Source organism: Vibrio maerlii (assembly GCF_003415655.1).
GTDB classification, from domain to species: domain Bacteria; phylum Pseudomonadota; class Gammaproteobacteria; order Enterobacterales; family Vibrionaceae; genus Vibrio; species Vibrio maerlii.
In genome coordinates this window covers 1-51,581 of the sequence record NZ_QRHC01000019.1, presented here as the reverse complement: position 1 = coordinate 51,581, position 51,581 = coordinate 1, and the positions used below count along the sequence as shown (strand labels likewise).

General features: G+C 44.7%; 51 protein-coding genes, 2 tRNA genes, 1 rRNA gene and 1 riboswitch. Of the genes, 36 read left to right on the top strand and 18 right to left on the bottom strand.

All coding sequences use genetic code 11. From position 1 onward, the window contains the following. Positions 1-148: 148 nt before the first annotated feature. The 3 genes from rrf (at position 149) to DPF91_RS21260 (ending at position 834) form a co-directional block, all read left to right on the top strand. Positions 149-264, top strand: a 5S ribosomal RNA gene (rrf, locus tag DPF91_RS21270). A gap of 69 nt (positions 265-333) precedes the next feature. Then, positions 334-424: transfer RNA gene (locus DPF91_RS21265), tRNA-Ser, on the top strand. Positions 425-743: 319 nt separating this feature from the next. After that, positions 744-834 (top strand) — tRNA-Ser (locus tag DPF91_RS21260). Positions 835-1,207: 373 nt separating this feature from the next. Here the strand turns inward: DPF91_RS21260 and DPF91_RS21255 are convergent. Genes DPF91_RS21255 through hemC form a run of 4 tightly spaced genes read right to left on the bottom strand, consistent with a single transcriptional unit; the run spans position 1,208 to position 5,260 of the window. After that, a complete protein-coding gene (locus DPF91_RS21255) occupies positions 1,208-2,389 on the bottom strand; it encodes a heme biosynthesis protein HemY (RefSeq protein ID WP_117236438.1) in 1,182 nt (393 codons plus the stop codon). Then, complete coding sequence (locus tag DPF91_RS21250; protein WP_117236437.1) at positions 2,386-3,576, bottom strand: uroporphyrinogen-III C-methyltransferase; 1,191 nt, start codon at positions 3,574-3,576, stop codon at positions 2,386-2,388. The genes DPF91_RS21255 and DPF91_RS21250 overlap by 4 nt, the downstream gene beginning before the upstream one ends. Further along, entirely contained in the window at positions 3,573-4,316 is a 744-nt protein-coding gene (locus tag DPF91_RS21245) for a uroporphyrinogen-III synthase (RefSeq protein WP_117236436.1), read from the bottom strand. The genes DPF91_RS21250 and DPF91_RS21245 overlap by 4 nt, the downstream gene beginning before the upstream one ends. A 5-nt stretch (positions 4,317-4,321) precedes the next feature. Beyond that, a complete protein-coding gene (gene hemC / locus DPF91_RS21240) occupies positions 4,322-5,260 on the bottom strand; it encodes a hydroxymethylbilane synthase (RefSeq protein WP_117236435.1) in 939 nt (312 codons plus the stop codon). 336 nt (positions 5,261-5,596) lie between these two features. Between hemC and DPF91_RS21235 the strand changes: the two genes are divergently transcribed. Continuing rightward, positions 5,597-8,101 (top strand): class I adenylate cyclase, encoded by a 2,505-nt coding sequence (locus tag DPF91_RS21235; RefSeq protein ID WP_117236434.1) that lies wholly within the window; start codon positions 5,597-5,599, stop codon positions 8,099-8,101. Between the two features lie 71 nt (positions 8,102-8,172). Here the strand turns inward: DPF91_RS21235 and cyaY are convergent, their stop codons facing one another. Further along, a complete protein-coding gene (gene cyaY, locus DPF91_RS21230; RefSeq protein ID WP_117236433.1) occupies positions 8,173-8,487 on the bottom strand; it encodes an iron donor protein CyaY in 315 nt (104 codons plus the stop codon). 75 nt (positions 8,488-8,562) lie between these two features. On the opposite strand from cyaY, the gene lptM reads away from it, so the two are divergent. From lptM to DPF91_RS21195, 7 genes are all read left to right on the top strand, one after another. Next, positions 8,563-8,679: an LPS translocon maturation chaperone LptM gene (gene lptM / locus DPF91_RS22430; RefSeq protein ID WP_420855631.1), complete on the top strand. Its 117-nt coding sequence runs from the start codon at positions 8,563-8,565 to the stop codon at positions 8,677-8,679. A 38-nt stretch (positions 8,680-8,717) separates the two neighbouring features. Continuing rightward, positions 8,718-9,971 (top strand): diaminopimelate decarboxylase, encoded by a 1,254-nt coding sequence (lysA, locus tag DPF91_RS21220; RefSeq protein ID WP_117236431.1) that lies wholly within the window; start codon positions 8,718-8,720, stop codon positions 9,969-9,971. Between the two features lie 9 nt (positions 9,972-9,980). Then, entirely contained in the window at positions 9,981-10,811 is an 831-nt protein-coding gene (dapF, locus tag DPF91_RS21215; RefSeq protein ID WP_117236430.1) for a diaminopimelate epimerase, read from the top strand. Positions 10,812-10,815: 4 nt separating this feature from the next. Then, positions 10,816-11,550, top strand: coding sequence for a DUF484 family protein (locus tag DPF91_RS21210; protein WP_117236429.1), 735 nt, complete (start codon positions 10,816-10,818; stop codon positions 11,548-11,550). After that, positions 11,516-12,454 carry a tyrosine recombinase XerC gene (xerC, locus tag DPF91_RS21205; protein WP_117236428.1) on the top strand — a complete coding sequence of 313 codons (939 nt, stop codon included), beginning with the start codon at positions 11,516-11,518 and terminating at the stop codon, positions 12,452-12,454. Before DPF91_RS21210 ends, xerC begins: the two co-directional genes overlap by 35 nt. After that, positions 12,451-13,167, top strand: coding sequence for a 5-amino-6-(5-phospho-D-ribitylamino)uracil phosphatase YigB (yigB, locus tag DPF91_RS21200; protein WP_117236427.1), 717 nt, complete (start codon positions 12,451-12,453; stop codon positions 13,165-13,167). The genes xerC and yigB overlap by 4 nt, the downstream gene beginning before the upstream one ends. A 148-nt stretch (positions 13,168-13,315) precedes the next feature. Next, positions 13,316-15,829 (top strand): bifunctional diguanylate cyclase/phosphodiesterase, encoded by a 2,514-nt coding sequence (locus tag DPF91_RS21195; RefSeq protein ID WP_117236426.1) that lies wholly within the window; start codon positions 13,316-13,318, stop codon positions 15,827-15,829. Between the two features lie 11 nt (positions 15,830-15,840). On the opposite strand, the gene DPF91_RS21190 is transcribed toward DPF91_RS21195, so the two are convergent. Continuing rightward, on the bottom strand, positions 15,841-16,449 hold the full coding sequence (locus DPF91_RS21190) for a tRNA-uridine aminocarboxypropyltransferase (RefSeq protein ID WP_117236441.1): 609 nt from the start codon (positions 16,447-16,449) through the stop codon (positions 15,841-15,843). A gap of 70 nt (positions 16,450-16,519) precedes the next feature. Then, complete coding sequence (locus tag DPF91_RS21185) at positions 16,520-17,539, bottom strand: COG3650 family protein (RefSeq protein ID WP_117236425.1); 1,020 nt, start codon at positions 17,537-17,539, stop codon at positions 16,520-16,522. Positions 17,540-17,577: 38 nt separating this feature from the next. Between DPF91_RS21185 and DPF91_RS21180 the strand changes: the two genes are divergently transcribed. Further along, entirely contained in the window at positions 17,578-18,042 is a 465-nt protein-coding gene (locus tag DPF91_RS21180; RefSeq protein WP_117236424.1) for an EVE domain-containing protein, read from the top strand. Between the two features lie 74 nt (positions 18,043-18,116). On the opposite strand, the gene DPF91_RS21175 is transcribed toward DPF91_RS21180, so the two are convergent. After that, positions 18,117-18,947 carry a Cof-type HAD-IIB family hydrolase gene (locus DPF91_RS21175; RefSeq protein WP_117236423.1) on the bottom strand — a complete coding sequence of 277 codons (831 nt, stop codon included), beginning with the start codon at positions 18,945-18,947 and terminating at the stop codon, positions 18,117-18,119. Between the two features lie 145 nt (positions 18,948-19,092). Continuing rightward, positions 19,093-20,091, bottom strand: coding sequence for an alpha/beta fold hydrolase (locus tag DPF91_RS21170; RefSeq protein ID WP_117236422.1), 999 nt, complete (start codon positions 20,089-20,091; stop codon positions 19,093-19,095). A 61-nt stretch (positions 20,092-20,152) separates the two neighbouring features. Here DPF91_RS21170 and rhtB point away from each other — a divergent pair, with 61 nt between their 5' ends. From rhtB to DPF91_RS21140, 6 genes are all read left to right on the top strand, one after another. Further along, complete coding sequence (rhtB, locus tag DPF91_RS21165; protein ID WP_117236421.1) at positions 20,153-20,770, top strand: homoserine/homoserine lactone efflux protein; 618 nt, start codon at positions 20,153-20,155, stop codon at positions 20,768-20,770. Between the two features lie 318 nt (positions 20,771-21,088). After that, on the top strand, positions 21,089-21,430 hold the full coding sequence (locus tag DPF91_RS21160; RefSeq protein ID WP_117236420.1) for a metalloregulator ArsR/SmtB family transcription factor: 342 nt from the start codon (positions 21,089-21,091) through the stop codon (positions 21,428-21,430). 158 nt (positions 21,431-21,588) lie between these two features. Next, the gene (locus tag DPF91_RS21155; RefSeq protein ID WP_117236419.1) at positions 21,589-22,590 is read left to right on the top strand and encodes an ArsJ-associated glyceraldehyde-3-phosphate dehydrogenase; all 1,002 of its coding nucleotides are present in this window, start codon (positions 21,589-21,591) and stop codon (positions 22,588-22,590) included. A gap of 22 nt (positions 22,591-22,612) precedes the next feature. Further along, positions 22,613-23,104, top strand: a complete 492-nt coding sequence (locus DPF91_RS21150; RefSeq protein ID WP_117236418.1) for a cyclin-dependent kinase inhibitor 3 family protein — start codon at positions 22,613-22,615, stop codon at positions 23,102-23,104. 121 nt (positions 23,105-23,225) lie between these two features. After that, on the top strand, positions 23,226-24,446 hold the full coding sequence (gene arsJ, locus DPF91_RS21145; protein ID WP_117236417.1) for an organoarsenical effux MFS transporter ArsJ: 1,221 nt from the start codon (positions 23,226-23,228) through the stop codon (positions 24,444-24,446). Positions 24,447-24,552: 106 nt separating this feature from the next. After that, the gene (locus DPF91_RS21140; protein ID WP_117236416.1) at positions 24,553-25,566 is read left to right on the top strand and encodes an acyltransferase; all 1,014 of its coding nucleotides are present in this window, start codon (positions 24,553-24,555) and stop codon (positions 25,564-25,566) included. Here DPF91_RS21140 and DPF91_RS21135 read toward each other — a convergent pair. Further along, a complete protein-coding gene (locus tag DPF91_RS21135; RefSeq protein ID WP_117236415.1) occupies positions 25,563-25,892 on the bottom strand; it encodes a DUF2500 domain-containing protein in 330 nt (109 codons plus the stop codon). The two genes, DPF91_RS21140 and DPF91_RS21135, sit on opposite strands and share 4 nt — an antisense overlap. A gap of 205 nt (positions 25,893-26,097) precedes the next feature. On the opposite strand from DPF91_RS21135, the gene DPF91_RS21130 reads away from it, so the two are divergent. Further along, positions 26,098-26,466 carry a DUF4145 domain-containing protein gene (locus tag DPF91_RS21130; protein WP_117236414.1) on the top strand — a complete coding sequence of 123 codons (369 nt, stop codon included), beginning with the start codon at positions 26,098-26,100 and terminating at the stop codon, positions 26,464-26,466. 828 nt (positions 26,467-27,294) lie between these two features. After that, positions 27,295-27,531 carry a YecH family metal-binding protein gene (locus DPF91_RS21120; protein ID WP_117236412.1) on the top strand — a complete coding sequence of 79 codons (237 nt, stop codon included), beginning with the start codon at positions 27,295-27,297 and terminating at the stop codon, positions 27,529-27,531. Between the two features lie 81 nt (positions 27,532-27,612). On the opposite strand, the gene DPF91_RS21115 is transcribed toward DPF91_RS21120, so the two are convergent. The 3 genes from DPF91_RS21115 to rsmD form a co-directional block, all read right to left on the bottom strand. Beyond that, on the bottom strand, positions 27,613-28,218 hold the full coding sequence (locus DPF91_RS21115; protein WP_117236411.1) for a YhgN family NAAT transporter: 606 nt from the start codon (positions 28,216-28,218) through the stop codon (positions 27,613-27,615). 140 nt (positions 28,219-28,358) lie between these two features. Next, complete coding sequence (locus tag DPF91_RS21110; RefSeq protein ID WP_117236410.1) at positions 28,359-28,625, bottom strand: DUF1145 domain-containing protein; 267 nt, start codon at positions 28,623-28,625, stop codon at positions 28,359-28,361. Beyond that, positions 28,625-29,224 (bottom strand): 16S rRNA (guanine(966)-N(2))-methyltransferase RsmD, encoded by a 600-nt coding sequence (gene rsmD, locus DPF91_RS21105; protein ID WP_117236409.1) that lies wholly within the window; start codon positions 29,222-29,224, stop codon positions 28,625-28,627. The genes DPF91_RS21110 and rsmD overlap by 1 nt, the downstream gene beginning before the upstream one ends. Positions 29,225-29,433: 209 nt before the next feature. Here rsmD and ftsY point away from each other — a divergent pair, with 209 nt between their 5' ends. The 6 genes from ftsY to glpG all read left to right on the top strand — a co-directional run bounded on the left by ftsY (position 29,434) and on the right by glpG (position 34,899). Then, positions 29,434-30,579, top strand: coding sequence for a signal recognition particle-docking protein FtsY (gene ftsY / locus DPF91_RS21100; RefSeq protein WP_117236408.1), 1,146 nt, complete (start codon positions 29,434-29,436; stop codon positions 30,577-30,579). A 52-nt stretch (positions 30,580-30,631) separates the two neighbouring features. Continuing rightward, positions 30,632-31,303: a cell division ATP-binding protein FtsE gene (gene ftsE / locus DPF91_RS21095; RefSeq protein WP_117236407.1), complete on the top strand. Its 672-nt coding sequence runs from the start codon at positions 30,632-30,634 to the stop codon at positions 31,301-31,303. Then, positions 31,296-32,294 carry a permease-like cell division protein FtsX gene (ftsX, locus tag DPF91_RS21090; protein WP_117236406.1) on the top strand — a complete coding sequence of 333 codons (999 nt, stop codon included), beginning with the start codon at positions 31,296-31,298 and terminating at the stop codon, positions 32,292-32,294. The genes ftsE and ftsX overlap by 8 nt, the downstream gene beginning before the upstream one ends. A 156-nt stretch (positions 32,295-32,450) precedes the next feature. Next, the gene (gene rpoH, locus DPF91_RS21085; RefSeq protein ID WP_117236405.1) at positions 32,451-33,311 is read left to right on the top strand and encodes an RNA polymerase sigma factor RpoH; all 861 of its coding nucleotides are present in this window, start codon (positions 32,451-32,453) and stop codon (positions 33,309-33,311) included. A 400-nt stretch (positions 33,312-33,711) separates the two neighbouring features. Further along, a complete protein-coding gene (glpE, locus tag DPF91_RS21080) occupies positions 33,712-34,035 on the top strand; it encodes a thiosulfate sulfurtransferase GlpE (RefSeq protein ID WP_117236404.1) in 324 nt (107 codons plus the stop codon). Positions 34,036-34,059: 24 nt separating this feature from the next. Continuing rightward, positions 34,060-34,899 (top strand): rhomboid family intramembrane serine protease GlpG, encoded by an 840-nt coding sequence (glpG, locus tag DPF91_RS21075; RefSeq protein ID WP_117236403.1) that lies wholly within the window; start codon positions 34,060-34,062, stop codon positions 34,897-34,899. A gap of 6 nt (positions 34,900-34,905) precedes the next feature. Here the strand turns inward: glpG and DPF91_RS21070 are convergent, their stop codons facing one another. Continuing rightward, the gene (locus DPF91_RS21070; protein ID WP_117236402.1) at positions 34,906-35,316 is read right to left on the bottom strand and encodes a flagellar basal body-associated protein FliL; all 411 of its coding nucleotides are present in this window, start codon (positions 35,314-35,316) and stop codon (positions 34,906-34,908) included. 162 nt (positions 35,317-35,478) lie between these two features. On the opposite strand from DPF91_RS21070, the gene DPF91_RS21065 reads away from it, so the two are divergent. Together DPF91_RS21065 and ubiA are read left to right on the top strand one after the other, a co-directional pair. Beyond that, positions 35,479-36,021 (top strand): chorismate--pyruvate lyase family protein, encoded by a 543-nt coding sequence (locus tag DPF91_RS21065; protein WP_206355591.1) that lies wholly within the window; start codon positions 35,479-35,481, stop codon positions 36,019-36,021. Beyond that, positions 36,018-36,881: a 4-hydroxybenzoate octaprenyltransferase gene (gene ubiA, locus DPF91_RS21060; protein WP_117236400.1), complete on the top strand. Its 864-nt coding sequence runs from the start codon at positions 36,018-36,020 to the stop codon at positions 36,879-36,881. The genes DPF91_RS21065 and ubiA overlap by 4 nt, the downstream gene beginning before the upstream one ends. Before the next feature lie 80 nt (positions 36,882-36,961). On the opposite strand, the gene plsB is transcribed toward ubiA, so the two are convergent. Beyond that, a complete protein-coding gene (plsB, locus tag DPF91_RS21055) occupies positions 36,962-39,409 on the bottom strand; it encodes a glycerol-3-phosphate 1-O-acyltransferase PlsB (protein ID WP_117236399.1) in 2,448 nt (815 codons plus the stop codon). A 349-nt stretch (positions 39,410-39,758) separates the two neighbouring features. On the opposite strand from plsB, the gene lexA reads away from it, so the two are divergent. From lexA to dinF, 3 genes are all read left to right on the top strand, one after another. After that, positions 39,759-40,382, top strand: a complete 624-nt coding sequence (gene lexA / locus DPF91_RS21045; protein ID WP_117236398.1) for a transcriptional repressor LexA — start codon at positions 39,759-39,761, stop codon at positions 40,380-40,382. 112 nt (positions 40,383-40,494) lie between these two features. After that, positions 40,495-41,313, top strand: a complete 819-nt coding sequence (locus DPF91_RS21040) for a class I SAM-dependent methyltransferase (RefSeq protein WP_117236397.1) — start codon at positions 40,495-40,497, stop codon at positions 41,311-41,313. 68 nt (positions 41,314-41,381) lie between these two features. Beyond that, the gene (gene dinF, locus DPF91_RS21035; protein ID WP_117236396.1) at positions 41,382-42,728 is read left to right on the top strand and encodes an MATE family efflux transporter DinF; all 1,347 of its coding nucleotides are present in this window, start codon (positions 41,382-41,384) and stop codon (positions 42,726-42,728) included. A gap of 84 nt (positions 42,729-42,812) precedes the next feature. Here the strand turns inward: dinF and sthA are convergent, their stop codons facing one another. Continuing rightward, positions 42,813-44,213 carry a Si-specific NAD(P)(+) transhydrogenase gene (gene sthA, locus DPF91_RS21030; protein WP_117236395.1) on the bottom strand — a complete coding sequence of 467 codons (1,401 nt, stop codon included), beginning with the start codon at positions 44,211-44,213 and terminating at the stop codon, positions 42,813-42,815. Positions 44,214-44,494: 281 nt separating this feature from the next. Here sthA and fabR point away from each other — a divergent pair, with 281 nt between their 5' ends. Both fabR and DPF91_RS21020 read left to right on the top strand, forming a co-directional pair. Continuing rightward, a complete protein-coding gene (gene fabR, locus DPF91_RS21025) occupies positions 44,495-45,133 on the top strand; it encodes an HTH-type transcriptional repressor FabR (RefSeq protein ID WP_117236394.1) in 639 nt (212 codons plus the stop codon). 2 nt (positions 45,134-45,135) lie between these two features. After that, positions 45,136-45,504 (top strand): YijD family membrane protein, encoded by a 369-nt coding sequence (locus DPF91_RS21020; protein WP_117236393.1) that lies wholly within the window; start codon positions 45,136-45,138, stop codon positions 45,502-45,504. Positions 45,505-45,577: 73 nt separating this feature from the next. Here the strand turns inward: DPF91_RS21020 and trmA are convergent, their stop codons facing one another. Further along, positions 45,578-46,687, bottom strand: coding sequence for a tRNA (uridine(54)-C5)-methyltransferase TrmA (gene trmA, locus DPF91_RS21015; protein WP_117236392.1), 1,110 nt, complete (start codon positions 46,685-46,687; stop codon positions 45,578-45,580). 176 nt (positions 46,688-46,863) lie between these two features. Beyond that, positions 46,864-47,070: riboswitch (cobalamin riboswitch) on the top strand. A gap of 50 nt (positions 47,071-47,120) precedes the next feature. On the opposite strand from trmA, the gene DPF91_RS21010 reads away from it, so the two are divergent. The 3 genes from DPF91_RS21010 (at position 47,121) to murI (ending at position 50,523) form a co-directional block, all read left to right on the top strand. Next, positions 47,121-48,944, top strand: coding sequence for a TonB-dependent receptor domain-containing protein (locus tag DPF91_RS21010; protein WP_117236391.1), 1,824 nt, complete (start codon positions 47,121-47,123; stop codon positions 48,942-48,944). 50 nt (positions 48,945-48,994) lie between these two features. After that, positions 48,995-49,657 (top strand): Dph6-related ATP pyrophosphatase, encoded by a 663-nt coding sequence (locus DPF91_RS21005; RefSeq protein WP_117236390.1) that lies wholly within the window; start codon positions 48,995-48,997, stop codon positions 49,655-49,657. A gap of 62 nt (positions 49,658-49,719) precedes the next feature. Then, positions 49,720-50,523: a glutamate racemase gene (gene murI / locus DPF91_RS21000; RefSeq protein ID WP_117236439.1), complete on the top strand. Its 804-nt coding sequence runs from the start codon at positions 49,720-49,722 to the stop codon at positions 50,521-50,523. Here the strand turns inward: murI and DPF91_RS20995 are convergent. Continuing rightward, positions 50,495-50,941: an RNA recognition motif domain-containing protein gene (locus tag DPF91_RS20995; RefSeq protein ID WP_117236389.1), complete on the bottom strand. Its 447-nt coding sequence runs from the start codon at positions 50,939-50,941 to the stop codon at positions 50,495-50,497. The genes murI and DPF91_RS20995 overlap by 29 nt on opposite strands. Positions 50,942-51,581 lie beyond the last annotated feature (640 nt).

Genomic DNA, 51,581 nt, shown 5'->3' with positions numbered 1-51,581 from the left:
GGGTGTGTAAGCGTTGTGAGGCGTTGAGCTAACCTGTACTAATTGCCCGTGAGGCTTAACCATACAACACCCAAGGGGTTTTGATGGACTCAAATAAGAACATTGAATGTAGTGTAGAACGAAACAGCTTTCCGAATTAAAGAATTTGCTTGGCGACCATAGCGTTGTGGACCCACCTGATTCCATGCCGAACTCAGAAGTGAAACGCAACAGCGCCGATGGTAGTGTGGGGCTTCCCCATGTGAGAGTAGGTCATCGCCAGGCTTTAAATATCGTTACTTGTGGAACAAGTAACCACATCTTCAGTGTACTAATCTGTTGATGACAATTTGTGGAGAGATGGCTGAGTGGTCGAAAGCACCGGTCTTGAAAACCGGCAACCGTTAATAGCGGTTCTAGGGTTCAAATCCCTATCTCTCCGCCACTATTAAGAAGCCTCGTCGAAAGACGAGGCTTTTTTCGTTCTAACGATCTGAGAATGGACTTTGTCTGGCAGATCGCTTCGTTTGTAAAAAGCTAGATATCTAGAGCTGTATCTTCAATAGCGAAAATTGTTGACGCGCTCAAACCGAACCTCAAACTTTCTCTAGTTCTCTAGTTCTCTAGTTCTCTAGTTCTCTAGTTCTCTAGTTCTCTAGTTCTCACCACAAACTATTTTTGCCCATATAGCCCAATAAATAATCACTTGAATTATATAGGGGTTTACAAGCTGTCTTTAGGTCTATATTATGCGCTTCACAAGTGGAGAGATGGCTGAGTGGTCGAAAGCACCGGTCTTGAAAACCGGCAACCGTTAATAGCGGTTCTAGGGTTCAAATCCCTATCTCTCCGCCACTTATTCTGAAAGCCTCGTCAAATGACGAGGCTTTCTTCGTTTCAGCGCTTTAAGATTTTTTGTATGTAAGAGCTGAGAACGGACTTTGTCCTGTAGGTCGCTTCGCTTGTAAAAAACTAGATACTCTAGATCTTTTCACCTACCGCACTAAAAAGGGTTGACGTACTAACGTCAACCCTCAAAATTAGCTCTCTAGCTCTCTAGCTCTCTAGCTCTCTAGCTCTCTAGCTCTCTAGCTCTCTAGCTCTCTAGCTCTCTAGCTCTCTAGCTCTCTAGCTCTCTAGCTCTCTAGCTCTCTAGCTCTCTAGCTCTCTAGCTCTCAGGTATAAAAAAGGCCAGCATTTGCTGGCCTTTGTATTCTAATAGTTTGTCTTAGCTCGATTGAGCCAGTGTTAGCGCCTTACGTGACACCTCATGCGCTGCAGAGGTTAAGTTCTGCTTTTGTAGGGTGTCTGATAGGTAGGCATAATCAGAGACGTTAGAGCGTGCTTTTAGTGCTTCCTCAAAGTGTTGTTGCGACTCTTCCCATAGTTCTTGCTTGAAGTACTGCTGTGCCAGTGCACTATGAGCTTCTGCGTTGTTTGCATCTTTCTTGATAATCTTCTCTAGCATTACATTAAGCGGGTGAGGATCTGCAAGATTTAACTTAGGCAGAAGTGAATATAGCTCAGCATTACCATGTTTGTTGATTGACTCTTTTAATACGGTAAATGCTTCAGCATCAGCCTTACGCTCGATGAGTTGTTTAACAAAGCAACCAACCAAGTGTGAGTCCTGCTTAACCTTTTTCGGTAGTCCATTCCAGTGAGCGATTAGGCCCTCACTACCTTGCTGATGCGCAACATCGCTAAGTAGGCCGCATTGTGCTCTCTGCGATAGTTCTGCCGCTTCCTCATTACTTACAACCTTACCCTTAACGAGTCTTGGCATTAGATCGATCAATGGTTGCCAAAGTTTGAGTTGGACATAGGTCGTCTTAAGCAGGTTAAGAGCGATACCATTGTTTGGGTATTTGTTTTGTAGTGTTTGAAGGGTATCGAAGGCCGCTTCGTACTGATTTTCACGAACAAGTTGTTTTGCTCGAGTCAGCTCAACAGCTAAGTAAGAATCTTCTTGTTGGCTTGCCAACTCTAAGTACTTGTCTCGTTTGCTGGTGTCCCCTTGGCCTTGAGCTGCCTCAGATGCTACTAGGTAACAAAGAAGTGGAACATCGTGGTGGTTTGCCCAGCGTGTTACTTTCTTCTCTGCTGCCTTCCAATCACCTTCTAGTAACTTGATGATACCCTCATTAGTGTAGCGACGAGAGCGACGCAGTTTTCGTACACTGAACCAGTTCCAGGTAGTTGAGCTGGCGTACATCAATTTCTTAAATAAGTACTCAAGACCGAACAAAGCAGCTAAAAGCGCGATGATAAAGATCACCAGAGTGGTAACACTCATCTCTAGGGTTTTGTTGGCGATAGAGATCAGCACATACCCTTGTTGACCAGAGAACTGAGTTCCAACAAATAAACCAAGTCCTAGAACGACGAATAAAAAGATCAGTCGAATCATTTCGCATCTCCTTCTTGAATCACAGACGTGACATTACGTCTTAGGCGTTCAGAGATAACATCAGACAATTGTTTATGTGTTGCGAGACTAACTGGATACTCAACGGCAATGTTTTGCTTACTCAACGCATCAAGAGATTGATTGAATTTCACCACTTTGGAATCGTTGCTGTCGAAGAAAGACATTGTCCATTCTTCGGCGATATCTAGAGAATGTTGGTAAATCTCGCCCTGTTCTTTGTAAACAGCTTGAATTGCAGTGTTGATCTTGCCCTTGATGTTCTCTTTCAGGTAGAAGTGCTGTTCTGGCGATAGTAGAGGAATAACGTTGCCATCACGGGTTCTAAATGTAATGAAGTGCTCAGAGAAGTCTTTTAGCGATGTCATTAGGTTATCTTGCCAATCGACAATATCACCCGATACTTCTTTTTTCTCTTCAACTGGCGCGTCAGGAAGGATGGCGTTGGCTAGTGGAAGTTCGTCAACTTGCTTTTGTAGTGCGATTAGTCGCAGCACTAGACCGTCTTTATCGATGATGTCGACACTCTTTAGCTTGGTGATATCATCTGCCATGGTTTGGCGAAGTGGCATTAGGCTAGGGTCGTTGAGTGTCGCAATACGTTGGTCTGCACTTTCCATTAGAAGTGTCGCACTAACAACATCTTTTTCGAGGAACAGTTTTCTGCCTGCGAGCTTCACTAGGTAATCCGCTTCAGCTAGCAGCCAGTCATTTGGACGGCGACCTTTTAGCTCAGAGATAGCTAACTGTAGGCTTTGGATACTCTTTTCTTGTTGCTCGATCAGAGTTTCTGCTTTGTGGGTAGATTGCTCAGCTTTAGAAATAGTTTCTTTAGAAACAGAATCCAGCTTACTTGCCATTTGGCTATTGTTTGCTTGAAGCTGCTGAGTAAGAGCATCAATCTGTGCTTGGTAATTTTGGTTCTGTTGTTGGATTTGGTAAGTTGCGCCACCACCCATCAATAGTGCGATGATTATTGCAATGGTGCCGAGCTTAACACCGCGCTTACCTTGTTTCTCTTCGAACTCAACTTTAGGTTGTTTCTCCATCTTGGTTGATTCTACCTCAGCCTCGCTTTTTGGTTCTTGAGAATCAGAGTTAGGTTGTTCAATCTCGACTTTTTGAGTCTTCTCTTCTGGGACTGGGTTTTCTTTGTTTTTATCTGTCATTTTCTAGTCCTATAAATTGACTGGAGAGCAGTCGTTATATCTTGATTACTGGCACTCTGAGATATCTCTACTTTGTTGAAGCCAAATTGATTCGCTAACTGCGCAATTCGGCTACTAGGAACGACAAGGTATTGTTGAGTGATCCATGAATGTTCTACTGATGGTAATTGTTCCATCAGCAGCTGAAGTTGTTCTCCGCTAGTGACGACGATAGTATCGACACTATTCTGCTGCCAGCTCGCGACCAATTGTTGGCATTCTATTTCTTGTGGCGCTCGTTGGTAAGTTTCGCAATAACTAACAATCGCCCCATGCTCTTCTAACGCTTGCTTGATGAGTTCACGTCCTCCATTACCTCGGAGAATCAGAACCTTCTTGCCATCAATATGTTGCAGCTCAGGCAATAAGAGAAAATGTTCGCTATCACTTGTTTCCGGATAGTTTACTTTCTGTTCCGCTACCGTGCTCAAGGAATGTGCGGTTTTTTGACCAATGGCAAGGTATGTTTTCTTAGGCCAAGCCTGATTGTGCGCAGAAAGCACATTTTGGCTATGTTCAATCGCGTGCTGGCTTACCGCTATAACAATATCAGCAGACGTTAGCATAGTTGCGAGCTGGTCTAATTCGGCGCCGGGTAGGATAGTGATAAGAGGTTGGTAAAGAGTGGGTATATCAGTTAGGTCAAGCATCTGACACAATGCTTGACCTTGTGGTGCTGGGCGAGTGACGAGCACTGTCATGGCAATTAGTCGTGAGATTCGTACAACTTAGTGAGAATCTCTTTTGCTCCATCATTGAGTAGTTGATGGGCAAGCTCTACACCAAGCTTTTCGGCTTCTGAACGCGAGCCTTTGATCTCACCGCGTACAATCTTCGAACCGTCTGGCTCGCCTACTAAAGCACGTAGCCAGATATCATCACCATCTAATAGTGCGTAGCTGCCGATTGGTACTTGGCAGCCCCCTTCAAGAGTAAGGTTCATTGCTCGCTCACACAGCACACGGTCCGCGGTATCTGCATCGTTTAGTGGTGCAAGTAGGCCACGGATATAGTCATCATCAATGCGGCACTCAATACCAACTGCACCTTGACCAACTGCTGGCAATGATTGTTCTGGTTCGATAAAACTACGGATACGCGCTTCTAGCTCAAGGCGCTTCAGGCCCGCTGCTGCAAGAATGATCGCATCGTATTCACCTGCGTCGAGCTTACCTAAACGAGTACCGACGTTGCCGCGAAGTTCTTTAATTTCAAGGTCTGGGCGGTACTCTTTTAGTTGGCACTGACGGCGTAGGCTACAAGTGCCGACAACAGCACCTTGCGGTAGCTCATCGATTGATGCATAAGTGTTAGAGACAAAAGCGTCACGTGGGTCTTCACGTTCACAAATGGTCACTAGCCCCAGACCTTCAGGGAAGTCGACCGGTACATCTTTCATCGAGTGTACGGCTAGGTCAGCACGACCCTCCAGCATTGCGACCTCTAACTCTTTTACGAATAGGCCCTTACCGCCAACCTTAGCAAGTGGTGTATCAAGGATGACATCGCCCTTAGTCACCATGGTTACAAGTTCAACTTCTAAGCCAGGGTGCGCCGCTTGTAGAGCATCTTTCACATAGTGCGCTTGCCATAAAGCGAGTGGACTCTTACGTGTAGCAATACGAACGGGTTTCAGTTGGGTCATGATAGTGTTTCCTCAATTTCAATTGTTCTAATCGTACCACTCAATGCGCCAAAGTTTTAATATTTGATGTGTTGGATTCACTGCTGTTGCTAAGCTGCGAAAGGGTTATGGCGAGAGTGTGATGGGTATCTCAGTTATGACAGGGCTATCGTCGGGTTCTATTCCTAAATTCAGAATCTGTGGCATCTTATTGCATCGGTTATCTATTCCCTTCTTTGTGTTTACTTATTGGTGATTTCTTTACCAAAAGAACAAAAAGTGTTAGATTGATCACACTTTGTGGCGATATCTTCCTATCCTAGATAACCGCAGTTTATTCACGACCAAGGAATTACCTTGCAGGCATACACCAATACCATCGTAAAGCGATTAGATAAGCTGAACCAACAGCGTACTGAACGTGCGTTGGCGTTGATGGATGCTCATAGTCAGTCGGTATTCCACCTGATACCGATATTACTGCACTTTAATCACCCAATCTTACCTGGCTTTCATGACAAGAAGACCCCGTTTGGCATTGACCAAATGGCGTTCAACGACATCCAAAAGAAATACATAGCCGATACTGAGGTTACGATTGCTCAGCCATTGGTTACCCCTGAGACATCGCAAATCTTAGGCCTATACACAATGGGCAGTACCTCTTCTATTGGCCAAAGTACCTCGAGTGATCTCGATATCTGGGTGTGTGTATCGCCAAAAATGGATTCTGATGACCGAGCGATGCTCAGCAACAAGTGTTTGCTGATCACCGAGTGGGCTAAGACATTAGGTGTAGAAGCGAATTTCTTCTTAATGGATGAAGAGCGCTTCCGTTCCAATCAGTCAGAAGAAATGACGGGTGACAATTGTGGTTCGTCACAACACTTACTTTTACTCGATGAGTTTTACCGCTCGGCTGTTCGCTTAGCGGGTCAGCGCTTGTTATGGCAAATCGTTCCACCTGAGATGGAAGAGTGCTATGACGAGTATGTGAAAGACTTATGTGGTAAGGGTTATATCAAATGTTCTGAGTGGATCGATTTTGGTCAGCTTAATCGCATTCCTGCGGAAGAGTACTTCGGTTCTAACCTTTGGCAGCTATATAAGAGTATCGACTCGCCATATAAGTCGGTATTAAAAGCGATTCTGCTCGAAGCTTATTCGTGGGAGTACCCACATACTCAGCTATTGAGCCTAGATACTAAGCGCCGTTTCTTTGCCAAAGAGCCTGATCTCTATGGTATGGATGCTTACTATTTGATGCTTGAAAAGGTAACGCGTTACCTTGAACGTATCGATGACCATGCTCGCCTCGACCTAGTACGTCGTTGTTTCTATCTTAAAACTCATGAAAAGCTATCACGTGACCCTGAAAGCGGCTCGGTGCCTTGGCGTCGCGAAGCGCTAGGAGAGATGATCAAGTCATGGGACTGGGATATTGACGTTATCAAAGAACTTGATGACCGTCGTAACTGGAAGGTAGAGCAGGTTAAGGTAGTGCACCATGCTCTGCTTGATGCGTTGATGCAAAGCTATCGCAACCTGATTCAGTTCGCTCGTCGTAACGATATTACCTCAGCGATTAGCCCTCAGGACATCAGTATTCTTGCTCGTAAGCTGTATGCTTCTTTTGAAGTGCTACCGGGTAAAGTTACGCTGCTTAACCCTCAGATCTCTCCAGATTTACATGAGCCGGACCTGAGCTTTATCGAAGTGCGTGAAGGCAGTATCAACAAAGCGGGTTGGTACCTGTACAAGCAGCCTTTGATTGCTCATAAGATTTTAGGTCAACCGCACATCGAGCATCACGAATATCTGAGTAAACTGGTCGCGTGGTCATTTTTTAATGGCTTGATCACTGAGTCAACGCGTTTGCACTCTGTAGTGCGAGACGCTCACTTGGATATCGATAAGTTCTATCAGATGGTGAGTGACCTGCGTAATACCTTCTCGTTACGTAAACGCCAGCCTTCAATGCAAGCACTTGCAAGCCCGTGTGAGATTAGTCAGTTGGCGATGTTCATTAACTTTGAGAACGATCCAACCTCCGAACTCGGTGGTCGCTCTAACAAAGTCGATATGAAGAACATCGATATCTTTAGCTATGGTGAAGAGTGCAAGAGCTTGGTAGGCAGTGTCGACTTGGTTTATCGCAACTCATGGCATGAAGTTCGTACGCTGCACTTTACTGGTGAAACAGCAATGCTTGAAGCATTGAAAACGGTTCTGGGTAAGATGCACCAAGATGCGATCCCGCCTGAGTCTGTGGATGTATTCTGTTACAGCCAAAACCTACGTGGGGTGATGCGCAATGTGGTGTATCAACTATTAGCTGAGTGTATTGAGCTACGTCTCAAGCCGGTTGAACCTGAGAAACGCCGTCGCTTTAAAGCCTTGAAGATAGGTAAACAGATGTTTGGTCTGTTCTTTGAGCGCCGTGGTGTTTCTGTTCAGATGCTAGAGAACTCGGTTGATTTCTATCGCAGCATCTCAACGAACAAGCTAAAAGGTTCACCATTGCAAAAGCTTGACCAGGAGCAAGACTATCAATTACCTGAAGTCATTGATGGTTATGCAAGTGAAGGCTTGGTGCAGTTCTTCTTTGAAGATACTGAGGTCGGCTTCAATATATATGTATTAGATGAGTCGAACGAGGTCGAGGTTTACCATCAGCTGAATGGCGAAAAAGATGAGATGATTTCGAGTGTGAATAGCTTCTACACTTCGGCGAAAGCTGAAGGCGTCGGTAGCATTAACTTCAACCTGCCACAGTACTATCAGGTTGTGAAAGGCGAGGGTGGTGCGCCAGATACCATCTTCCCATACCGAAATGACAACAAGACCGCACGAGCGAGTTAACATCAGAATATAAAAATAGGACACCTCGGTGTCCTATTTTTGTATCTAGCTGTTACTGAAGGAAGGCTGGATTATACCCACTCGATCTCTTCATCTGCGTGTTTTTCACACTCTTCCTTTACCATCTCAAACAGTGCTTTGCCTGTTTTTGAGCAAGTCCAAACATCATCAATCAGCTTGAAGTGAAAGCCGCCAGATTTAGACGCTAGCCAGATCTCATGCATTGGCTCTTGACGGTTAATAATGATTTGGCTGCGGTCTTCGAACTCAAGTGTCATTACGTTGCCAGTCACTTCGTAATCGATGTCTGCACCCGAGTCATCGATCGCTTCTTCGATATTCTGCATCTGAATATCTACAAGTTGATGAAATTCTGTATCGTTCATCCCTTATGTCCTATTGCTTTTCCTGAGTGTGGTGCGATTATAGGGGGCATTGAATCAATAATCACGATATCCAAAATGAAAAAGACTCTTTCAGCACTTTTTTTATTGTCTCTTCTCGGCCTAGCGGGTTGTGGACAAAGCGGTTCACTCTACATGCCTGAGGATGCACCTCAGGAAGAACAGCAATCGTAATTATTTAGGTAAATCAGACAAATTTAGGGAAGCAGCACGTGGACTTTTTTAACTATCAGGATGATGGCCAATTATGGGCCGAACAGGTTTCACTTACCGAGCTTGCAGAGCAATACGGTACACCTCTTTATGTATACTCGCGTGCTACGCTAGAGCGTCACTGGAATGCCTTCGATAAATCAGTCGGCGACCACCCTCATCTTGTATGTTATGCAGTGAAAGCTAACTCAAACATCGGTGTCTTGAATGCCCTTGCTCGTTTGGGGTCAGGCTTTGATATCGTATCGGGTGGTGAGCTAGAGCGTGTTATTGCAGCTGGTGGTGATGCAAGCAAGGTGGTTTTTTCTGGCGTGGGTAAAACTGCGGCTGAGATGAAGCGTGCACTTGAACTTGGTATCAAGTGTTTCAATGTGGAATCAGAACCAGAACTCGAGCGCTTGAATGCGGTAGCTGGTGAGCTTGGTGTGAAAGCACCTATCTCGCTACGTATTAACCCAGACGTTGATGCGAATACTCACCCATACATCTCAACGGGATTGCGTGATAATAAGTTTGGTATTGCTTTTGATCGTGCACCAGCGGTATACGCGTTTGCCAATAGCCTAGAAAACCTCGAAGTAAAAGGCATTGATTGCCACATCGGTTCTCAGTTGACAGATATTGAACCTTTCATTGACGCCACTGACCGCTTACTTGCTTTGATAGATAGCCTAAAAGCAGACGGCATTAACATTGAGCACCTTGATGTTGGCGGTGGTCTGGGTGTGGTTTACCGTGATGAGCTGCCTCCTCAGCCTTCTGATTACGCTAAAGCCTTGCTTTCTCGTCTGCACAACCACCCTAATATTGAACTGATTTTCGAGCCTGGCCGTGCAATTGCTGCAAACGCAGGTGTACTCGTCACACAAGTTGAGTTCCTAAAACACACCGAACACAAAAACTTCGCTATTATCGATGCAGCGATGAATGATCTGATGCGCCCAGCATTGTACCAAGCATGGCAAGACATCGTGCCGGTATCACCTCGTGAGGGTGAAGCGGTGACTTACGATCTTGTCGGCCCAATCTGTGAAACAGGTGACTTCTTAGGTAAAGACCGTTCATTAGTGTTAGAGCAAGGTGATCTGCTGGCGGTGCGCTCTGCAGGTGCATACGGCTTTGTGATGTCATCAAACTACAACACTCGCTGCCGCGCTGCGGAAGTGATGGTTGATGGCAACAAGACACACCTTGTGAGACAACGAGAAGAGCTTTCAAGCCTATGGGCTCTAGAAAGCGTACTACCAGAATAAGATAACAATATGCATTTCCACTTTTCTAAAATGCATGGTTTGGGTAACGACTTTATGGTCGTGGACTGTATTACCCAAAACATCTATTTTTCCCCTGATTTGATCCGCCGTTTGGCGGATCGTCACACCGGTGTGGGTTTCGATCAGCTGCTAGTGGTTGAAGCACCTTATGATCCGGAAACTGATTTTCATTACCGAATCTTCAATGCTGATGGCAGCGAAGTAGAACAGTGTGGTAATGGAGCACGTTGTTTTGCTCGCTTTGTTCGCATGAAAGGACTGACGAATAAGTACAGTATCAATGTGAGCACCAAAAAAGGCAAAATGGTTCTTAAGATCGAAGAAGATGACTTGGTGACCGTAAACATGGGTGTACCAGAGTTTGAACCAAGTAAAATTCCATTTAAGGCCAAGCAGCAAGAAAAGACCTATATTCTTCGAGCTGATGACAAAACCCTCTTCTGCGGAGCAGTAAGCATGGGTAATCCTCATGTTGTGACCGTTGTAGACGACGTTGCGACTGATGATGTCGATAATCTAGGACCTTTGCTCGAATCCCATGAACGCTTCCCTGAGCGCGTTAATGCGGGTTTCATGCAAGTCCTAACTCGTGATGAAGTGAACTTACGTGTTTATGAGCGTGGTGCGGGTGAAACGCAAGCCTGTGGTAGTGGCGCTTGTGGCGCTGTCGCAGTTGGTATTGTTCAGGGTCTCTTAGATGAGAAGGTCTCGGTACATCTGCCGGGTGGCTCATTAACCATTCAATGGCAAGGCCCAGGTCAGCCTTTGTACATGACCGGTCCAGCAACTCACGTATTTGACGGACAGCTTTCCTGCTAACACTATGACAACTGAATTACTTGAAAACGAAGCAACATCAGCACCTTTAGCGGACGAACTTACCGCTGAAGTAGTCGCCGAGTATTTGCATGATAATCCGGATTTCTTTCATTATCGTCGTGAACTGCTTGATCGCCTTGCACTCACGCATCACGAGCAAGGGGCAGTCTCTCTTGTTCAGGTGCAGATGGGGCGTCAACGTCAACGTATTGAAGAGTTGGAAGAAGAGATCACTCAGCTGATGTCATTGGCGGCGAATAACGATCGTACCTTTAACGACTTTATGGAGCTTCAAGAAACGGTTCTCAAATGTACCTCAGTGATGGGGGTAATTGGAGCGGTAGAAGCGAAAGCCCGTGACCTTGGTTTACGCTCTTACGTTCGCTTGATTGAGCACGAGAAAGAACACGTATCGATCTCCAAAGAAGTTTGGGCTCGTTTTTCGACTAACCATCTCAATGGCAAAGAATCCTATCTTGGACGTTTAAGAAAGGTTGATCGTGAAAGCCTCTTCAAGGACCAACGAGCACCAGAAATGGGCTCTTACGTTATTCTGCCGTTGATCAAGCAAGGTGAATCTCTGGGTATTTTGGCATTTTCCAGCGAAGACGGTGGTCATTTCCAACCAAGTATGGATACCTTATTCCTGCATCACCTTTCATTGGTCGTTTCTCACCTTATCTACACTCTTTCTTGGCAAGACAATGAACAGTGCCTCAAGTGCTCAACTGCCAACTAGCTTACAGCAGCCTCTTTCTCACTTTTATGAATACCTTAGAAGTGAGAAAGGCTTAAGCCTGCATACTCAACGCAACTACAAACAGCAACTTGAAACAATGGCTGTGCATCTTGTTAGCCTTGGCATTACTCGTTGGTCTGATGTTGATGCGGCATGGGTACGGCAATTAGCGAGTAAAGGCATGCGAGAAGGGATGAAGGCGAGCAGTATCGCGACCAGACTGTCGTCGCTGCGTAGCTTTTTTGATTTCCTTATTTTACGAGGTGAGCTGACGGCGAACCCAGCTAAAGGGGTCAGTGCACCACGTAAGCAGCGCCCATTACCGAAGAACCTAGATGTTGATGAGGTTGACCAGCTTTTAGATGTGAATGAGGATGACCCTCTTGCGATACGTGATCGAGCCATGATGGAGCTTATGTACGGGGCGGGACTGCGTCTGGCTGAACTCGTAAGTATTGATGTTAAGCACATCAGCACGATGCGAGGTGAGATTCGAGTTATTGGTAAGGGTGACAAAGAGCGCAAAGTTCCATTCTCTGGACTGGCAAAAGAGTGGGTTGGCAAATGGTTGAAGGTTCGCGGAACCCTAGCTAAGCCCGATGAAGATGGTTTGTTTGTCTCCAAGCTGGGTGTTCGTATTTCTCATCGTAACGTGCAGAAGCGAATGGCGGAATGGGGGCAAAAGCAAGCGGTAAGTAGCCACATTAGCCCACATAAACTGCGCCATTCATTTGCCACCCATGTACTAGAGTCAAGTGGTAACCTAAGAGCCGTTCAAGAGTTGCTGGGTCATGAGAATATTTCGACAACGCAAATCTATACTCACTTAGATTTCCAGCATCTAGCTCAAGCGTACGACAATGCTCATCCAAGAGCGCACAAGAAAAAAGGCAACCAGGAATGAAGTACTATCGTCCATGGCAACAAATTCAAGCGCTAACCTTTGACCTCGATGATACGCTTTACGATAACCACCCAGTGATCATGCGAGTTGAGTCTGAGATGGCCAAGTGGCTTTTTACTCAGCACCCTGTCGCTCAACAATGGTCGATACAACAGTGGGCTGGGTTAAAGCGTGAGCTAGCAACTCTACAACCGGATTTAGTGCATGATGTCACACGTTGGCGCCAACAGCAGATTGAGCAAGGACTAATTCATTTAGGCTATTCACAGCCTCAGGCAGAGCAAGCCAGCTATGAAGGCATGACTCATGCTATGTCATTGAGAAATCAGGTAGATGTTCCACGTGAAACGCACCAGGTTATGTCTATATTAGCTGAGAAGTTGCCGCTGGTGGCAATCACCAATGGTAACGTCGATGTTGAGAAGATTGGTTTAGCGGATTACTTCAAGGCGATTTATCGTGCGGGTCCAGATGGACGCTCGAAACCATACTCGGATATGTTTGATAAGGCTGCTGATGCATTGTCTGTTCACCCAAGCGAGATATTACATATCGGCGATCATCTAATCTCTGATGTGCATGGCGCTAACTTAGCGGGATTCCGCTCTTGTTGGATTAATCTGACCGGTTGCACGATTAAGCATCGCTCTAAGTCACGAAGCTTACCTAATATAGAAATTACTCAGTTAGAGCAGTTACTTAACCTGGTTTAATAGCCGTTTGATGACTCTGTGTACAATGTTGCACGTGCTTTTCCCAAAACCGAGAAGCAGTACCCAGAGTCGTCAGTGAGTAATGCAATCATTTTCATTTGCACGTATCCTATACGCAATCACCACCGATCGTCGTTAAGGGTATGAGATGCAAACTGCCGCATTGCTGTTTGATTCAATTTCTGAACTAAAACAACAGCTCTCGCAATACTCTTCAGTTCAGCCTGCGAGTATTCTAGTCCAATTGTTCTCAACCCAATCGCCCGAAGACGTCAGTGACTATAGTCGAGTATTGTTAGAACTAAATAATAGTGTCACGGTTATTGGGCAAAGTAGTGAAAACCTTATCTACAAAAGTAAGAGGGTAACGAACGGCACCATTGCTTTAATCTCCACCTTCGACTCTGTCGCCATTACTGCAGCCTCGCAGCAATACTCTGGCTTGCCTGTTTCAGATGGCAGTGCATTGCTATCTGCGCTTAATGTGCGTAGCGATACAAAAGCTATCATCAGTTTTATGACCCTGACCGAAGAAGGTGACTACCCGCTGTTTAAAGGCTTTGTTCGTCTGGGTAAGACCCCTGCGATTTCTGGTGGTCTGGCACAGATGACCCAACACGGGAAGTGGGTCATGTTGAATGGTCAGGTCTATGACCAAGCTTGTGTAGCGGTGACTCTAAACAGCAATAATCTGCACGCTTGGAAGCAGTGCTTTGCTGAGTGGCACCCTGTAGGTCGAGCCTATCGAGTGACAGAGGCCTATGGCCGAACCATTGTAAGCTTAGATTATCGTCCAGCCTATGAAGTTTATAAAGAGTGCCTGTCGGATGGTCGCCCATTAACCTTGGAGCAGTTATCGAGTTTCCCATTGTATCTTTCTGGGAATATACACCAGCAAAATATTCTTCATCCAATGAAGCGCAATGAGGATGACAGCATTGATTTTGATGGTGAGTGGCAAATTGGCGATGAGGTTCGCTTTGCCTATAGCCATCCTTCTCTAACTGTTGATAAGGTTCGTCAGGGAGCGGATTCCTTAGCGATTCATTGTCCTGAAAGTCTGTTTATTTATAACTGTGCTTCCCGCTTAGACTTTATTGATGCGGATAGGGAATTAGAACCATTTGCTGAGTCGAATGAGGTTAATGGTGTGTACTGTATGGGGGAATTCTTCCAAACCGACAATCGTCAGGAGATCCTACATCACAGTATGACTTACCTCGCATTGCGTGAAGGCGATGAGGCCATTTGCCCAGCAGCTTTAGAGGAGTCATTACAGTCCGTTAGCAAAGACCAAGGTTCGCTCTCTTTACTGTTCACTCTGATTAGAAAGTCGATAGCCGACCTCAATGCTAATAATGCAGCGATGGAGAGCAGACTAGACCAACAAACCAAGCGTATGGTAGATAATTATCGCTTTGATTCCCGTACAGGTTTGCTTAACCGCCAAGCGATGAAAGAGCGCTTAGCGCACCTCGGTAATAATGATTGTATTCTTACGCTCAAGTTACTCAACTTCCATCAGGTTAACGATATCTATGGCTATCGAGTAGGTGATCAGTTGCTCAAAGAACTATCGCAACACTTTAGTGAGCGATTAGAGGTTCAAATGGGTAATGAAGCAAGTAAGCGTTTGTTTAGCATTGGTGTGGGTGAGTGGGCTGTTGTATTTGATATGCAGGGAGCTGATAGCGCTAAGGTTCATCAACGATTTAGCCGTTTTGCCGATGAAATAGAGCATATTAACTTTGAACCGAATGGGTTACCTGAGGTGGATTACCTTTCAGTTGCCTTAAGTGGTGGGTTCGCCCGCGTGGTGGACTTTCCTAATGATGACGGTGGTGACATCTTGCTTAAGGCAATTGAAGCGCGTCGTATCGCGATGAGTGACAACCGCCATATTTGTAATGCGAAAGATGTATTGCAGCGAGAGAGTCAGCGCAAAGAGCAATTGTCTTGGCTTGGATGTGTCAGTCGCGCGGTGTTAGAACAGAATATCGTGACGTACAGCCAACCCATCTTTCATGCTCATAGCCGTGAGCAGGCTTCACAAGAATGCTTGGTGCGAATTGTCGAAGATGAACAAGTAGTATCACCTGGATTGTTTCTACCCATCGTCGAAGGGACACACCTATACAATCGACTGAGTCGCCATATGATACAGAGTACTATTGAGTATATGGCAAACCGAGAGGAGTCGTTCTCGATTAACCTTTCGCCACAAGATCTACTCAGCGAACGCACATTGAGCATTCTTGAAAGCTCGATAGCTAAGCTCAACGACCCAAGTCGCTTAGGATTAGAGGTCTTGGAATCAGAGCAGATTAAAGATTATGGTCGCATGATTGAGGTGTGTAACCACTTTAAAGGCTTAGGCACTAAAATCATGATTGACGACTTTGGTTCGGGCTACTCCAATATCGACGAAATCATTAAGCTAAACCCTGACATCATTAAACTCGATGGCAGCTTAATTAAATCGCTCGACCAAGACCCAAAGCAGAGAAAGATCACTAATCAACTGGTGCGTTTGTGTGAAGTGTTTGAGGCGAAAACCGTGGCTGAGTTTGTACACAACCAGCAAGTGTGTGAGATGGTTGAAGATATGGGTGTCGACTATCTACAAGGCTTCTACCTTGCAGAGCCAACACGCCTATTTTAGGTGTTAGTTTGTCAGAGCTTGTTTAGAGAGTGCCCGCTCTTATCGGCTTTGAAAGCTTTAAGATACAGTTCAAAGTAGTCTTGTAATTGCTGAGCTTGTTGTTGTTCACCAAGCTCGGCCAATATCTCCGCACCTACTTCACAGGTGCATAAGTGACCTTGTTCCTGATTACGTCGCAATGAGTAATTCGAAATACTCTCTATGTGTAGCTCTAGATGAGGTAAGGCCTGTAGCCACGGTGTCTTACGATAGATCTTTTTCGCTTCCTGCCAGGTCGCATCAATAATGATAAACAGTAACTGACGGCATTCCGCTCTCTCAGCAAATGTGGTCATTGGCAGGGATTGCCCCTCTGGGTGAGGAAACAACACAACGGGTTGCCAATCTTTATTGATTAACCGCTCATCTATTGCTTCTGCTGGAGTGCCTCTGTGCCAGATGACCTTTTTGCTGTGCTTCAATGTTTGTAACAGCAGCTTCCCGGTATTGGTATCGCGAGTTTCTTCATTGCGGTGGGTCAGCAGTAGAACCTCACAGTGTGAGTCAAGATTAGGTATTGCTGAGCATAAGCATTGATGCTTGAGGCCGCAGTGTGGGCAGGGAGTAACAAGTTGATTCATTAGATGCTGTGTTTCGATAAAGTAGGGCTGTATGCTTTTAATCCCAAACATACAGCCTACAAACAAGTGATTATTGGCCTGATTTAAACAGGTTCAGACCACCATTGGCTATTGGGTAGCGCTTACCACTGACAATCTCTTCTTTTGCCGTGATTTGGTTACCTTGACGTGTGAAACGGCGCTCAGATACCAAATATTGGCTTTGGTGACGTGTCATAACCACACTCACCTCGTCATCCTTAGTTTGCTGCCAGTAGCCTTTTTCAACAATTGATGGGTCATCATTGCTGTAATCGTATTGGGTGATTGCACTGTGGTCGCTATTTAACGTCAGTGAGATAGTAAATCCAGCGCTTTCGGTTGATGCAGCCTCATAGGTACCGCTCCAATCGGCGGTCGCATCCATGTTAGATAAAGTAGCGCAGCCTTTTAACTCTCGGTCATTGAGTCTAAGCATTGAAGTCCAGCCAAAGACACTGTCGCTCATACTATCGTTGCATTGCGCTTTAGTTAAGGTTAGCGAGCCTTGTTCAAAGGTATATACACGCTTGTCAGAAGAAATGTTGCTTTTCTGGATATTGAATTGCTCAGCCTGACCGCCCATTGGTTGGTAAACGAGTCCTTGATTGTTAAATTGCATAGACCAAAAAGGCTCATTACCAAATGCTCGAGTGGGACGCTGTGGTTGATTACAGCGGTTTGGATTTTCGGCGCTCAAGTGATTAACGCTATCAACCACAAATCGAGCCGCAAAATCTGCATCAAAGCCACCACGACTTGGTGTTTCTAAGTGTCCAATGACTTCGCCATACAGAGGTTGATAAGGAGCACGAGTGAGCGCAGTTGCGAGTTTCTGATCTTCTGGATACATGGATAGCCAAAACTGCTGATTGCTACCACATGGTTTAAATGAGCGTACCTCGTGGCCGACAACCACTTCGCCGCGCATAACAAAAGTAGGAGCGAGCTCTGTTTGAGCTTGCCCACTTTGGGATTCATTTTTGACTTGTTGAGTGTCTGTGGGGCTTGAACTACAAGCCAATAAACCAAATAAGGTTGCTAAGGTCGTTATCGATTGGTAGCGTTTCATTCCCTTGTTCTCTATCTACACAGCAGGATAAAACTATTATGGCATATTGGTTGTTTAAAACTGAACCCGATGAGTTCTCAATTGATACTCTGCGAGTGAAAAACAGATCGTGCTGGGAAGGGGTTAGGAATTATCAAGCACGTAATATGATGCGCGATGAGATGCGTTTAGATGACCTAGTGTTTATCTATCATTCGTCATGTAAGAAAATTGGGGTCGCTGGAATAGCGAAAGTAGTAAGAGAGTCCTATCCAGACCACTTCCAATTTGACCCAGAAAGCGATTATTTTGATGCGAAATCTACTCAAGATAATCCACGCTGGATGATGGTCGATATTGAGTTTGTGGTGAAGTTTAAGCGAGTGATACCGCTTGCTGTCCTCAAGGCGATGCCAGAACTGGAGAATATGCCTCTAGTGAAGCGAGGTAATCGCTTATCGATCATGCCTGTGCAAGAGCCGGAGTGGCAGGCGATTATGCAACGTGCCGTAATCCTAGATTAATTAACGATATTGAATAAAAGAGCCCGGTTGAGCTCTTTTACTATCTTGGACTAATCTCTGATAGGGGGCAGAGGTTAGAACAAATGATCCTTTAGGTAGTGTGCAACCGCATCGTCAGCGTTAGCGCCGATCACCTCATTATTAGGCAGTGCTTCGAAAACACGGTGGTGTGCTGTACCCATCACTAGGCCTTTACCCGCCATTGAAAGTAGCTCCACATCATTCATGCCATCACCAAAGGCGATACAATTCTCAAGACCTTTACCCAAAGATTCTGCTACAGCTTGTAGTGCATTGCCCTTTGACACCTCTGCAGACATGACTTCTAGACACCAAGGAGTAGAGAAAGCAACGTTCAGTGTGTCGCCAAATTTCTCATTTAGAGCTGTTTCGATCTCTGCCAGACGTTCATGCTCACGACCTTGGTGAGTAAAGAAGATCTTAGCCAAACCATCTGTTGGAGTATTTTGCGCATCGAACAGCGTGTAGTGGAAGCCGGAGTCTTTGTTAAATTGTTTCAAGCTCTCGTCTTCTTGGCTAAGTAACCAGCTTTCATTTTGATAGATATGGATGAAGATATCAGACTCGTTTTTGACAACGTCAACAATCGATTGAACAAGATCTTCTGGTACATTCTTACTGTACATCAGGTTGTCATTTTGGTCATGAACACGAGCACCATTTGAGGTGATCATGTAAGCCGGGATACCAGCTGATTGACGAATGCTTGCAACGTCGACGTGGTGTCGACCAGTGGCGAAAATAAAGGTGAAGCCTTTGTCATGAAGCTCTTTGAGTGTCGCAAGAGTAAAGGCGCTGAGTTTGTGGTCAGGTGCGAGAAGCGTACCGTCTAAATCAGAAGCAACGAGTTGATAGCGAGACTTATCTTGTAATGGTGTCGGCATAGTGTCCTCATGGGCGTTTCACACTGACGCTGAATTACTGGGGTCAATGTGGTTGGTATTTTTTATCACAGTCAGTTTATGCTAAAGCGTGAGCGAAAAAGAGGGTAAAGTCATCTTTCCTCTTTTGAACAATATAGTATTGGCTTTATTCAGAAGCATGCTGATTGAAAAATTTGATGGTGGCATCTAAAGTCAGATTGCGAATGGTATCTCTTTCAAATAACAGCTCGTGGCGAGAGCCTGTAAGCACTTCCAAGCGGCTCGCAGAGTTGGTTTTCATCAACTTATTAATAAACTGATTCTGTGCTTGGTTTGAGACGATTTCATCCGCCTCAGCTTGCATGAGTAATAATGGTATCTTTACCTGACGGGTTTGCTGAATGCATTGTTTTGCCGCCATCAGCCCTTGCCATACCCAGCGAGTGCTGGGGCCTCCAATACGGATTTCCGGTTTTTGTTCATACAGGTCACGGAACCAACAATAGCGAATCTCACAGCTGCTTAAATAATTACCCTCAAACGGCTTTCGATAGTATGGCTTATGACCCGGAGCGTAAGCCGGTTTAGCATGAAAGGCTGTCAAAAGCTGGGCAATCATCATTGCGACAGGCTTCATTAGTGGTGAAAGGTTGACGCCATACATTGGAGCACTAACCGAGAGCGCCTTGAATGGGTGATTTGGTGTTGTTTGTACATATCGAGTGGCTATACAGCCCCCCATGGAGTGCGCAAGGATATAATTGTCAGTTTCAGAGCTTAAGCCAAACAGCTTCACTAAATGGCGTACATCTTGGAGATAGTCTTCAAACTCACCGACGTGACCGATATCTTTATTATCGGTGAGGCGGTCTGAGATCCCTTGACCACGATGGTCATAGGAGTAGATATTGAACCCCTGTTGGTACAGGTCATAAAATAGCTCTTGGTACTTCTCAGCACACTCAATACGCCCATTCACTACTAATAAGTTTTTATTGTGGTCAGGGTTGTGCCATTTTACCCAGTGCAATGAGACCTTATCTTTGGTCTTGGTATGACCGTGCTCCCTTTGTTGCCAAAATTGAGCAATGGTAGAATGGATTGCTTGCTCAAAATTTGACTCTTGAGTATAAGGAGCATTAAGACTTGGACTTGGCTCGGTCATGACGGTTTGCCTGATAAAGTTCTGGTTTTGTACAAGTTTAAATTGTCGAAAGGAAAACACAATGGATATGCATGTTTGGCTACCGTATGTCGTTACCGCGATCGTCTTCAGCTTGGCACCGGGTTCAGGCACGGTAAACTCCATCAGTAATGGCATTAGCTACGGTACTAAAAAGTCCCTAGCGGCGATTGCCGGTTTACAGCTGGGCCTCGCATTTCACATTGTGCTTGTTGGTGCTGGTATTGGCGCGCTGGTGGCTAAATCAGCGGTGGCATTTTCTATAATCAAGTGGGTTGGGGTGATCTACCTGGTTTGGCTTGGCATTCAAAAATGGCGTGACACTTCAAGTTTGGCTGCGGACGTTGATGTAGAGCAGGTATCGAGCATTGCTTTGTTGCGTAATGCCGTGCTTATTAATCTGACGAACCCTAAGTCTATTGTGTTCTTAGTCGCGCTGTTCCCTCAGTTTATTAACCCTCAAGGCGATCAGTTCACCCAGCTGTTGGTACTTGGCGTTACCACTGTCGTCATTGATAGCATTGTGATGCTCGGCTACACCTCACTCGCAGCGCGAATCGGTAACTACATCCGTTCAGGTAGCATCATGGGTAAGGTTAACAAGGTCTTTGGCTCTATGTTTGTTGGCTGCGGTGCTCTGCTTGCCGCAGCGAAGGCATAATAAAAGGCGCTTCGCTTTCAGGAGTGCTGGATCGCTTTGCTTATAGAAAACTAGATACCTATATTCCGATTACCTCCAAACATCAAAAGGGTTGACGCATTCTGTCAACCCTTTCAATATTCTAGCTCTCTAGCTCTCTAGCTCTCTAGCTCTCTAGCTCTCTAGCTCTCTAGCTCTCTAGCTCTCTAGCTCTCTAGCTCTCTAGCTCTCTAGCTCTCTTTTCTTCCATTAAACTTTTATGACAATCGATATATATGCCTTGACGCATGTCTCATTCCGGCTAATATATGCGCATATCCATATACGAGAGTGTTAACAATGCTTCCTCATCAATTTTTTAAATTGCTTTCTGATGAAACGCGAGTGCGTTGCTTGATGTTGGTTGTTCGCCACGATTGCTTATCGGTAGGTGAGCTCACTGAAGCGCTCCAAGAGAGTCAGCCAAAAATCTCCCGTCATCTTGCACAACTCCGCTCGAGCGGAATTTTGACAGACATTCGTCAAGGGCAGTGGGTTTTCTACCGCTTATCCAAAGATTTACCAGGTTGGATGCTAAAGTTAATTGATGACCTTATCGCATCCAACTGTTTGAAAACCGAATATCAACAAGACATTGAGCGCCTAGAAGCGATGACTTCGCGCCCGCAGTGTTGCGTTTAAATATACAAAAATCTATTGCCAAGATAGTTGAAGTTGCAGCTAGGCGACAAGTGAACTGATCCCTATGAGCATAGGTTTCCTATGTGATTAGGGGAAGTGAATGCCGTCAACAACGCTGCGGCTACAAATATGAAGGCAATTAACTGAGAGAAAAGAACATGACAGTCAAAGTAGGTATTAATGGTTTTGGTCGTATCGGCCGTCTAGCACTTCGCGCAGCTTTCGATTGGGAAGAGCTAGAGTTTGTACAAATCAATGACGTTGCTGGCGACACAGCAACTCTGGCACACCTTCTTGAATTCGATTCAGTTCAAGGTCGCTGGCACCATGAAGTAACAGCTGAGGGTGATGAGATGATCATCAACGGTCAACGCATCAAGACAACGCAAGAGCGCGACATTGACGCGATTGACTGGTCTGGCTGTGATGTTGTGATTGAAGCAACAGGTGTTCACCGTAAATCATCTTTCCTAAACAAGTACCTAGACCAAGGCGTTAAACGCGTTGTGGTTTCTGCACCAGTGAAAGAAGACGGCATTGCAAACATCGTGGTTGGTGTTAACGATGAAATCTTTGACCCAGCAGTGCACAAGATTGTAACCGCAGCGTCTTGTACAACAAACTGTATTGCACCTGTGGTTAAGGTAATCAACGAGAAGCTAGGCATCGAGAACGCGTCATTCACGACGATTCACGACCTAACGAATACTCAGACTATCCTAGATGCGCCGCACAAAGACCTACGTCGTGCACGTGCTTGTGGTATGAGCCTAATCCCAACAACAACGGGTTCTGCGAAAGCGATTGTTGAGATCTTCCCTGAGCTAGAAAACCGCATCAACGGTCACGCAGTACGTGTACCGCTGGCGAACGCGTCTCTTACTGACATCATCTTCGAAGTGAAGCAAGACACGACAGCAGAAGAAATCAACGCACTACTTAAAGAAGCATCTGAGAACGAGCTAAAAGGCATTCTTGGCTTTGAAGAGCGTCCACTTGTGTCTATCGACTACAAAGGCGACCAACGCTCTACCATCGTTGACGCACTATCAACCATGCTAGTGGGTAAGCGCATGGTTAAGATCTACGCTTGGTACGACAACGAAATGGGTTACGCAACACGTACATCTGAACTAGTACGTACAGTTGGCCTTGCTTAATTAAGAATTTGGAGAAGACACAATGACACACCCAACATGGCAACTTGACCTTGAGAAAGGCGCGCTAATCCTAACTCCATGCCCAGGTACAAAAGATGCTGACCTTGATGCGTCTCTTGCGCAACTAAAAGAGCAGGGCGTTGAAGCAATCGTAACAGCACTTGATGATTCAGAACTAGCAAGCAAAGATGTATCAGCGCTAGGCGAGAAAACACGTGCTCTTGGTATGCAGTGGTTCCAAATCGAAATCGAAGACGACTGTGCACCAGGTGCTGAGTTTGCAGCGAAATGGTCTGCGGCAAGCCCAGAGTTACACAAAATCGTTGATAACGGTGGCAAGGTAGCGATGCACTGCATGGGCGGTTCTGGTCGTACTGGTCTATTCGCTGCACACCTACTGCTAGAGAAAGGCTGGGATCTGGACAAGATTACCCAAGAAGTTCAAGCACTTCGCCCAGGCGCTTTCACTAAGCCAGTTCAAGTTGATTACATCAACGGTGTTGCTTCTGCTTAATTAGAGTTCTAAGCGGAATAGAAGGAAATAGAGCTTTTGGGCGCCTGCTAGTTTGTAGACAGGAAAGCCAAAAGCTCTTTTTGTTTGCATCTCTCTACTTAAGATAAACCAGAGATTCGATATGTTTTCAAACCTAAGTAAAAGCGTTCGCCAATACATGTTGGTGACATTCAACTATTGGAACTTCACCATTACCGATGGTGCACTTCGCATGCTGGTGGTGTTGCACTTCCACGGTCTTGGTTATAGCTCGCTTGAGATCGCCTCGCTGTTCCTTTTCTATGAATTCTTCGGTGTGGTGACCAACCTCATTGGTGGGTGGCTAGGCGCACGTCTTGGCCTTAACAAGACCATGAACCTCGGCCTTGGAATGCAGATTGTGGCTCTATCCATGCTTGCAGTGCCAAGTGCGATGCTGACCATCCCTTGGGTAATGGCAGCGCAGGCGTTGTCTGGTATTGCGAAAGACTTGAATAAGATGAGTGCCAAGAGCTCAATAAAGACCTTGGTGCCGGACGAGCAGCAAGGTGCGCTGTATAAGTGGATTGCAATTCTTACGGGGTCTAAGAATGCCCTAAAAGGCGCAGGCTTCTTTGTCGGTGGTTTATTGTTGTCGTTAATCGGCTTTAAATACGCCGTGTTAGCAATGGCTGCGGTGCTAGCTCTCGTGTTCATTGGTAGCGTACTGAGCTTAGAAGCGGATATGGGTAAGGCGAAGACTAAACCTAAGTTCAGCCAGTTGTTCTCTAAGTCTGAATCGATCAACATCTTATCGGCTGCGCGTATGTTCCTGTTTGGGGCGCGTGATGTATGGTTTGTGATTGCACTACCTATCTATCTAGGAACTGTGTTTGGGTGGGATCACTCAATGGTTGGCGGCTTCCTTGCTGCTTGGACCATTGCTTACGGTTTCGTGCAGGGCATAGCCCCTAAGATCACCGGTAAGGCGCAAGGCAAGGTACCAGATGGTCATGCAGCATTATTGTGGGCTGGTGGTCTGGCTGCGGTAACCGCAGGCATTGCTTACGCTGTCCAAATCGGCTGGCAACCAGAGTTGGCAATCATTGGCGGTTTAATGCTGTTTGGTGCCATCTTTGCAGTTAACTCATCACTGCACTCTTACTTAATCGTAAGTTACGCCAAGGGTGATGGTGTATCGCTTGATGTTGGCTTTTATTATATGGCGAACGCAATGGGTCGCCTGATCGGTACGATTTTGTCAGGTTGGGTATTCCAGATGGCAGGATTGGCGGCGTGTCTTTGGGTGTCGTTTGCTTTCCTTGCACTAACAACACTTATTTCACTTAAATTACCGAAGGTGCCGCAAGTAAAAACTGCGTAAAAGCCTCTCAATTGGAAAAATGACTCAAGGCTGACGTAGGTAAACCCGACGTCAGCCTTTTTTATTGCTATGCTGATGGTTAGGTACTTTCTATTCAGAGACTTAGATGAAACAGCGCGTATTATTTTTTGACTTGGCTCGATGTGTAGCAGCAGTTGCCGTGATCGCTATTCATGTTCTTGCTCCCTATCGTCATGAATTGGGTGTTATTCCTTTTGACCAGTGGTTTACCGCAGTAGGTGTCAATGGAATCAGTCGCTGGGCAGTTCCTGTCTTCATCTTGATTACCGGTGCTTTAATGCTATCTGATCAGCGCCCGTTTGATGCGAAATATTACGTGCAGAGACGGCTTGGTAAAGTGCTTGTTCCTTTCATTATATGGTCTTTGTTCTATGTGGTGCTATCTGGGTTCTCCAAGGGTGGCTTTGATTCATCGGTTAGCCTGGAAGTACTTAGTGAGAGTTATCATCACAGTACCTATTACCATCTCGGTTTCTTCTACTATTTCATTCCACTTTATTTCGTGATTCCATTCTTACAAATATTTGTACGACGAAGCTCCGACAGCGCAGTTTATGCTTTGTTGGGTGCTTGGCTTCTGACGACAACACTGTTCTTGTTCCGAATTGATGGCCCATGGAGTCACCAGCTTTGGCTTTACAGTGGCTATTTACTGCTTGGGTATGTTTTGTATCAGAAGCTTCCCAATACAAGAGGCGTTGTGAGTGTTGTAGGTTTGCTTGGAGCGTTGGCATTAATTACGACGGTTTACATGGTGGTGAGTACCAGTGTTGATCTAGGTGAGTATAAGGTGGGTCGTTGGTTATCCTACAAGACACTTAACGTAGTGCTGGCAGCGAGCATGGTGTTTATGCTCTGTCGTTACTTTGGTGAGGGATTATCTGATCAGGCTAACAAGGTGATTGGTTTTATAAGCCAACACAGTTTGGGGATTTACATTCTTCACCCTATCTTCTTGTGGCCGATGAAAGAATTTGGCTGGTATCAGGGACACCCTGCGTGGGTTATCCCTGTGTGGATTGTGATCAGTGGTGGTGCGTCGCTTTGGGTGAGTTGGTTATTCTCGCGCTCAAATAAGACAAGTTGGTTATTGCCTTAACGCTGAAGGGCAAAGTGTAGGAATTTGGTGCCTTGGTAGGTCAAGGCACCTTTGTCACCTGGATTGAGTGCATGGTAGTAATGAATTCCGACTTGAAACTCCCTCTTTGGTCCCCATTTACCGCGTTGTACATAGATCCAATATTCTTCACTCTCTTGATTTGGGTGTTGGGTTTCGATCTGGATAGACTGCTTATCTAGAACAATAACGTTTGCAGTTTGTTCTGGTGCATTCTCGCCTTGCATGTGCTTTCTGAAGAAACCGACAAAGAACCAGCCTGCAGCCAGTGCAAGTAAAACAAGTGAAATTATCAGGGTGAGTGGCATAGGACCTCCATGGATTTTCTCTATTTTAGCGTTAAGACGATGAAGAGATAGAGAGCGGCGATCATAATTCGCCTTCAGATAAACGCTCGATGCAAAAAACACGACTTGCTTCACATGGTCGATTTAGTATTTTACATATTGTGTTAGTTCTACCTGTTCTGCATGTAGGATTTATTCAGAAAGGTTTTAGCAAAGGAGGGCAGCGATGTCGGATATTGAGAAGGTGGTGTTACGCACTCGCCGTTTCGAAAAGCTGTTGAGAACTCAATACCATGCAGAAGGAAAAGGGTTACACCAATTGATCACCAGTAGTGAAGAACGCTTGCCGCATGAAGTCATTAAGAAGTTGCGTTATGTGGCGACAATTAGAAATAAAATCGTCCATGAGGAAGATTTTGTTCTGGAAGATAAGGCGGCGTTTTTTAATACCTGTGATGAGTGTGAGAAACTGCTTCTTCCACGCTCTAGTCGATTTATCTGGGGAGTTGCTCTTTTACTGATGGGCGTGTTTACTTTGACTGCTGCGCTTTTCTACCTTATCCATTGGGATACATTGATTCAGCTTTTCTCATAGATTTTATATAAAAAAGAAAGGGACGCGTTAGCGTCCCTTTCTTTTTTATATTCGACTTAGTACATCATCGGCAGAGTCATAAGACCAAAAACTACCGCGATCATTACAAGTCCTTGTTTTTGTTCAGAAGTCATCATAACACTGCTCCTTTAATTCAATGATTATCTGATATGCTTTATACAGTATCACTAAAATCACTGATTGGTCAAATATTTTATTTGTAAGCTTCAAAATTACATCTTTACTGGTTTGATTCTAAGTTTATTGACTGAGTTTGTTGTTGTTTTTGATTGGTTTAATTATAACCTTAGTTTGACTTTACTCTTTATTTCTAATCTAAGTTGTTGTTTTTAATTTATATTTTGATTGTGTAATAAGTTGTCATAACCTTTATTGTCAATTATGTGCTTTTGGGTTTCATAGTTGGGTTTTGTTTGTTTTTATTGTTTTTTCAAGGCGTAGGTGTGCTGTTGTTGATAGTGTTTTGCATTAAACTTAGGTAAGTGAATGCCGTACTTATAGATTTCTTTCAGTCGAATTTCTTAGTTATCTCCTGAGGTAAAACCTAAGGTTTTTCTTGTTTTATTGGTTAAGTGTTTGTTTATTATTGTTTTTAATTGTTGGTCGTTTCAGTTTAGTGTGCTTTTTTATTTATGTTATTCAAAGTGAGCCTAGTAAAGTCATGGCTTTGTAAGGTATATCTGATGCAAACGTTTGCTTTGTTGTTTGTGGTGATGAACTGGACGATTTAAATCTGGCTTGCGTTGAGTCAATGTTGATATGTCAGAGCTAAGCTAGCCTGACCATCCAATAAGTGAGGAGTTAATTATGTCTACAGATATTCATGCTCATAAAGTACTGAATTTGCTTCGTGAAGAGTCAATGACGAAGGCTGAGCTAAAATCAAGAGTTGAAGCTGAGTTTGGTGCAGAGGTGAGTTTTAGAACTTGTAAGCTCGATGGGTTTGATTTTGAAAGCTTGGTCACTTTCTTCCTTCAGCGTGAGAAGGTAATTGAGCGTGATGGTAAGCTCAATATTAATGCTGAGCGAGTTTGTAGCCATTAATTTAACGATTAACCGACATTAAATGATAAAGCCCCGCCAGGTTAAATTGGCGGGGCTTTTGCAATCGAGCTTACAACGTGTTTATTGGGCAACGGTGCCGAAGTGATGGAAGTAGCTCTCTATACCATTTAAGAACATTTGCACCGCAAGCATCAATAGCAACATACCCATCAAGCGCTCTATCGCCTTAAGCAGCTTTTCACCCACGATACGCTCAAACACTTCCCCTAGCATCAGTATCGTCGCAGAAGCACCCCAAGCAATGAATAGTGCCATGGTCCAATCTGACATCCGAGTGGCATCTTGGTGAGCCAGTAAGATCAATGTAGCGATAATCGAAGGGCCTGCGAGCATTGGAACGGCGAGTGGCACGATGAAAGGTTCTTCACCCGCTGCTAAGAGGCTACCTTGGCCATCAGAAGGGAAAATCATTTTTAGCGAGATTAAAAACAGGATGATAGAGCCTGAAATCGATATTGCTTCTTGCTTGAGTGATAAGAACCCAAGAATGGTCTCACCAGCATACAAAAACAGCAGCATGATGCCCAAAGCGATGACTAGCTCGCGAGCTAAAACGATACGCCTTCTTTTTTTGTCTAGATGACGGAGGATGGACGAAAAAATGGGAAGGTTACCCATAGGGTCCATAATGAGAAACAGCATGGCTGCAGCGGAAATAGTATCCATGTTAATGCTCTCGCCTAAATATAAAAGTTAATTGCACTGCGTTAGCAGAAGCATAAAGTGTGTTTTTGTTATATAAAAATGCCGCTCAATGTAAGCGGCACAATTGCACTAGAGTGATTAGACTCTAAAGGGACAGTTGCTCATGACATGTGCTTTCTGCGAATGTCGAGTAGTGCAAAGATACCAAATACTAATATGGACCACTTTTCCCACTTACTCATATTTATCTTGTCACCAAATGCACCGATAAAGATCAGCATCTGTAAGCCGTGCATGATAAACAAGAATGCCGTCATGATGTAGAGGGCAATCGCAGCTTTACCTGGGAATGGGTGAAAGATATTAAAAATAAGCACAAACCAAACAAAAGCAATGGCGGCTTTTGCTAATACAATGAGAGCTTTCATTAAGCATTCCTTTCAAATAATCGATAGCAAACCTGACCGGCTGTTTTTTCGCGATGAGGGTGCCAATGTTGCGGGATGTTCTCGATAGCGAGCTCTTTCTCTGTCTCGATATAAATCATGGCGTGTTCAGTCAGCCAATTATTCTTTTCTAGCAGTTCGATACACTCTGCAAGTAGCCCCTTGTGAAAAGGAGGATCTAAGAATACCACGTCATAAGGTTCAGACGGTGATTTAGTCAGGACTGTCAGCGCATTATCGTTCAATAACTCAATCGAATCGGTTTTTAGTGTGGCAATGTTGTTTTTCAATTGAGCGTGGGCTTGTTTATCTAACTCAACCATAGTGACAAGCTGAGCCTGGCGAGAAGCCGCCTCGAAACCTAATCCCCCAGCTCCAGCAAACAGATCCAAGCAACGTGCCTTTGGTACATCTTGTGCTAGCCAGTTAAATACGGTTTCTTTGACTCTATCTGTGGTCGGTCTTAGACCTTCAGCATCATGAACTGGGAGTTTTCGTCCTCGCCATAGCCCGCTGATAATACGAACAAAGCCTGTAGAAGGCTTTTTTTGTGATGAGTTTTGCTGGCGACGTCTTACCATAGATTTTTTGACCGCTAATTAAGTGATACTATAACCCATTAAATTTTGGGCTTAGCTAAGCTGTTTGCATGGAGAGAAGCTCCAAACAGACTCTTAAACAGATTGATAATGGCAAAGTGTATCAAGCTGAGCGAATAAAAATCACTGCTTTGTCATTTTTATTATTAATGTGCTGTCACTGGCACACAGATTTTTAGGTAATTTTTCACATGACAAAAAAGAAAAAAGGCGGCTTACTCTCTTGGCTTGGTTTTGGTGAAGAAGAACAAGCAAAGCAACCTGAACAGCAAGAAGTTGAATCTGAACAGGAAGAACTGGTTGCAGAGGAGCAACCGGAGCCAGAGACTGCAGAAGCAGAAGCAGAAGCAGAAGTTGTTGAAGAGCCTCAACCAGTGGTAGAAACCCCACGAGTTGTTGAGCAGGAAAAGCCAACAGAGAGCTTCTTTGCTCGCCTAAAACGTAGCCTAAGCCGAACAAAAGCGAATATTGGTGCAGGTTTCTTCGGTTTGTTCAAGGATAAGAAGATTGATGATGAGCTATTCGAAGAGCTAGAAGAGCAACTTCTTATTGCTGATGTGGGCATGGATACCACCGTCAAGATCATCGATAACCTCACTGAGAAGGCATCTCGCCAAGACTTGAAAGATGGCGAAGCGCTTTATGGCCTGCTGAAAGAAGAGATGGCAGAAATCTTATCAACTGTCGAGCAGCCACTAGAAATTGATACCAGCAAAACGCCTTACGTTATCCTTATGGTGGGTGTGAATGGCGTTGGTAAAACAACCACTATCGGTAAGCTGGCGAAGCAATTCCAGAGCCAAGGTAAGAAAGTGATGCTTGCGGCAGGTGATACCTTCCGTGCTGCGGCAGTGGAGCAGCTTCAGGTTTGGGGTGAGCGTAATGACGTACCAGTGATTGCTCAGCACACTGGCGCAGACAGCGCATCGGTAATCTATGATGCAATTGAAGCCGCGAAAGCGCGTGGTGTTGATGTGGTGATTGCCGATACAGCAGGTCGCCTACAAAATAAAGCTAATCTAATGGAAGAGCTGCGTAAGATTGTACGTGTGATGAAGAAGATTGATGATTCAGCACCGCACGAGATCATGCTAACGCTTGATGCAGGTACGGGACAAAATGCGATTAGCCAAGCGAAACTATTTAGCGATGTTGCACCGCTAACCGGGATCACGCTGACGAAGCTAGATGGCACGGCAAAAGGTGGGGTGATCTTTGCTTTAGCTGACCAATTCAAGATCCCACTGCGTTATATTGGTGTCGGCGAAGGTATTGATGATTTACGTCCGTTTGAGACTCAAGAGTTCATCGACGCACTATTTAGCCGCGAAGAATAATAGATTCAATTCTATAGCCACAACACAATAGGCAGCCATAGGAAGGGTGTGAGTGATAAAATTTGATCAAGTGAGTAAAGCCTATCGTGGTGGTCGACAGGCTTTACAAAAAGTAGATTTTCACCTTAAGAAGGGCGAGATGGCCTTTCTAGGTGGGCACTCAGGAGCAGGTAAGAGTACTTTGCTCAAATTGATTTGTGCCATCGAACGACCTACCGATGGCAATATTTGGTTTAACGACCATAACATAACCAAGATTCCCTCCAAGGATATACCGTTCTTGCGTCGCCATATTGGTATTGTCTTCCAAGACCACCGTCTATTGATGGACCGCACCATCTACGAAAATGTTGCGTTGCCACTGCGAATTGGCGCAGTGTCTGAATATGAGATTAAGCGTCGAGTATCGGCGGCATTGGATAAAACGGGTCTTTTGGATAAAGCGAAGTGCTTGCCTAATCAGCTATCGGGTGGTGAGCAGCAGCGTGTCGGTATTGCTCGTGCTGTGGTCAATCGACCAACCGTGCTACTGGCTGATGAGCCTACGGGTAACCTAGACCCTGAGCTTTCGAATAAAGTGCTACAGCTGTTTGAAGAGTTTAACCGTGCTGGTGTGAGCATTATCTTGGCAACGCACGACATCAACCTGGTCAATCAACGCCCTCAGTACCGCCATATGGAGCTGAGCCAAGGCTTCTTAAGTGAGGTTGAGAGTTATGGTTAACCTACGTAACAAGAACAAGAACAAGAACAAGACGAAAGCCAAGAAGCCAGCAACGTCATCGCGTAAGCCACAATCGTTGCATACCGATGGCTTCTTTAAGCTTCATATCAAGCAAGCTAAAGCGTCGTTTTCAGAACTTTGGGCCCGCCCTCTAGGGAATATCTTGACCCTAGCTGTGATCGCAATGGCGTTAACGTTACCGGCATGTCTCTATCTGTTAGGTAAGAATATTGCCCTAATTTCTGACGATGTTACTTCACCATCGCAAGTGAGTGCTTACGTTCAAGAGTCGACGCCTGAAGCTAGAATTATGGTGATGAAGGATGACATTGAAGGGTGGGAGAACGTTGAGTCTGTCGAGTTTATCTCCTCACAGCAAGGGTTAGCAGACCTCAGCAGCTATTCTGGCTTTGAACAAGCACTCTCCCTGTTGGATGATTATTCATTACCCGCTGTACTGATTATCTCACCATCGGTCGATGACAAGGTTCTCATTAAACAGATAGCGACTCGTTTACAGTCGATGAATACCTTTACCGATGTACGTTTAGATGAAGATTGGTTAGAGAAGATTACCGCCATCCAAACCCTAGCAATCTCAGTGGTGAGTGCACTATCGATTTTGATGCTGGTTGCTGTATTTCTGATTGTAGGTAACACCTTGCGCTTCAATGTGTTAGCTAATAAAGATGAAATTCAAACCATGAAGCTGATTGGTGCTACGGATACCTTTATCTTACGCCCTTATTTATACAGCGGCTTCTGGTTTGGTTTCTTGGGCGCAGTGACGGCTTGGCTATTGGCCGCAGTTATCACGATTATTTTGAATGGTGCGGTTGAGAATCTTGCCATGTTGTATGACAGTCGCTTTCGTTTGGTCGGTTTGAACTGGGATGAATCATTACTACTTTTGATGACTGGAACCTTTATTGGCTGCGCAGCAGCAAGAGTTTCTGCTAAACGTCATCTAAAAGAAATTGAACCTGTATAAGCTATTGTGGTCACATTATTTGGAAAGTAGACGGTAGCGTATACTTTTTTACTTGTATCACAAATTGATCTATGCATAATGATTGTCCCCTTATTAGAAAATGCTTATAGATAAGGGTTTGCAATACTTAAGCAGCAAAGATTGTCGAGGAACAGAATGACAAACCAAGCGTATCCAATGGCTCTAGTCACACAAGACAGCTTAGACAGCTACATTCGCTCAGCTAATAGCTACCCGATGCTAACGGCTGAAGAAGAGCGTGGTCTGGCGGAGCGATTACATTACAACGGTGAAATTGATGCGGCAAAAGGTCTGATCCTTTCGCACCTTCGATTTGTTGTTCACGTAGCGCGTGGCTATTCAGGCTATGGCTTACCAATGGCTGACCTTGTTCAAGAGGGCAACATTGGCTTGATGAAAGCAGTGAAACGCTTCAACCCTGAGGTTGGCGTTCGCCTGGTATCTTTTGCTGTGCACTGGATCAAAGCTGAAATCCATGAGTACGTGCTACGTAACTGGCGTATCGTGAAGATCGCAACCACTAAGGCTCAGCGTAAGTTGTTTTTCAACCTACGTAAGTCAAAGAAGCGTCTTGGTTGGTTCAACAACGGTGAAGTCGAGACAGTTGCAAAAGAGCTAGGTGTTGAGCCATCAGAAGTGCGTGAAATGGAATCTCGTCTTGCAGCGCAAGACTCAGCGTTTGAGCTGACAGTCGATGATGATGACACTGGTGCAACCTCATACACGGCCCCAATGCTCTACCTAGAAGATAAAGCATCAGACGTTGCAGAAAACGTAGAAGCTGATAACTGGGAAGCTCACACCAACAACCGCCTTGGTTTAGCGCTTGCTAGTCTTGATGAACGCAGTCAGCGTATTGTGCGTTCTCGTTGGTTAGATGACAAGAAAGCAACGCTACAAGACCTAGCAGAAGAGTACGGTGTCTCTGCAGAGCGTATTCGTCAGCTTGAAAAGAATGCGATGAAGAAGCTAAAACTAGCGGTTGGTGAGATGTAATTCACCCCAGCAAAGATTTGATAGAAACCGAGATCATTTGATCTCGGTTTTTTTATGCTTGATCGAAAATTTACAATAAAGTCGATCTGTTTCTTCCATGCTGCCTGTGTATAACTCTGTGAGGTAATTATTCAACAGTTGTAAAAACACCGGGTGTATTCAGCCTCGGGAGTCGACTTGTTGATGGGGATATCTCTTCATTCACTCACAGCTAAATCAAGATCAACACAACATATAGTGGATCATTTTTTCGATCCATACTTTATTAACGCAATCCACAGAGTTATCCACAAATGCTTTTAAATTGACCATAGGTGGATAACCTTACCTTTCATTTGTGCTTGTTTGGCTTTGGATAGGTTACAATGGAATCAACGTATCACTTGAGTAAGAAGCAAATATGGACCAGTTTAAGCATATAGATGTACAGGGCGCGTTTGAGATGATCAAGCAAGGGAAAGCAAGGCTTGCTGATATTCGAGATCCGCAATCTTTTGCTGTGGCACATGCAGAGGATGCCTTCCACCTTACCAACGACACGATTGTTGGCTTCATGGATGAAATAGAGTTTGATCAGCCTATCTTGGTGATGTGTTATCACGGTATCAGTAGCCAAGGTGCTGCGCAGTATATGGTTAACCAAGGCTTCGAAGAAGTTTATAGTGTCGATGGCGGCTTTGAAGCGTGGCAACGAGCAGAACTGCCGATCAACCGCGGTTTATAGAAGTACTCGGATTGGGAGTAAATAATGCATAGGCTATTCACTATAGATAACCCTAGGTTAGCGCAGGCGTTTATTGACTATATGGCAAAGCGTCAAATCACGGTGCAAATGATGCCAGAAGGGAGTGGACAGTTTGCATTATGGCTACCTGATGCTGAGCATGTTGTTGAAGTTGAGGCCGAGTTAAAGCGATTTCTGTCTGAGCCAGGACACCCTCGTTATCAAGCGGCATCTTGGGATATGGCAGAAACACGCACCAATAACTTCAGCTATAACATGCCAAGCATGATGGATATGCTGAAGGCAAAAGCGGGCATACTAACGCTCAGTGTGATGTTGGTGTGTGGTGTGATTTTCATTCTTCAGCAGATCGGCTACTCCCAAGCGATTTTTTCTCAATTACATTTCCCTGCTTTCGAACATCAACAGTGGCAGTTGTGGCGTTGGGTAAGCCACGCGGTGCTGCATTTCTCTGTGATGCATATTGCATTTAACTTGTTGTGGTGGTGGCAGCTTGGTGGAGATATAGAGCAAAGGGTAGGAACGCTTAAAGTACTGCAGCTCTTCATAGTCTCAGCAGCATTATCTGGAGCGGGGCAATACTGGGTCGAAGGCGCTAACTTTGGTGGCCTGTCAGGTGTGGTCTACGCGCTAGTCGGCTATGTATGGATTATGGGGCGATTCAAGCCAAGCACTGGGTTGGAGATGCAAAAGCCGGTATTTGTCTTTATGTTGGTGTGGCTAATCTTGGGTTTCGTCCAACCATTTATGGCGATTGCGAATACAGCGCACTTGGTAGGATTACTGTCGGGTGTAGCGATCGGAGTGTGGGATACAAAAGCATTTGTATCCCGAAGTGCCTAAGGCTTGTTATTGGTACAAGTACTTAGTGAATAGCAGATCTGCAATAATCATGCGGCCTGTTTCTGCGAGTAGGATTTCATTAAGCTTTTCAACCAATGCTTTACGCAGATCTTCACGCCCTGTGAGTGATTTGATCGTATCTTCTGATTGCTGCCCCAGTAGTTCAACAACCGCATTACGAATTAAAGGCTGGTGCAGTTCGATGGTTTTAGTGTCTGCACTATTGGCTACCATAATGTCGATGCGCACCTGCACATAGCCAAGGTGCTTGCCCTTGGTGTGGAAATTGGTTGTTAGGTCTGGCTGAAGGGTGAAGTAGGCTAACTTTGGTGCTATTTCTTCCTCTTCTGCAAAACTCGTGATTGGTGAGAGCAGGCTAAGCGCGCAGATAATTAGGGCTGCATAACGTTTACACATATTCTGTGATTCTTTCTTATTCTGACGATATTCGAATTGATTGACTCTTGTTACAATGCCAGTCTAATGGAAAATAACTCATAAACAATATGATGTGCTTATTATTGCCTAGCAACATCACATCGATATTGTACGATATAACATCACTAATTGAATACAAATATGAACCAGCAGTACGCACTTTATCTTGATGCGATTCGAAAGGTGAAGTGGCAATCCCCTGAGGATGTTGAGCTACCTAATGCCCTTGCGCATGCGTGGCTGACAGAGCAAGGCTCACTCTCCCGTCGATTAGAAAAACATTGTTGTGTGTTATCGGTCAGCCGCATGCAACAAGAGATGGTTTCTCAGCTAGATCTTTCAACCGAAGAAGGGGAAAGATTACCAGATGAAAAGTGTTTGCAGCGTGAAGTGATTCTATGTGGTGATGATCAAGAGTGGGTATTAGGGCGCACATTGATTCCGCAAAGCGCGTTAAAGAACCAGCAGCATGATTTCTCCACTCAAGGAGATATTCCACTGGGTAACACGATTTTTAGCGCTGATCAGGTTAGACGTGACAAGCTGGAGTTTGGCTTTGCACAGCTAGATGGACGTTATTTACTGGCTCGACGCTCACGCTTATGGATGAATGATAAACCCATGCTAGTCGCAGAACTGTTTTTACCTCAAGCGCCTATTTATCAAGAGGAATGGAATAAATGATATCTAACAAGGCCAATGCTTATTGGCGCTTGATGCGAATGGATAAACCGATTGGCTCTCTCTTGTTGTTGTGGCCAACCATGTGGGCACTATTACTCGCTGCCGGTGGCTTACCGGATCCTAAGGTGCTTATCGTATTTATTTCAGGTGTAGTACTGATGCGCTCAGCAGGTTGTGTGATCAACGATTTCGCAGACCGCAAAGTTGATGGTCATGTTGAAAGAACCAAGCTGCGTCCAATCCCTGCTGGTGAAGTCGGAAGTAAAGAAGCGCTCGCGCTATTTGCCTTGCTCAGTGTGTTGTCATTCGTTTTGGTATTAACCATGAATACGCTGACCATCCAACTTTCATTTGTTGGTCTGTTCCTAGCGTTTATCTACCCCTTTATGAAGCGTTACACCCATTTGCCGCAGCTGTTCCTAGGCCTTGCGTTTAGTTGGTCTATGCCGATGGCTTGGGCTGCTCAATCTGGCGAGTTAACGCCAATGGTTTGGCTTTTGTTTGTCATCAATGCGTTGTGGACGATTGCTTACGATACTCAGTATGCGATGGTTGATAGAGAAGATGATCTAAAGGTCGGTATCAAATCGACAGCTATTTTGTTTGGTAAGCGCGACAAGATGATTATCGGTGCGCTGCAGCTTGCAACGCTATTACTCTTGATCGTGATTGGCAGTATTTATCAGCTTGGTAGTAGTTACTACATCTCTTTGTTGGTGGTTGGCGGCTTGTTTGTCTATCAACAGCAGTTGATTCGTCATCGCGACCGCCAACTGTGTTTTAAAGCCTTCCTTAATAATAACTATGTGGGCATGGCGGTAACCATAGGGTTGGCTATTAGCTTGTCATTTGGTTGGTAGTGAAGATACCGAGATTAAAAAGAAGGCGTCCATTGGACGCCTTCTTTGTTTATGATTTTCGGTTCCTGCTGTAGACGACCTTAAAGATCTTGCAGTTCTTCACCGCTTTCTGTCTGGCAAACACCCTCATGAATAGTCATTCTGATTTCTGAGTAGAGCATTGAGTTTAGTGCATCAGCGAGTTTGCGACATTTTTCAATCTCGCAATTGCCATCACTATCAAGATACTCTTGCTGCTTAAGCGTTGAGAATAGCGATGCAAATACACCCTTATCAAAGAACTCTGGCGCATTGATACCGTGCAGGCGACCTAGACGCTGTGCAATGTGTTGACTCTTTTGTTCTAGGTCAGATTTATCTAGCTCTGGATAAGCAACCAATAGATTCAGTGAGATGGAGTAACGTTGAAGCGTTTCACCAATCGTACGACCCAGTAGCATCAGCATCTGGAACTGCGTTTGCACCAGTTTAACTTTATCGCCGTTAATAGCAATTAAGCCTTGTGCCTCAAGCTCCTCGATGACCTGCTCAATAACATTGTTTAGGTCGTCCTCTTCAATGCTCAAGAACAGCTCTTTCTTCAAGAACGGATAAAGCATTGCAACTTGGTTCTGAATTTTTTCAATGCTAATACTTTGCTCACGTACCACCATTTGTGCAACCAATGAAGGTAAAGCAAATAGATGAATGATGTTGTTACGGTAGTAAGTCATCAGAATCGATTGTTCGCGATCAAGCGAAATGATGTCACCCATTACATCTGGCTCAACCATGAACTTGTTCAGCGATTCCGCGTGATTAACTAACTCTTCTGCTGATAACTCTGGAATAGTACTTGTCTCTGAATACTTAACATTGCGTAACAGTGATAAATAGCAATCAATCTGTGAAATCAGAGAGTCACGAGATAGAGCACGCTGACGAGACGCTAATAGCGCTGTTGCACACAGTGTGAGAGCATTGGTTGCGGCCGCATCGTTAATGTGTGTCATCATTTTAGTTGCGAGGTCGTTCACCACCGGTGTCATCCACTGTGGTTTGGTTGCACCGATTGGATCGATATCTTGGTGCCAATCTGGAGCGTGCTCATTTAGGTATTGGTTAAGCGGAATTGGCTCACCAAAGTTCACATAGCCTTGACCGAAGTTACGCAGCTTACGAATAGTGCGGAGCACTTGACCGGCATTTTCTTTCTCTTTGCGTTTACCACGTAGCTCTTTTGCGTAAGTGCTTACTTCCATCACGTGTTCATAACCAATATACACTGGCACAAGAGTCACAGGGCGATTCAGACCACGAAGCATCGCCTGAATAGTCATTGCCAACATACCTGTTTTCGCTTGCAGTAAACGACCAGTACGCGAGCGACCACCTTCACTAAAGTATTCCACTGAATAACCCTTGGTGAATAGCTCTGCCAAGTACTCACGAAAGATCGTTGAGTACAGCTTATTGCCTTTAAAGCTACGGCGAATAAAGAATGCTCCACCACGACGGAAAATAGGACCGGCTGGGAAGAAGTTAAGGTTGATACCCGCTGCGATATGCGGTGGCACCATGCCCTCGTGATACAACACATAAGAAAGCAGTAGGTAGTCCATGTGGCTTCGGTGACATGGAACGTACACAATTTCATGGCCATCTTGAGCAAGGCGACGAATTGTCGATGCGTTGCTGATGTTCAGACCTTGATAAAGCTTGTTCCAAAGCCAGCCAAGAATACGGTCGCCTTGTTTAACCAGTGAGTAAGAGAAATCTGCCGCAATCTCATCCATGATGGAGTGTGCTTCTTTGCGGGATTTCTCTAGAGAGATGCCTTTTGAACTCGCCTCATCTTGAATTGCCTTCTCAATAGCTTGTGATTTCATTAGGCGAGCGAATAGCTCTTCACGAACTGGTAGGTTTGGACCCGAAGCTGCCAGCTTTTGACGAGAAAAGTGGATGCGTGCTACACGCGCTAGCTTGTGTGCGATAGATTCGTCAGTACCGTGAGACTCTGCCATGTAACGAAGAGAAACACATGGGCTGATACGAACCAAGCAGTCACGTCCAGAGATGAGTACAGCCAGGGCTTTTTGCGGGCTGTTTAGTGCTCGCAGATGTGGCTTATCTTCATTCTCTTTACCCGGCTTACGACCCCAAAGTACGGTTGCAGGGATCATTTGCACATCCAGTTCGCTGTCTTCATCGTGAAGGCGTAGTAACTCAGTGAAGATCTCAATCGATGAGCTTGGTACGTGCTTTCTTTCTTTAAACAAAGAAGGGCGCGAGGCTATAAATACATAGCGACGAATCGTTTTGCCCGCTATCTCGAGTGGTTCGAGCGGATCGGGTAATCCAAGAGCCAATACTTGGCTACGGAATGATAAAAGATCGACGTTGGAACGAAACGGAAGGGCATAGACAATCGGCTTGTTGATATCTATATCCAAGTCTTCTATTGGGTTAGAAGGAATAGCTGTCGCTTTAACCATCGCTGAAATGGGTAGTTGCAGCAATGATCGTGTGAAAGTAAGTCCTGAAGACATAAAGAAGCAAAGCCTCAAATTTTATTGATTAAGTCCGGCCGCCATCATGTTTTCTGGCGAAAATCTCGTCGAACTGTGTATGAAATTAAAACGCTGCAAGAATACCAGAAACTGGTCGAACCTTTTAATGATTATCCAACTTAATCGTACTCAACTACTGAATAATCTTAGTTAATCGTTTTCTTTTATGCCTCTAAGGAGGAGAGTTTTTTCAATTCTGTTTTAAACGTGATAACAAAGCGGTGCTAACCGAGTGAAATCAAGCCGATACTAATTCAAGCAATTCGCTTTTCATTTAATCAGATACTGGATATACTCACAGTTAACTGTATAAAAAGACAGGTGACTTATGAAGCCGTTAACGCAACGCCAGCAACAAGTATTTGATCTGATCAAGAATAAAATTGATCAGACCGGCATGCCGCCAACTCGCGCGGAGATTGCTCGGGAACTCGGCTTTCGCTCAGCCAACGCAGCGGAAGAACATTTAAAAGCGCTCGCTCGTAAAGAAGTTATCGAGATCATCCCTGGCGCGTCTCGTGGTATTCGTGTACTACTGCAAGACGAAGCGGCGAATGATGATGAAGGTTTGCCGTTAATCGGTAAAGTAGCGGCAGGTGAACCAATCTTGGCTCAAGAACACGTAGAAGCACACTACCAAGTGGACCCTGGTATGTTTAAGCCACAGGCTGACTTTTTACTCCGTGTCCAAGGGGAGAGTATGAAGGACATCGGTATCATGGACGGTGACCTGCTTGCAGTGCACAAAACTCAGGACGTTCGTGATGGCCAAGTTGTTGTTGCTCGCGTCGAGGATGATGTAACGGTGAAGCGTCTTGAGCGCAAAGGTTCGACGGTTCTTCTTCATGCTGAAAATGAAGAGTTTGCCCCGATTCAGGTTGATTTAACCTATCAGCAAATGGCGATTGAAGGCATTGCAGTCGGTATTATCCGTAATACTGACTGGATGTAATCGAGCGCTGCGAAAACACTCTATTTAACAACTTATTGAGAGTTTTTCTCAATAAGTTGTTTTTGTTATTGATATTCATTATCATCTTCTTGTTGCTTAGGAGATGGTCATCATGGATAAAACTCGCTTCTCAATCCTTAACTCCGAGAGTCATCAGGTGCCGGCTCGTTTATTTAAACCCATGTGGTTGCGTAGCCGAGAAAGCTTGATTGATGATGGGTTAGTCTATGACCCTATTGCTGCTCGAGCCTGTGCTAAGTGTGCCATCAACCCAGAGTGTCTTTCTGGTAACGTTTCCCAATCACAGCTTTTGCATGTCACCCTGACACATCTTTGTGACCTTCAGATAAAGCACTTCCTAGACCAAAATCCAGAGGCATGGGTTATCAATATTGGGGCAGGGTTAGATACGCGTTTCTATCGCTTAGATAATGGACGCTGTCACTGGATTGAGCTGGATGTTACTGAGCATCTACTTTGGCGCGAGCAGTTGTTTCATCGTTGTGAACGCTACAAGCATCACAACGGTTCCGTTGAAGATTTATCTTGGTTAAGCGAATTGAAGATCCCGGAAGATACACCTGTACTGCTTGTCTCTGAAATGGCTCTTTTAGATTGTAATCACAGTCAGATAACGCAGCTCTTACAGGCGCTAGGTCGCCACTTTCTGCATGCGAATACCTGCTTCGTGTTAGCGGGTGATAAATGCGATTCACCTATCGGTCATAAATTCGGAACCGAACCCTATCAGCACGGTTTTGAAAATCCTGCGCAATCGATGCTAAACGGTCTACCTTGGGCAAAAGTAGTTAAACAAATCTCTCCGTTGGATCAAACCTGTATGCGCTGGAAGTGGTGGCAAAAGTGTCTCGCCAAAAGCCAAATGCTGAAGTATCGCTACACACCAGTTGTCGTTTCTATGCAGTGGTAATGTAAGAGTACTGAGCGAATCTTTCTCAGTTGCGTTACACTCGCCTCGTCAACCATGAGAGGTTAAGTGTGAATAGCTCAGTACGAATTGCGTTATCTAATCCCCAATTACACAAACAGGTATTGTTGCTCGCAATACCTATGGTGTTGTCAAATATTACTGTTCCGCTGCTCGGCTTAGTCGATGCGGCTGTCATTGGTCACCTCGAGCATGCCTGGTATTTAGGGGGTGTTGCTTTAGGGAGTACCCTGATTAGCGTCAGCTTTTGGTTGCTCGGCTTTCTGCGTATGTCTACGACGGGGTTAACAGCGCAAGCCGTCGGTAGTGAGGAAAAAGACAAGCTTGCACGAGTATTGCTGCAGGGCCTCACCATGGCACTGTTGTTTGCGATATTGTTTTTACTGCTTCAATCCCCCCTTTCTAATCTCATTTTTTCTTTTAGTGACGCCAGTGACGAAGTGAAGTTCTATGCAGAGCAATATTTCTCTATCCGTATTTGGAGTGCGCCCGCCGCCTTAGCCAACTATGTATTGCTTGGTTGGTTGCTTGGTACCCAAAATGCCAAAGCGCCGATGTGGATGGTGATCATCTCGAACGTCACTAATATTCTGTTGGATCTTCTATTCGTATTAGGCTTTGGTTGGAAAGTAGAGGGAGCAGCCTTAGCATCAGTTATTGCTGATTATAGTGGCTGCGTCTTTGGCCTTATTTGCGTAGTGCGTTACTGGCGTCGTAATGCCTTGGATTCCATTTCATCCCTATTGTCTGGTTGGTTCGATGGAATTAGTCGTTTTGTGAAATTGAACCGTGATATCTTCTTGCGCTCTTTATGCCTGCAAGCAACCTTTGCCTTTATGACTTTCCAAGGTGCTTCATTTGGCGATGACATTGTTGCGGCTAATGCAGTATTAATGAGCTTTTTGATGATGATTTCATACGGTATGGATGGCTTTGCCTATGCGATGGAAGCGATGGTTGGCAAAGCGATTGGTGCGAAGAGCCGAAATGAGCTGACTCAATCGCTTATTGGTACCTTCTTTTGGAGTCTGGTTATTTGTTTGGCTCTCACCGTAGTATTCGCCCTGGGCGGATCGGCGATGATCAATTTGATCACTGATATCCCAGAAGTACAGAGCAATGCGAGTGTGTATATGCCTTGGCTGGTGGCGATGCCATTGGTCTCTATGTGGTGTTTCCTCTTTGATGGTATTTTTATTGGCGCGACCAAAGGCAAGGAGATGCGAAACAGTATGTTCGTTGCTACGTGTAGCTTTTTTGCCGTGTTTTTCTTATTCATTAGCCTGAACAATCATGCCCTGTGGCTTGCGATGCTGTCGTTTATGGCTATGCGGGGTATAAGCCTAGCATTAGTCTTTGCCAGACAGTGGAAGAGAGATGAGTTCTTAGAGGCTTAGAGCCGAACGTAAAATGCCCAACAAGATGTTGGGCATTTTTACATGGAATGAGTGAGTAAGTTGATCGTTAGAACAGACTAATGATTAGAAAAGACGATTCAAACCGTTAAGCGCTGCAACACGATACGCTTCTGCCATTGTGGGATAGTTAAAGGTGGTATTGACGAAGTACTCGATGGTATTCGCTTCTCCTTTTTGTTCCATGATCGCTTGACCGATGTGGATAATTTCCGCAGCACGCTCACCAAAGACGTGAATACCAAGAATCTCTTTGGTCTCACGATGGAACAAGATCTTTAGGCTGCCGATATCTTTACCCGCTATTTGAGCTCGTGCAAGGTGCTTAAATGAAGAACGTCCCACCTCATATGGAATCTTTGCCGCTGTCAATTCTTGCTCCGTTTTACCCACTGAGCTGATTTCTGGAATGGTATAGATACCGGTAGGAATATCCTCAATGAGTCGGCCTTCGGCTTCGCCCTTAGTGATTGCTTGAGCAACAAAGCGCCCTTGGTCATAGGCAGCACTTGCTAGGCTAGGGTAGCCGATAACATCACCAACAGCATAGACGTGTTCAACCGAGGTTTGATAGTTATTGTTAACCGCGACCTGACCACGTGAGTCTGACTCTAGCCCAATCGCAGGCAAGTTCAACTTGTCCGTATTACCAGTACGTCCGTTTGCATAAAGCAAGCAGTCAGCTTTCATCTTCTTGCCTGATTCAAGATGGATAATTACACCGTCGTCAGTCCCCTCAATCTTCTCGAACGTTTCGTCGTTACGGATAATGACACCGCTGTTCCAGAAGTGGTAAGAGAGCGCATCTGAGGTTTCATTATCTAAGAATGAAAGCAGTCTGTCTCGTGTGTTAATAAGATCCGTCTTGACCCCAAGGCCACGGAAGATCGAAGCGTACTCACAGCCAATCACACCAGCACCATAAATGATGATGTGCTGTGGGTCGTGCTTTAGGCTAAGGATAGAGTCGCTGTCGTAGATACGGTCGTGGAGGAAGTCGACATTAGTTGGCTGATAAGGGCGTGATCCTGTAGCAATGACAAAGCGGTCAGCACTGTACTGTTCAATCGTACCATCTGACTGAGTTACCGAAACCGTGTGTGAATCGGTGAACTGCGCAGTACCAAATATCAAGGTGCAATGGTTACGGTCGTAAAACCCCTGGCGTAGACGAGTCTGCTTATCGATGACAGTTTTTGCATGGCCAAGAATATCGGAGAAGGTTGCGTGTAGGCTGGAGTTGTTATGACAAAAAAGAGGATTGGCGTTGAATTCAATAATTCGGCTGACAGCATGACGCAGTGCTTTTGATGGGATAGTACCCCAGTGAGTACAACCACCGCCAACGCTGCTCTCTTTTTCTATGATAGCAACATTCAAGCCTGCCTTGGTCAGCCCCATCGCGGCTCCCTCACCACCGGGACCACTACCAATTACTATTACGTCAAAATGCGTAGAGTTTGTCATATTGCTGCCTTGCTATCGTTATTAACATTATTGTTGCGAGATTTTAACCTATTCTTTTAGTTGGTAAATAGAGGTCTACTGATAGGGTGCAGGGGATCACGAAGAAAGTGTAATGACTCTAAGCATCCAGCATGTCAATACAATTGGAGTAAGTTTTACCATGATTTGATGTGCGTGCAGACTCATTATCACAATGTCGTCCTTATCCATGAAGCGCTTTCACGGTATATTGTCGCTGAGGTATGATAGGTCGCAGTTACAAGGCTAAAGATAAAAGATACATGAAAAGTACGGGAATTCGAGCGCAACAGAAAGAGAAAACCAGACGTAGCCTCATTGATGCTGCATTCAGCCAGTTGAGTGCTGATCGCAGCTTTTCCAATCTGAGCTTACGAGAAGTTGCGCGTGAAGCCGGTATCGCACCGACTTCATTCTACCGTCACTTCAAAGATATGGATGAGCTAGGTTTAACCATGGTGGATGAAGGCGGTTTATTGCTCCGTCAACTGATGCGTCAGGCTCGTCAACGTATCGTCACTGAAGGCAGTGTCATCCGAACGTCGGTTGAAACTTTTATGGAGTTCATCGAGAGCAGTCCAAACGTATTTCGTTTGTTGCTTCGTGAGCGCTCTGGTACCTCATTCGAATTTCGAACGGCCGTTGCCCGAGAGATCCAACATTTTGTCGCGGAGATGACCGAGTACTTGATGAGTACTGGTACAAGCCGTGATGAAGCCTTCACCCAAGCGGAAGCCTCCGTTACCTTGGTATTTAGCTCGGGTGCCGAAGCATTAGATTTAGATAGGCGTGAGCGAGAAGAACTGGCTGAGCGTCTGATCATGCAGTTACGCATGATTGCAAAAGGTGCCTATTGGTACCACAAAGAACGTGAACGAAAACGACTAAAAGAAGGGCTTTAACTATGTCTGACACTACTACGAATAAAGAGCAAGGCTCAGAGAAGAAAACTTTAGTATTGGCTCTTGTAGCAGGTATGAGCTGTAACGCGATTCTGTCTTGGATGACAGTAAGCGATGTGCTGTTTTCTATTTTTCCATGGATTGCACTGATTCTTTCGGTTCAATCGCTATACCAAGAGTATCTAAGAAAGCCATTGGCTGAAGATGTGCCGTTAGTTGGTATAGCTTGCTTCTTCGTTGGTGCATTTGGTCACTCTGCATTCCTAAAAGCACAACACCCAGAAGCGGGTGGTAACTTCTTTGCGATTATTGTTTCACTCGTGCTAATGACATGGATTGCGAAGAAGATGGGTTACATTGGTCGTAACTAATCAATCGCTACCAATAGATACAAAAAAACGAGCCAATTGGCTCGTTTTTTAATGACTGTCGTTTGATGAACTCTTAAGCCTTACGCTCTAGGAAAACACCCGCTTCCATGTGGTGGGTATATGGGAACTGGTCAAACAAAGCGAAGCGAGTGATCTTGTGTGTTTCGCATAGTACTTCAAGGTTCTCTTGCAGTGTCTCTGGGTTACAAGATATGTACATGATGCGCTCGTAGCCTTGAACCATCTTACAGGTATCGATATCCATACCTGAACGCGGTGGATCGACAAAAATAGTGTTGCAGTTGTAGCTCTTCAGGTCGACACCCGCATCTTGCAAACGACGGAACTCGCGCTTGCCTTCGATTGCTTGGGTAAACTCTTCTGCTGATAAACGTAAGATCTGAACGTTATCAATCTCGTTTGCTGCAATGTTGTATTGTGCCGATACCACTGATGGCTTGGCTAGCTCAGTAGCGAGTACGCGGTCAAAGTTTTGCGCCAGTGCCAGCGAGAAATTACCGTTACCACAGTAAAGCTCCAGTAGATCACCCGTGCTATCTTGAGTGCAGTCGATTGCCCACTCCAGCATCTTAGTGGCAACCTTTCCGTTTGGTTGCGTGAAGCTATTTTCTACTTGTTGGTAGACATATGGCTTGCCGTTGACATCCAGTTTCTCGATAACGTAATCACGATCTAACACAATCTTCATCTTGCGAGCGCGGCCGATGATGTTTAGGTTGAAACCCTCATCATTCAGTTGCTGCTTCAGTGCCTTGGCGTTTTCAATCCATTCGTCATCTAGCTGACGGTGGTAAAGCAAAGATACCAGTACTTCGCCACTTAGCGTTGACAGGAAGTCAACTTGGAACAACTTACGACGAAGAGAGTCATTGTGTTTCATTGCTTCCATTAACAGTGGCATCAAATCGTTGATGATACGGCTAGCGGCTGGGAATTGGTCAACACGGTATTTTTCACGAGTCTCTTGGTTAAACATGATGTAGTACATGTCTTCCCCTTCGTGCCATACGCGAAATTCTGCACGCATACGATAATGCTGCTCTGGAGATTCATAAACCTCTAGCTCAGGTACATCGAATCCAGCGAACATCTCAGTAAGACGTTGCTTCTTCTCTGCTAACTGTTCTTGGTAGCGTTGTGGGTTTACTTCAAGATTGGCCATGGTGTTACCTTTTGCATTATCGCAATTTAATTGGGAGCGCAGATTTTATTCAATACACCGCTCATGTCCAGTTTTGTGCTCGATTTATCCAATAATGACAGATATTCGCCCGTATTCGATATGTAACAAAGAATAGTCCAATTTAATCTTTAACTAGACAATAAGCTTACACATGAATACTATTCCGAATAGCTGGTGGCAGAGAAGTCTAGATGGCTTTAATGCTGAAAAGGGAATCTGGTGAGAATCCAGAACTGACGCGCAGCGGTAAAAGAGAACGAATACTCAAATGACACTGCATATAGCATTATGTGGGAAGTCGAGTTAGTAGGAAAAATTTAAAGCTCTTAAGTCCGAATACCTGCCAGCAGCCAAGTACCCTCAAGCTAAATAAGCAGTACTTGGTAGGATTTACGCGATTTAGGAAAATTTAATGAACAAGTCCCTTTTAGCGATCACTGTTGCATCGCTGCTTTCACCTACCTTTTTTTCACACGCCCAAGAAGTCACTGTCGATGAGACCATGGTGGTGACGGCAAATCGATTTGAACAATCGATAGACTCTACTCTTGCTCCAGTTGTTGTAGTAACTAAGGATGAGATTCAATCTATTCAAGCAAAATCGATTGAAGAAGTATTACGTCGACTGCCTGGAATTCAAGTGTCTAGCAATGGTGGCTACGGCCAAACTGCTAGCGTTTATATTCGAGGCTCAGAATCAGATCATGCACTCATACTAGTAAATGGGGTACGCATCAACAGTGCAACTACAGGCTCAACGGCTATTGGTTCTCTGCCATTAAACGGAGTGGAGAGAATTGAATATGTTAGGGGGCCACGTACAGCTGTCTATGGTTCGGATGCTATTGGCGGTGTAATCAATATAATTACTTCATATACCGGTGACGAAACTGAGCTATGGGTTGAGGGTGGTAGCGATAATTTTCAAAAGTACTCTGCAAGTACAGCAAATAAGGTTGGTGAAAAAGGTTGGATAAAGGCTTCTGTTAACCGTGAAAAAACAGATGGATTTTCTGCGACAAATGAAAAGTACGAATATCACGACCCTGCAGTTGATGGCGATGATGATGGCTATGATCATACTGATTTGATGCTTGAGCTTGGTTTTAGACCGACAGATGAGATCAGTTTCAAGTTAAACTCTAATTATACAGAAGGTGATATCGAGTACGATACGGGTGAGAAAGAACAGAAAATATTCAGCGGTTCAATTGTTGGGGCGTACAAAACTGATTTGTTGAGCAGTGAGTTGATTCTATCAACGAGTCGGGATCAATCTTCTTACGTAGGCTCATCAGGTAACTATGAAACAAACCGAAATTCCATTGCTTGGCAAAACGGCTATCAATTAAATTCTGATTTGTTATTACTAGGTGGTGTAGAGTGGGTAAATGAAGATGTTTCTGAATCCACTACAGAATATGCTGAGACGAGTCGCTCGAATCTGGGGTTGTATACGTCCGGGCTATACTCAAAGGACAAAGTTCAAGCCGAAGTGAGTCTTCGTGTCGATGATAATGAACAATATGGTAGCTATACTACTTGGCAAGTTGGCTCTGGCTACAAACTCACTCCAATTTACCGTTTATCTGCTATGGCAGGGACAGCTTTTAAAGCCCCAACTTTTAATGATCTTTATTACCCAGATTCTTGCTATGGTTCAACTTGTTATCCGTCTTCTGCAAATCCGGACTTGTCCCCAGAGGAATCAGTAAACTATGAAGTGGCTTTGGAGATAACTCCAACCGTTGCTGATTTTAGAGTTGCGCTTTATCAGAATGAAATTTCAGATCTAATATCACTTTCTAGCTCTAGTGGTAAATATGAGAATGTTGCAAAGGCCGAGATAAAAGGTCTTGAACTAGTTGGAGAGTTTTCAACGGGTGATATCTACCATTCTGCAAGTGTTGATGTTATGGACACCGAGAATAAGGACACGGGTAAAGAGTTAGCTCGAAGATCAAAATATAGTGCTAAATGGAACATTAGTTATGCATATCAGGACTGGCACTTTGATTTAAGTTATCTATATCGTGGTGATAGCTACGACAATGCTGACAATAGCATTAAGTTGGACTCTTACTCTTTAGTTGATTTTGCAACCCATTACTACATTACAGACAACTTTATTGTTCGTGGCAAGATTGCAAATTTGTTTGATGAAGAGTATGAAACATCCTATGGCTACAATACTCAAGAACGTAGCTACTTTGCTGGACTTAATTACAAGTTCTAATAATACCAAACCGCCTTCGGGCGGTTTTTTCTTACCGATAGATATCTAATATGAAAAAGAACATCATCATAAGCTGGTCATCAGGCAAAGACTCAACTCTAACTTTAGAACGATTACAAGAAGATGAACGCTATAACGTAGTTGGTCTTTACACCACCTATGTTGGTCAACAAGTACCATTTCAAGTCACGCCAATTGACCTCGTTAAACTGCAAGCTAAGCGGCTAGGACTACCGTTAATATTAATAGAGCTACCAGAAGTCTTTCCACCTAACGAGATTTACCAAAGCACTGTAGTTGAAGGGGTTAAGAACTCTGATTTGCCTGTAGATGGTGTCGCTTTCGGTGACATGTTCTGTAATGGGATTGCTGATTATCGCCGCAGCTATATAGAGAAAGCGGGTTGGGAATGTATATTTCCTTTACTTGGTGAAGACAGTACACAGCTAGCGAATGAAATCATCGAACGTGGGATTGAAACGCGTTTAGTAACGGTTGATAGAAATGTACTGAGCAATAAACTATTAGGGTCTCTCTATACTAAAGAGCTGGTGGAAAGGCTACCTGTAAACGTTGATCCCTGCGGTGAAGACGGTGAGTTCCATACACTGGTCACAAACAGTGCGAGCTTCAGTGAATCCATTCATCTATTCGACTTTTCAACAAAAGATGAGCAAAGATTTAGCCATCTCATTTATCGATGGGATAACTAGCCTATTATTTACCTAGTTAAAGAGGGTAGTTAAACTGTCGCTGAATCAATAAACGAGTGCTTATCGTGGTATCAAACAATCCTACTGTATTAATCTTTGACTCTGGCGTCGGAGGCCTATCGGTATATAAAGAAGTTGCGGCCCTGCTGCCTCACGTTAACTATATCTACATCTTCGACAATCAAGCCTACCCATATGGGGAGTTAGAGCAGGGTGTTCTGATCGAGCGCGTACATAAGTGTATTGATAGTGTGATGGAAGAATATCATGTCGATTTAGTTGTCATCGCTTGCAACACGGCGAGTACGATCGTCCTTCCCAGCCTTCGCTCATCATTATCGATCCCGGTAGTAGGAGTTGTTCCTGCCATCAAGCCAGCTTCAGGGTTATCTTCTCAAGCGGTTGGTTTGATTGCCACGCCCGCAACAGTGACGCGCCAATACACCCATGATCTAATCAAAGACTTTTCTAATGATAAAGATGTGAGACTTGTTGGTTCGACTAAGCTGGTGGATTACGCTGAAGCCAAATTAAGAGAGATGCCTCTAGATAAAGAGATATTGGCATCTGAACTTAGTTCTTTGGTCGGCAAAATTGATGTGGCGGTTTTAGGCTGTACTCATTTCCCGTTAATCAAACAAGAGATCCAACAGGTATTGGGTGAGTCAGTAACGCTGATCGATTCCGGAGAAGCGATAGCGAGAAGAGTAAAGAGTCTAATTGAGGACAAAGGCCGAGAAAGCGAAAACAAAAAAAAGCATCCAATTTTTGCGACGGCTCCAACGTGGAAACCTGAGTCGCTCAATCGAACGCTTTCTTATTTAGGGTTTGAAGACGTTATGCTTCGCGAGATCCCTCACTTTTAGGGTCGTTAGCAATACGAACTTTTAGTGTACGCTGCATATAATCCTTTTCATTGAGCATAGCGATAGCGTTGTCGACATCTTTGCTTGCCATCACAACAAAACCAAACCCTCTTCTTTTACCTGTGCGCTTATCTTTCATTAAGCGTACAGCGAAAACTTCGCCATGCTCAGCAAACAAATCACGTACGTGAGATTCATTGGCCTTATAAGGTAAGTTACCGACATAAAGAGTTTGAGTCGATTGTTCTGCATCTTTATCAGTTGAAGATGGTGTCGAAGTAGATAAGTTAAGAAGAAAAGCCGTTGCGACAACACCAAGAATAAATGCGATAGCAGGTTGAATGGTGAATTGAGAAATGGTGATCCCACCGAGAACAATAAGCGCGGTGAGTAATAACATCGATTTTTTGGAATTCATATCAAGTACTACATATAAGTAAAAAAACGAGAGTGTGCGCTATTAACAAAATAGACACATGAATCTTACGTATATGTCTTTTGATTTTCCAATCTAATGCTGTGATGTAATTCAAATGTTGAAATTTTATCCGTAATTATCGTTTTTGTTCGCAAAGTAATCGAACGGAAATTAAATTCAAAAAAGTGCTTGCACGGTTTTCTCAAATCCCTATACTGCGCATCCACCGACACGGAGTGAGACGAAAGTCACACAGTGAAAAAACGGTTAAAAAAACAAGTTGAAAGAAAGTTGAAATAACTGCTTGACACTATGTTTTTAAAGCGTAAGATACGCACCCCTAGCTGAGTGGCAAAGGCAACTAGCTAGAAGCTCTTTAACAATTTAAACCTATCAATCTGTGTGGGCACTCGTTGATGATAATCAAAAGAATGAAACTCCGGTTTCAACTTTGGTTTCAATGAACTGAGTGACCAAACGATGACTTCGGTCATTGGCACAGTCAATTCATTATCGTTCTGTTGGAACGATAATAGCTTTAGAATTACATTAGTAGTTTTGAAGTCAGTATTCATTGAGCCGACAAAATCTTAAATTGAAGAGTTTGATCATGGCTCAGATTGAACGCTGGCGGCAGGCC

Excerpts from the sequence above, each read along its gene's own strand:
- DPF91_RS21255 (WP_117236438.1), bottom strand. The coding sequence starts at position 2,389 with ATGATTCGACTGATCTTTTTATTCGTCGTTCTAGGACTTGGTTTATTT.
- DPF91_RS21250 (WP_117236437.1), bottom strand. The coding sequence starts at position 3,576 with ATGACAGATAAAAACAAAGAAAACCCAGTCCCAGAAGAGAAGACTCAA.
- DPF91_RS21245 (WP_117236436.1), bottom strand. The coding sequence starts at position 4,316 with ATGACAGTGCTCGTCACTCGCCCAGCACCACAAGGTCAAGCATTGTGT.
- hemC (WP_117236435.1), bottom strand. The coding sequence starts at position 5,260 with ATGACCCAACTGAAACCCGTTCGTATTGCTACACGTAAGAGTCCACTC.
- cyaY (WP_117236433.1), bottom strand. The coding sequence starts at position 8,487 with ATGAACGATACAGAATTTCATCAACTTGTAGATATTCAGATGCAGAAT.
- lptM (WP_420855631.1), top strand. The coding sequence starts at position 8,563 with ATGAAAAAGACTCTTTCAGCACTTTTTTTATTGTCTCTTCTCGGCCTA.
- dapF (WP_117236430.1), top strand. The coding sequence starts at position 9,981 with ATGCATTTCCACTTTTCTAAAATGCATGGTTTGGGTAACGACTTTATG.
- DPF91_RS21210 (WP_117236429.1), top strand. The coding sequence starts at position 10,816 with ATGACAACTGAATTACTTGAAAACGAAGCAACATCAGCACCTTTAGCG.
- xerC (WP_117236428.1), top strand. The coding sequence starts at position 11,516 with ATGAACAGTGCCTCAAGTGCTCAACTGCCAACTAGCTTACAGCAGCCT.
- yigB (WP_117236427.1), top strand. The coding sequence starts at position 12,451 with ATGAAGTACTATCGTCCATGGCAACAAATTCAAGCGCTAACCTTTGAC.
- DPF91_RS21195 (WP_117236426.1), top strand. The coding sequence starts at position 13,316 with ATGCAAACTGCCGCATTGCTGTTTGATTCAATTTCTGAACTAAAACAA.
- DPF91_RS21190 (WP_117236441.1), bottom strand. The coding sequence starts at position 16,449 with ATGAATCAACTTGTTACTCCCTGCCCACACTGCGGCCTCAAGCATCAA.
- DPF91_RS21185 (WP_117236425.1), bottom strand. The coding sequence starts at position 17,539 with ATGAAACGCTACCAATCGATAACGACCTTAGCAACCTTATTTGGTTTA.
- DPF91_RS21180 (WP_117236424.1), top strand. The coding sequence starts at position 17,578 with ATGGCATATTGGTTGTTTAAAACTGAACCCGATGAGTTCTCAATTGAT.
- DPF91_RS21175 (WP_117236423.1), bottom strand. The coding sequence starts at position 18,947 with ATGCCGACACCATTACAAGATAAGTCTCGCTATCAACTCGTTGCTTCT.
- DPF91_RS21170 (WP_117236422.1), bottom strand. The coding sequence starts at position 20,091 with ATGACCGAGCCAAGTCCAAGTCTTAATGCTCCTTATACTCAAGAGTCA.
- rhtB (WP_117236421.1), top strand. The coding sequence starts at position 20,153 with ATGGATATGCATGTTTGGCTACCGTATGTCGTTACCGCGATCGTCTTC.
- DPF91_RS21160 (WP_117236420.1), top strand. The coding sequence starts at position 21,089 with ATGCTTCCTCATCAATTTTTTAAATTGCTTTCTGATGAAACGCGAGTG.
- DPF91_RS21155 (WP_117236419.1), top strand. The coding sequence starts at position 21,589 with ATGACAGTCAAAGTAGGTATTAATGGTTTTGGTCGTATCGGCCGTCTA.
- DPF91_RS21150 (WP_117236418.1), top strand. The coding sequence starts at position 22,613 with ATGACACACCCAACATGGCAACTTGACCTTGAGAAAGGCGCGCTAATC.
- arsJ (WP_117236417.1), top strand. The coding sequence starts at position 23,226 with ATGTTTTCAAACCTAAGTAAAAGCGTTCGCCAATACATGTTGGTGACA.
- DPF91_RS21140 (WP_117236416.1), top strand. The coding sequence starts at position 24,553 with ATGAAACAGCGCGTATTATTTTTTGACTTGGCTCGATGTGTAGCAGCA.
- DPF91_RS21135 (WP_117236415.1), bottom strand. The coding sequence starts at position 25,892 with ATGCCACTCACCCTGATAATTTCACTTGTTTTACTTGCACTGGCTGCA.
- DPF91_RS21130 (WP_117236414.1), top strand. The coding sequence starts at position 26,098 with ATGTCGGATATTGAGAAGGTGGTGTTACGCACTCGCCGTTTCGAAAAG.
- DPF91_RS21120 (WP_117236412.1), top strand. The coding sequence starts at position 27,295 with ATGTCTACAGATATTCATGCTCATAAAGTACTGAATTTGCTTCGTGAA.
- DPF91_RS21115 (WP_117236411.1), bottom strand. The coding sequence starts at position 28,218 with ATGGATACTATTTCCGCTGCAGCCATGCTGTTTCTCATTATGGACCCT.
- DPF91_RS21110 (WP_117236410.1), bottom strand. The coding sequence starts at position 28,625 with ATGAAAGCTCTCATTGTATTAGCAAAAGCCGCCATTGCTTTTGTTTGG.
- rsmD (WP_117236409.1), bottom strand. The coding sequence starts at position 29,224 with ATGGTAAGACGTCGCCAGCAAAACTCATCACAAAAAAAGCCTTCTACA.
- ftsY (WP_117236408.1), top strand. The coding sequence starts at position 29,434 with ATGACAAAAAAGAAAAAAGGCGGCTTACTCTCTTGGCTTGGTTTTGGT.
- ftsX (WP_117236406.1), top strand. The coding sequence starts at position 31,296 with ATGGTTAACCTACGTAACAAGAACAAGAACAAGAACAAGACGAAAGCC.
- rpoH (WP_117236405.1), top strand. The coding sequence starts at position 32,451 with ATGACAAACCAAGCGTATCCAATGGCTCTAGTCACACAAGACAGCTTA.
- glpE (WP_117236404.1), top strand. The coding sequence starts at position 33,712 with ATGGACCAGTTTAAGCATATAGATGTACAGGGCGCGTTTGAGATGATC.
- glpG (WP_117236403.1), top strand. The coding sequence starts at position 34,060 with ATGCATAGGCTATTCACTATAGATAACCCTAGGTTAGCGCAGGCGTTT.
- DPF91_RS21070 (WP_117236402.1), bottom strand. The coding sequence starts at position 35,316 with ATGTGTAAACGTTATGCAGCCCTAATTATCTGCGCGCTTAGCCTGCTC.
- DPF91_RS21065 (WP_206355591.1), top strand. The coding sequence starts at position 35,479 with ATGAACCAGCAGTACGCACTTTATCTTGATGCGATTCGAAAGGTGAAG.
- ubiA (WP_117236400.1), top strand. The coding sequence starts at position 36,018 with ATGATATCTAACAAGGCCAATGCTTATTGGCGCTTGATGCGAATGGAT.
- plsB (WP_117236399.1), bottom strand. The coding sequence starts at position 39,409 with ATGTCTTCAGGACTTACTTTCACACGATCATTGCTGCAACTACCCATT.
- lexA (WP_117236398.1), top strand. The coding sequence starts at position 39,759 with ATGAAGCCGTTAACGCAACGCCAGCAACAAGTATTTGATCTGATCAAG.
- DPF91_RS21040 (WP_117236397.1), top strand. The coding sequence starts at position 40,495 with ATGGATAAAACTCGCTTCTCAATCCTTAACTCCGAGAGTCATCAGGTG.
- sthA (WP_117236395.1), bottom strand. The coding sequence starts at position 44,213 with ATGACAAACTCTACGCATTTTGACGTAATAGTAATTGGTAGTGGTCCC.
- fabR (WP_117236394.1), top strand. The coding sequence starts at position 44,495 with ATGAAAAGTACGGGAATTCGAGCGCAACAGAAAGAGAAAACCAGACGT.
- DPF91_RS21020 (WP_117236393.1), top strand. The coding sequence starts at position 45,136 with ATGTCTGACACTACTACGAATAAAGAGCAAGGCTCAGAGAAGAAAACT.
- trmA (WP_117236392.1), bottom strand. The coding sequence starts at position 46,687 with ATGGCCAATCTTGAAGTAAACCCACAACGCTACCAAGAACAGTTAGCA.
- DPF91_RS21010 (WP_117236391.1), top strand. The coding sequence starts at position 47,121 with ATGAACAAGTCCCTTTTAGCGATCACTGTTGCATCGCTGCTTTCACCT.
- DPF91_RS21005 (WP_117236390.1), top strand. The coding sequence starts at position 48,995 with ATGAAAAAGAACATCATCATAAGCTGGTCATCAGGCAAAGACTCAACT.
- DPF91_RS20995 (WP_117236389.1), bottom strand. The coding sequence starts at position 50,941 with ATGAATTCCAAAAAATCGATGTTATTACTCACCGCGCTTATTGTTCTC.